This window comes from Herbiconiux sp. VKM Ac-2851 (assembly GCF_013205105.1).
Lineage (GTDB): Bacteria > Actinomycetota > Actinomycetes > Actinomycetales > Microbacteriaceae > Herbiconiux > Herbiconiux flava.
Genome location: NZ_JABMLJ010000001.1, coordinates 1,180,512 through 1,236,597, shown reverse-complemented (window position 1 = coordinate 1,236,597; position 56,086 = coordinate 1,180,512). Strand labels below are relative to the sequence as shown.

General features: G+C 71.2%; 53 protein-coding genes, 1 tRNA gene and 2 pseudogenes (2 of these 56 only partly in view). 39 read left to right on the top strand and 17 right to left on the bottom strand.

The window, feature by feature from the left end; translation table 11 throughout:
• From HQQ85_RS05840 to HQQ85_RS05795, 10 genes are all read left to right on the top strand, one after another.
• On the top strand, positions 1-1,176 hold the 3' portion of the coding sequence (locus HQQ85_RS05840) for an MFS transporter (protein ID WP_371741800.1). 21 nt of this gene lie to the left of the window's left edge; 1,176 of the gene's 1,197 nt are visible here — the last part of the coding sequence; its start codon lies beyond the left edge, outside the window; the stop codon is at positions 1,174-1,176.
• Between the two features lie 134 nt (positions 1,177-1,310).
• Entirely contained in the window at positions 1,311-3,038 is a 1,728-nt protein-coding gene (locus tag HQQ85_RS05835) for an MDR family MFS transporter (RefSeq protein WP_371741777.1), read from the top strand.
• Between the two features lie 23 nt (positions 3,039-3,061).
• A complete protein-coding gene (locus HQQ85_RS05830) occupies positions 3,062-3,523 on the top strand; it encodes a MarR family winged helix-turn-helix transcriptional regulator (RefSeq protein WP_173181499.1) in 462 nt (153 codons plus the stop codon).
• Positions 3,520-4,128, top strand: coding sequence for a TetR/AcrR family transcriptional regulator (locus HQQ85_RS05825; protein ID WP_173181498.1), 609 nt, complete (start codon positions 3,520-3,522; stop codon positions 4,126-4,128). Before HQQ85_RS05830 ends, HQQ85_RS05825 begins: the two co-directional genes overlap by 4 nt.
• Positions 4,129-4,178: 50 nt before the next feature.
• The gene (gene eno / locus HQQ85_RS05820) at positions 4,179-5,459 is read left to right on the top strand and encodes a phosphopyruvate hydratase (RefSeq protein WP_173181497.1); all 1,281 of its coding nucleotides are present in this window, start codon (positions 4,179-4,181) and stop codon (positions 5,457-5,459) included.
• Positions 5,460-5,505: 46 nt separating this feature from the next.
• A complete protein-coding gene (locus HQQ85_RS05815; protein ID WP_173181496.1) occupies positions 5,506-6,021 on the top strand; it encodes a septum formation initiator family protein in 516 nt (171 codons plus the stop codon).
• The gene (locus HQQ85_RS05810; RefSeq protein ID WP_173181495.1) at positions 6,018-6,533 is read left to right on the top strand and encodes a DUF501 domain-containing protein; all 516 of its coding nucleotides are present in this window, start codon (positions 6,018-6,020) and stop codon (positions 6,531-6,533) included. The genes HQQ85_RS05815 and HQQ85_RS05810 overlap by 4 nt, the downstream gene beginning before the upstream one ends.
• On the top strand, positions 6,533-7,786 hold the full coding sequence (locus HQQ85_RS05805; RefSeq protein ID WP_173181494.1) for a S8 family serine peptidase: 1,254 nt from the start codon (positions 6,533-6,535) through the stop codon (positions 7,784-7,786). The genes HQQ85_RS05810 and HQQ85_RS05805 overlap by 1 nt, the downstream gene beginning before the upstream one ends.
• 42 nt (positions 7,787-7,828) lie before the next feature.
• A complete protein-coding gene (locus HQQ85_RS05800) occupies positions 7,829-9,403 on the top strand; it encodes an FAD-dependent oxidoreductase (protein ID WP_173181493.1) in 1,575 nt (524 codons plus the stop codon).
• A gap of 121 nt (positions 9,404-9,524) precedes the next feature.
• Positions 9,525-9,601 (top strand) — tRNA-Leu (locus HQQ85_RS05795).
• Between the two features lie 53 nt (positions 9,602-9,654).
• Here the strand turns inward: HQQ85_RS05795 and HQQ85_RS05790 are convergent.
• The 3 genes and pseudogenes from HQQ85_RS05790 to HQQ85_RS05780 form a co-directional block, all read right to left on the bottom strand.
• Positions 9,655-9,975: pseudogene (locus HQQ85_RS05790) on the bottom strand (tyrosine-type recombinase/integrase); the annotation flags it as partial.
• Positions 9,976-10,340: 365 nt separating this feature from the next.
• Positions 10,341-10,559 carry a hypothetical protein gene (locus HQQ85_RS05785; protein WP_173181492.1) on the bottom strand — a complete coding sequence of 73 codons (219 nt, stop codon included), beginning with the start codon at positions 10,557-10,559 and terminating at the stop codon, positions 10,341-10,343.
• Positions 10,560-10,742: 183 nt separating this feature from the next.
• The gene (locus tag HQQ85_RS05780) at positions 10,743-11,285 is read right to left on the bottom strand and encodes a hypothetical protein (protein ID WP_173181491.1); all 543 of its coding nucleotides are present in this window, start codon (positions 11,283-11,285) and stop codon (positions 10,743-10,745) included.
• Between the two features lie 42 nt (positions 11,286-11,327).
• Between HQQ85_RS05780 and HQQ85_RS05775 the strand changes: the two genes are divergently transcribed.
• The 3 genes from HQQ85_RS05775 to HQQ85_RS05770 all read left to right on the top strand — a co-directional run bounded on the left by HQQ85_RS05775 (position 11,328) and on the right by HQQ85_RS05770 (position 12,936).
• The gene (locus HQQ85_RS05775; protein WP_173181490.1) at positions 11,328-11,645 is read left to right on the top strand and encodes a hypothetical protein; all 318 of its coding nucleotides are present in this window, start codon (positions 11,328-11,330) and stop codon (positions 11,643-11,645) included.
• A gap of 611 nt (positions 11,646-12,256) precedes the next feature.
• A complete protein-coding gene (locus HQQ85_RS21300) occupies positions 12,257-12,379 on the top strand; it encodes a hypothetical protein (protein WP_256430633.1) in 123 nt (40 codons plus the stop codon).
• Between the two features lie 392 nt (positions 12,380-12,771).
• Positions 12,772-12,936 (top strand): hypothetical protein, encoded by a 165-nt coding sequence (locus tag HQQ85_RS05770; protein ID WP_173181489.1) that lies wholly within the window; start codon positions 12,772-12,774, stop codon positions 12,934-12,936.
• A gap of 25 nt (positions 12,937-12,961) precedes the next feature.
• Here the strand turns inward: HQQ85_RS05770 and HQQ85_RS05765 are convergent, their stop codons facing one another.
• Positions 12,962-13,444: a hypothetical protein gene (locus HQQ85_RS05765; protein WP_173181488.1), complete on the bottom strand. Its 483-nt coding sequence runs from the start codon at positions 13,442-13,444 to the stop codon at positions 12,962-12,964.
• A gap of 92 nt (positions 13,445-13,536) precedes the next feature.
• On the opposite strand from HQQ85_RS05765, the gene HQQ85_RS21585 reads away from it, so the two are divergent.
• Complete coding sequence (locus HQQ85_RS21585; protein WP_173181745.1) at positions 13,537-13,707, top strand: DUF3263 domain-containing protein; 171 nt, start codon at positions 13,537-13,539, stop codon at positions 13,705-13,707.
• Between the two features lie 154 nt (positions 13,708-13,861).
• On the opposite strand, the gene HQQ85_RS05755 is transcribed toward HQQ85_RS21585, so the two are convergent.
• Positions 13,862-14,317, bottom strand: coding sequence for a MarR family winged helix-turn-helix transcriptional regulator (locus HQQ85_RS05755; protein ID WP_173181487.1), 456 nt, complete (start codon positions 14,315-14,317; stop codon positions 13,862-13,864).
• 96 nt (positions 14,318-14,413) lie between these two features.
• Between HQQ85_RS05755 and HQQ85_RS05750 the strand changes: the two genes are divergently transcribed.
• The 6 genes from HQQ85_RS05750 (at position 14,414) to fgd (ending at position 24,260) form a co-directional block, all read left to right on the top strand.
• Complete coding sequence (locus HQQ85_RS05750; RefSeq protein ID WP_173181486.1) at positions 14,414-15,181, top strand: SDR family oxidoreductase; 768 nt, start codon at positions 14,414-14,416, stop codon at positions 15,179-15,181.
• Entirely contained in the window at positions 15,166-15,429 is a 264-nt protein-coding gene (locus tag HQQ85_RS05745) for a hypothetical protein (RefSeq protein WP_173181485.1), read from the top strand. The genes HQQ85_RS05750 and HQQ85_RS05745 overlap by 16 nt, the downstream gene beginning before the upstream one ends.
• A gap of 208 nt (positions 15,430-15,637) precedes the next feature.
• On the top strand, positions 15,638-20,101 hold the full coding sequence (locus HQQ85_RS05740) for an LPXTG cell wall anchor domain-containing protein (RefSeq protein ID WP_173181484.1): 4,464 nt from the start codon (positions 15,638-15,640) through the stop codon (positions 20,099-20,101).
• Between the two features lie 80 nt (positions 20,102-20,181).
• The gene (locus HQQ85_RS05735) at positions 20,182-21,729 is read left to right on the top strand and encodes a SpaH/EbpB family LPXTG-anchored major pilin (protein WP_173181483.1); all 1,548 of its coding nucleotides are present in this window, start codon (positions 20,182-20,184) and stop codon (positions 21,727-21,729) included.
• A 9-nt stretch (positions 21,730-21,738) separates the two neighbouring features.
• The gene (locus tag HQQ85_RS05730) at positions 21,739-23,175 is read left to right on the top strand and encodes a class C sortase (protein WP_216851424.1); all 1,437 of its coding nucleotides are present in this window, start codon (positions 21,739-21,741) and stop codon (positions 23,173-23,175) included.
• A gap of 71 nt (positions 23,176-23,246) precedes the next feature.
• Positions 23,247-24,260, top strand: a complete 1,014-nt coding sequence (fgd, locus tag HQQ85_RS05725; protein WP_173181482.1) for a glucose-6-phosphate dehydrogenase (coenzyme-F420) — start codon at positions 23,247-23,249, stop codon at positions 24,258-24,260.
• Between the two features lie 46 nt (positions 24,261-24,306).
• On the opposite strand, the gene HQQ85_RS05720 is transcribed toward fgd, so the two are convergent.
• The 3 genes from HQQ85_RS05720 to HQQ85_RS21295 form a co-directional block, all read right to left on the bottom strand.
• Positions 24,307-24,858, bottom strand: a complete 552-nt coding sequence (locus HQQ85_RS05720) for a hypothetical protein (protein WP_173181481.1) — start codon at positions 24,856-24,858, stop codon at positions 24,307-24,309.
• 86 nt (positions 24,859-24,944) lie between these two features.
• Positions 24,945-25,583: a flavin reductase family protein gene (locus tag HQQ85_RS05715; RefSeq protein ID WP_173181480.1), complete on the bottom strand. Its 639-nt coding sequence runs from the start codon at positions 25,581-25,583 to the stop codon at positions 24,945-24,947.
• A gap of 139 nt (positions 25,584-25,722) precedes the next feature.
• Positions 25,723-28,407: an Ig-like domain-containing protein gene (locus tag HQQ85_RS21295; RefSeq protein WP_173181479.1), complete on the bottom strand. Its 2,685-nt coding sequence runs from the start codon at positions 28,405-28,407 to the stop codon at positions 25,723-25,725.
• 169 nt (positions 28,408-28,576) lie between these two features.
• On the opposite strand from HQQ85_RS21295, the gene HQQ85_RS05705 reads away from it, so the two are divergent.
• The 7 genes from HQQ85_RS05705 to HQQ85_RS05675 all read left to right on the top strand — a co-directional run bounded on the left by HQQ85_RS05705 (position 28,577) and on the right by HQQ85_RS05675 (position 36,448).
• Positions 28,577-29,320 carry a TetR/AcrR family transcriptional regulator gene (locus tag HQQ85_RS05705; RefSeq protein WP_173181478.1) on the top strand — a complete coding sequence of 248 codons (744 nt, stop codon included), beginning with the start codon at positions 28,577-28,579 and terminating at the stop codon, positions 29,318-29,320.
• On the top strand, positions 29,317-30,651 hold the full coding sequence (locus HQQ85_RS05700; RefSeq protein WP_173181477.1) for an MFS transporter: 1,335 nt from the start codon (positions 29,317-29,319) through the stop codon (positions 30,649-30,651). Before HQQ85_RS05705 ends, HQQ85_RS05700 begins: the two co-directional genes overlap by 4 nt.
• A gap of 51 nt (positions 30,652-30,702) precedes the next feature.
• Entirely contained in the window at positions 30,703-31,965 is a 1,263-nt protein-coding gene (locus HQQ85_RS05695) for an alanine racemase (RefSeq protein ID WP_173181476.1), read from the top strand.
• A gap of 67 nt (positions 31,966-32,032) precedes the next feature.
• Positions 32,033-33,415 (top strand): D-arabinono-1,4-lactone oxidase, encoded by a 1,383-nt coding sequence (locus HQQ85_RS05690; protein ID WP_173181475.1) that lies wholly within the window; start codon positions 32,033-32,035, stop codon positions 33,413-33,415.
• Positions 33,412-34,863: a glycoside hydrolase family 1 protein gene (locus tag HQQ85_RS05685; protein ID WP_254069122.1), complete on the top strand. Its 1,452-nt coding sequence runs from the start codon at positions 33,412-33,414 to the stop codon at positions 34,861-34,863. The genes HQQ85_RS05690 and HQQ85_RS05685 overlap by 4 nt, the downstream gene beginning before the upstream one ends.
• Positions 34,864-34,959: 96 nt before the next feature.
• The gene (locus HQQ85_RS05680) at positions 34,960-35,526 is read left to right on the top strand and encodes a LemA family protein (protein WP_173181474.1); all 567 of its coding nucleotides are present in this window, start codon (positions 34,960-34,962) and stop codon (positions 35,524-35,526) included.
• 49 nt (positions 35,527-35,575) lie between these two features.
• Positions 35,576-36,448, top strand: coding sequence for a M48 family metalloprotease (locus HQQ85_RS05675; RefSeq protein WP_173181473.1), 873 nt, complete (start codon positions 35,576-35,578; stop codon positions 36,446-36,448).
• A 459-nt stretch (positions 36,449-36,907) separates the two neighbouring features.
• Here the strand turns inward: HQQ85_RS05675 and HQQ85_RS05670 are convergent, their stop codons facing one another.
• On the bottom strand, positions 36,908-38,098 hold the full coding sequence (locus HQQ85_RS05670; protein WP_173181472.1) for a DNA glycosylase AlkZ-like family protein: 1,191 nt from the start codon (positions 38,096-38,098) through the stop codon (positions 36,908-36,910).
• Between the two features lie 157 nt (positions 38,099-38,255).
• On the opposite strand from HQQ85_RS05670, the gene HQQ85_RS05665 reads away from it, so the two are divergent.
• The 6 genes from HQQ85_RS05665 to ilvA are packed head-to-tail and all read left to right on the top strand — an operon-like array spanning position 38,256 to position 44,877.
• On the top strand, positions 38,256-39,404 hold the full coding sequence (locus tag HQQ85_RS05665; protein WP_173181471.1) for an ABC transporter substrate-binding protein: 1,149 nt from the start codon (positions 38,256-38,258) through the stop codon (positions 39,402-39,404).
• Positions 39,401-40,291 (top strand): ABC transporter permease, encoded by an 891-nt coding sequence (locus HQQ85_RS05660; protein WP_371741776.1) that lies wholly within the window; start codon positions 39,401-39,403, stop codon positions 40,289-40,291. Before HQQ85_RS05665 ends, HQQ85_RS05660 begins: the two co-directional genes overlap by 4 nt.
• Positions 40,288-41,235 carry an ABC transporter permease gene (locus HQQ85_RS05655; protein ID WP_173181470.1) on the top strand — a complete coding sequence of 316 codons (948 nt, stop codon included), beginning with the start codon at positions 40,288-40,290 and terminating at the stop codon, positions 41,233-41,235. Before HQQ85_RS05660 ends, HQQ85_RS05655 begins: the two co-directional genes overlap by 4 nt.
• Positions 41,232-42,353, top strand: a complete 1,122-nt coding sequence (locus HQQ85_RS05650) for an ABC transporter ATP-binding protein (protein ID WP_173181469.1) — start codon at positions 41,232-41,234, stop codon at positions 42,351-42,353. The genes HQQ85_RS05655 and HQQ85_RS05650 overlap by 4 nt, the downstream gene beginning before the upstream one ends.
• A 48-nt stretch (positions 42,354-42,401) precedes the next feature.
• Complete coding sequence (locus HQQ85_RS05645) at positions 42,402-43,640, top strand: AI-2E family transporter (RefSeq protein WP_173181468.1); 1,239 nt, start codon at positions 42,402-42,404, stop codon at positions 43,638-43,640.
• Positions 43,633-44,877 (top strand): threonine ammonia-lyase, encoded by a 1,245-nt coding sequence (gene ilvA, locus HQQ85_RS05640; RefSeq protein WP_173181467.1) that lies wholly within the window; start codon positions 43,633-43,635, stop codon positions 44,875-44,877. Before HQQ85_RS05645 ends, ilvA begins: the two co-directional genes overlap by 8 nt.
• Before the next feature lie 122 nt (positions 44,878-44,999).
• Here ilvA and greA read toward each other — a convergent pair whose 3' ends face one another.
• On the bottom strand, positions 45,000-45,488 hold the full coding sequence (gene greA / locus HQQ85_RS05635) for a transcription elongation factor GreA (RefSeq protein WP_173181466.1): 489 nt from the start codon (positions 45,486-45,488) through the stop codon (positions 45,000-45,002).
• A gap of 60 nt (positions 45,489-45,548) precedes the next feature.
• Complete coding sequence (locus tag HQQ85_RS05630; RefSeq protein WP_173181465.1) at positions 45,549-46,031, bottom strand: DUF4307 domain-containing protein; 483 nt, start codon at positions 46,029-46,031, stop codon at positions 45,549-45,551.
• A 128-nt stretch (positions 46,032-46,159) separates the two neighbouring features.
• Between HQQ85_RS05630 and mca the strand changes: the two genes are divergently transcribed.
• Positions 46,160-47,020 (top strand): mycothiol conjugate amidase Mca, encoded by an 861-nt coding sequence (mca, locus tag HQQ85_RS05625; protein WP_173181464.1) that lies wholly within the window; start codon positions 46,160-46,162, stop codon positions 47,018-47,020.
• A complete protein-coding gene (locus HQQ85_RS05620) occupies positions 47,017-47,388 on the top strand; it encodes a hypothetical protein (RefSeq protein WP_173181463.1) in 372 nt (123 codons plus the stop codon). Before mca ends, HQQ85_RS05620 begins: the two co-directional genes overlap by 4 nt.
• A gap of 11 nt (positions 47,389-47,399) precedes the next feature.
• Here HQQ85_RS05620 and HQQ85_RS05615 read toward each other — a convergent pair whose 3' ends face one another.
• The gene (locus HQQ85_RS05615; RefSeq protein ID WP_173181462.1) at positions 47,400-48,158 is read right to left on the bottom strand and encodes a hemolysin III family protein; all 759 of its coding nucleotides are present in this window, start codon (positions 48,156-48,158) and stop codon (positions 47,400-47,402) included.
• A gap of 84 nt (positions 48,159-48,242) precedes the next feature.
• Between HQQ85_RS05615 and HQQ85_RS05610 the strand changes: the two genes are divergently transcribed.
• From HQQ85_RS05610 to HQQ85_RS05600, 3 genes are all read left to right on the top strand, one after another.
• The gene (locus tag HQQ85_RS05610; protein ID WP_173181461.1) at positions 48,243-49,031 is read left to right on the top strand and encodes an isoprenyl transferase; all 789 of its coding nucleotides are present in this window, start codon (positions 48,243-48,245) and stop codon (positions 49,029-49,031) included.
• Between the two features lie 204 nt (positions 49,032-49,235).
• Positions 49,236-50,606 carry a PhoH family protein gene (locus tag HQQ85_RS05605; protein WP_173181460.1) on the top strand — a complete coding sequence of 457 codons (1,371 nt, stop codon included), beginning with the start codon at positions 49,236-49,238 and terminating at the stop codon, positions 50,604-50,606.
• Positions 50,607-50,702: 96 nt separating this feature from the next.
• Positions 50,703-51,260, top strand: coding sequence for a prepilin peptidase (locus HQQ85_RS05600; RefSeq protein WP_173181459.1), 558 nt, complete (start codon positions 50,703-50,705; stop codon positions 51,258-51,260).
• A gap of 2 nt (positions 51,261-51,262) precedes the next feature.
• On the opposite strand, the gene HQQ85_RS05595 is transcribed toward HQQ85_RS05600, so the two are convergent.
• The 5 genes and pseudogenes from HQQ85_RS05595 to xseA form a co-directional block, all read right to left on the bottom strand.
• Positions 51,263-52,645, bottom strand: a complete 1,383-nt coding sequence (locus HQQ85_RS05595) for a class II fumarate hydratase (RefSeq protein ID WP_371741799.1) — start codon at positions 52,643-52,645, stop codon at positions 51,263-51,265.
• A gap of 198 nt (positions 52,646-52,843) precedes the next feature.
• On the bottom strand, positions 52,844-53,446 hold the full coding sequence (locus HQQ85_RS05590) for a carbonic anhydrase (protein WP_173181742.1): 603 nt from the start codon (positions 53,444-53,446) through the stop codon (positions 52,844-52,846).
• A gap of 104 nt (positions 53,447-53,550) precedes the next feature.
• The gene (locus HQQ85_RS05585; protein WP_173181457.1) at positions 53,551-54,219 is read right to left on the bottom strand and encodes a DUF4245 domain-containing protein; all 669 of its coding nucleotides are present in this window, start codon (positions 54,217-54,219) and stop codon (positions 53,551-53,553) included.
• 2 nt (positions 54,220-54,221) lie between these two features.
• Positions 54,222-54,443, bottom strand: a complete 222-nt coding sequence (locus HQQ85_RS05580) for an exodeoxyribonuclease VII small subunit (protein WP_173181456.1) — start codon at positions 54,441-54,443, stop codon at positions 54,222-54,224.
• A gap of 117 nt (positions 54,444-54,560) precedes the next feature.
• A pseudogene (gene xseA, locus HQQ85_RS05575) lies at positions 54,561-55,877 on the bottom strand (exodeoxyribonuclease VII large subunit); the annotation flags it as partial.
• Positions 55,878-55,961: 84 nt separating this feature from the next.
• Here xseA and HQQ85_RS05570 point away from each other — a divergent pair.
• Positions 55,962-56,086 carry the 5' portion of a 4-hydroxy-3-methylbut-2-enyl diphosphate reductase gene (locus tag HQQ85_RS05570; RefSeq protein WP_173181741.1) on the top strand. It continues 910 nt past the right edge of the window, so 125 of the gene's 1,035 nt are visible here — the first part of the coding sequence; the start codon lies at positions 55,962-55,964; the stop codon falls past the right edge of the window.

Here is a 56,086-nt window from a genome sequence, read left to right as displayed (position 1 = left end):
GTCTGGGCAGTGGCCTTCGCCTGCGTCATCGCCTTCATGGGCATCGGCCTGGTCGACCCGATCCTCCCGGCGATCGCCGAGAGCCTCGACGCCACCCAGACCCAGACCTCGCTGCTGTTCACCAGCTACCTGCTCATCACGGGTGTGGCCATGCTCTTCACGAGCTGGCTCTCGACCCGCATCGGCGCCCGCAAGACGCTGCTGATCGGCCTCGCGCTGATCGTCGCGTTCGCCCTGGCGGCCGGCCTCTCGCAGAACGTGGAGTCGGTCATCGGCTTCCGCGCCGGCTGGGGGCTCGGCAACGCGCTCTTCATCTCGACCGCCCTCGCCACCATCGTGGGCGCGGCGAGCGGGGGAGCGAGCTCGGCGATCATCCTCTACGAGGCCGCCCTCGGTCTCGGCATCGCGATCGGCCCCCTGCTCGGCGGGCTGCTCGGCTCGATCAGCTGGCGGGGGCCGTTCTTCGGCACCAGCGTGCTGATGGCCATCGGCTTCATCGCCATCGCGACGCTGATGAAGAAGGAGCCGGTCAAGCCGACCCCGACCCCGTTGTCGGCCCCGTTCAAGGCGCTCGCCAAGCCGGCGCTGTCGATCCTCGCTATCGCGGCCCTGTTCTACAACATCGGCTTCTTCATCCTGCTGGCCTACACGCCGTTCCCGCTCGGGCTCGACGAGATGGGTCTCGGCCTCACCTTCTTCGGCTGGGGGATCGCGGTCGCGATCACCTCGGTCTGGGTGGCGCCGTGGCTGACCCGGCGCATCCCGCGCAGCCGCGTGCTCTGGACGGTGCTGCTCCTGCTCGGCGTCGACCTCGTGCTCGCGGGCGTCTTCGTCGACAGCGTGCCCGGACTGATCACCTGCGTGGTCGCGGGCGGTGCCCTGCTCGGCGTGATGAACACTGTGCTCACCGAGTCGGTGATGGCCGCGACCGACCTGCCGCGCCCCGTGGCCTCCTCGGCCTACTCGGCCGTGCGCTTCATCGGCGGAGCGGTCGCCCCGCCCGCCGCCTCCCTGATCGCCGGTCTGTTCACCGCAGCGACCCCGTTCTACGTCGCCGCGGGCTCCGTGGTGATCGCCTCGATCATCGTCATCGCCGGTCACCGCGCCATCGCGCACATCGACCACGAGGAGGAGGACGAGTTCGTCGAGGCGGAGGCCATCACTGCGGGGGAGTAGCCGCGCATCCTGAATCGGATGCGAAGCAAACGGTGCACAGCATAAAAGTTTGCACTTTCTGCAGTAATTAGTTGATCTGGGTCAACAACGGGTATATCGTTGATCCAGATCAACTTTTTGCGTACAGGAGAACCGTGTCCTCACAGACCATCGAAGCCCCGGCGCCCGCGGAGGGCGCCAAGACCCGCCGGCAGGTGCTCGTGCCCTTGTCGGGCCTCTTGCTCGGCATGTTCGTCGCGATGCTCGCCAGCACCGTCGTCTCGAGCTCGCTGCCCAAGATCATCTCCGACCTCGGCGGCACGCAGTCCGGCTACACCTGGGTCGTCACCGCGACCCTGCTCGCCACCACCGTCTCGACGCCCATCTGGGGCAAGCTCGCCGACCTCACCAACCGCAAGCGCCTCATCCAGCTCTCGCTGATCATCTTCGTCGTCGGCTCCGGTCTCGCCGGTCTCGCGCAGTCCACCGAGATGCTCATCTTCTTCCGGGTGCTCCAGGGCCTCGGCGCCGGCGGTCTGACCGCCCTCGTGCAGGTCGCGATGGCCGACATCATCCCGCCCCGTGAGCGCGGCCGCTACATGGGCCTGCTCGGCGCCGTGATGGCCGTCGCCACCGTCGGCGGCCCCCTGCTCGGCGGTGTCATCACCGACTCGGCCGGCTGGCGCTGGAACTTCTACATCGCCGTGCCCTTCGCCGTCGCCGCGCTGATCGTGCTGCAGCGCACGCTGCACATCCCCACCCAGAAGCGCAAGGTGACCATCGACTACCTCGGTGCGGCCCTCATCGCGGCCGGCGTCTCGCTGCTGCTGATCTGGGTGACCCTCGCGGGCAACGACTTCGAGTGGGGCTCCGTGCAGTCGATCGCCATGGTCGTCGGCGCCGTGCTGCTGCTGGCCGCCGCGGTCGTCACCGAGCTCAAGGTGAAGGAGCCCATCATCCCGATGACGCTCTTCAAGAACCGCACCTTCTGGCTCGCGGTCATCGCGAGCATCTCGGTAGGCGTCGCCATGTTCGGCACGAGCATCTTCCTCAGCCAGTACATGCAGCTGGCCCGCGGCAAGACCCCGACCGAGTCCGGCCTCCTCACCATCCCGATGATCGCGGGCGTGCTCGTGTCGAGCATCGTCATCGGCCAGGTGATCAGCCGCACCGGCATCTGGAAGCGCTACATGGTGATCGGCTCGGTGCTGCTCACCATCGGCCTCGCGCTGATGGGCACCATCCGCTACGACACGAGCTTCTGGCTGGTGTTCCTCTACATGTTCATCATGGGCTCGGGTGTCGGCATGGTCATGCAGAACCTGGTGCTGATCGTGCAGAACGCGGTCGACCCGCGGCAGATCGGTGTGGCCAGCGCCTCCGTCGCCTTCTTCCGCTCGCTCGGCGGCACGATCGGCGTCGCCGTGATGGGCGCCGTGCTCGGCAACCGCATCACCTCGCTGATCGCCGACGGGCTGCTGAAGCTCGGTGTCGACCCCTCGCAGACGGGCGGCCTCGAGAGCGGCGGCATCCCCGACCTGACGACCCTGCCCGGCCCGATCCGCACCCTCGTGGAGTCGGCCTACGGCGAGGCGGTGGCGGACATCTTCCTGCTGGCCGTGCCGCTCGCGCTGCTGTCGATCATCGCGATCGCGCTGCTGCCGAACCGTGCCCTGGGCACGAAGACCTCGCAGGAGCAGATCGCCGACCTCGAGCAGACCGTCGTGAACGTCTCGGCCGCCGAGATCGCAGGCGAGAGCACCGAGAACGGTGAGCGCCGCGACGGCACGGGCCGGCCCGACGCCGCCGACCGCGACGACGATGGTCAGGATGCGCGGCCGCACGCCCCGCGTCACGCCGAGGAGGCGCCCGAACGCCGGTGATCTCCCACGCTAGCCTGGGGGTCGTGACCGACGACCCCCAGGCCGACCCCCGCGGCGAGGCCGTCTCCGCCATCGAGAGCGAGATGTCCCGCCTCGTGCGCACCCTCCGCCGGGCGGTGCTGCAGAACGCCGAGCGGTTCTCCCCGGAGCTCCAGCCCTCGGGCTACTCGGTGCTGCAGTACATCGTGAAGCATCACCCCACGGCACCCGGGGCGATCATCCAGGCCACCCGCATGGACAAGAGCGCCCTCAGCCGCCAGCTCCGCAGCCTCAAGGAGCTCGGCTTCGTCTCGAGCGTGCCCGACCCGGGCGACGGGCGCGCCCAGCTCTACGCCCCCACCGACCTCACCCTGGCCCGCCTCGACGAGATGCGCGCGGAGACGAAGGAGCTCTACGCCGACGCCCTCGACGGCTGGCCCACCCCCGACGTGCAGGAGTTCGTGCGCCTGCTCGGCGAGTTCAACGACAGAACGGAGCGACGATGACGACGCTGAAGTCCGACCACGAGCTGCCCCTCCGGGAGCGCAAGAAGGTGGAGACGCGCGCCGCGATCCACGACGCGGCCCTGCGCCTGGTCTCCGAGAACGGCGCGGGCCACGCCTCGGTCGACGCGATCTGCTCCGAGGCGGGCGTGTCGAGCCGCACCTTCTTCAACTACTTCCCCTCCAAGGTCTCGGCGATCGTCGGCCTGTCCGCGTTCACGGTGACGGATGCGCAGCGGCAGCGGTTCCTGGAGCGCGACGGTGAGCGCTGGCTCGTCCTCGACCTCTGCACCCTCGTCGGCTCGGTGATGGACGCCACCGCACGCGACGGCGTCGACCGGGAGGCGATCCGCGAGCTGCTCGGCCGTCGCCCGGAGCTCGCGCCCGACGTCATCCGCTTCGCCGCCGAGCTGCGGCACGAGATCGTCGCCCTGGCCGAGCAGCGCACGACGCCCGCGCGCGCCCGGCTCGCCGTCACCCTCGTGATGTCGGCCGTCGACTCGGCGCTGCACCGCCCGCTGGACGCGGCCTACGACGAGGAGTTCTCCGCCTGGCTGTTCGACGCCGTGATGACCATGCAGGCCATCGCGCGCGAATCGTTAGACTAGCCATCGCCTGATACAGCAGGCCTTTGCCTGAAACAGAGGAGAAACCACCCGTGGCACTCATCGAAGCCGTTGGCGCTCGCGAAATCCTGGATTCCCGAGGGAACCCGACCGTCGAGGTCGAGGTGCTCCTCGACGACGGGATCGTCTCGCGCGCCGCCGTCCCCTCCGGAGCCTCCACCGGCGCCTTCGAGGCCTACGAGCTCCGCGACGGAGACAAGGGCCGCTACCTCGGCAAGGGCGTGCAGAAGGCCGTCGACGCCGTGATTGACGAGATCGGCCCGGCGATCGAGGGCTTCGACGCCACCGACCAGCGCCTCGTCGACGCCGCGATGATCTCGCTCGACGGCACCGACAACAAGAAGCGCCTCGGCGCCAACTCGATCCTCGGCGTCTCGCTCGCCGTGGCCCGCGCGGCGGCCGACTCCTCCGACCTGCCCCTGTTCCGCTACATCGGCGGCCCGAACGCGCACACGCTGCCCGTGCCGCTGATGAACATCGTCAACGGCGGCGCGCACGCCGACACCGGCGTCGACATCCAGGAGTTCATGGCGGTGCCGCTCGGCGCCGAGAGCTTCTCCGAGGCCCTGCGCTGGGGCGTCGAGACCTACCACTCGCTGAAGTCGCTGCTGAAGTCGAAGGGCCTCTCGACCGGCCTCGGCGACGAGGGCGGCTTCGCCCCCGAGCTGCCGAACAACCGCGAGGCGCTCGACTTCATCCTCGAGGCCATCACCCAGGCCGGCTTCACCCCCGGCAAAGACATCGGGCTCGCGCTCGACGTCGCCGCGTCGGAGTTCTACGACAACGGCTCGTACACCTTCGAGGGCCAGCAGCGCTCGAACGTCGAGATGTCGGCCTACTTCGCCGACCTCGTCGCGAACTACCCGCTGGTCTCCATCGAAGACCCGCTGAACGAGGACGACTGGGAGGGCTGGGCCCACCTCACCTCCGAGATCGGCTCGAAGGTGCAGCTCGTCGGCGACGACCTGTTCGTCACCAACCCCACCCGTCTGGCCGAAGGCATCGCCAAGGGCACCGGCAACTCGATCCTGGTGAAGGTCAACCAGATCGGCACGCTCACCGAGACGCTCGACGCGGTCTCGCTCGCGCAGCGCTCCGGCATGACCGCGATCCTCTCGCACCGCTCCGGTGAGACCGAGGACACCACGATCGCCGACCTCGCCGTCGCCACCGACGCGGGCCAGATCAAGACCGGTGCGCCTGCCCGCAGCGAGCGCGTCGCGAAGTACAATCAGCTCCTGAGGATCGAAGAGGAGCTCGCCGAGGCGGCCGTCTACGCCGGCCGCGGCGCGTTCCCCCGCTTCTCCGCCTAAGAGCCGGAGCAGCCCGAGCACCACCCGAGCATCACCCGAGGGATTCATGCGGCAGCGCACATCAGCATCACGTCCGGCACGGATGCCGGTGGCGCTGCCGCAGCCCTCGGGGGCGGGTGCCGCCGGGGCCGGCTGGCTCCGGAGCATCCGCTTCTCCGGCTTCACGGTGCTGATGTTCGTCGTCATCGTGATGTTCGTGATCATCATCGCGCCCGGCCTCCGGGTCTACATCGAGCAGCGCCAGCAGCTCGCCGCCCTGCACGCGGCGGTCGAAGCCCGCGACGCCGAGAACGACGCGCTCACCTCCGAGATCGCCCGCTGGAGCGACCCGGCCTACATCAAGGCCGAGGCCCGCGACCGGCTCTACTACGTGATGCCCGGCGAGACGAGCTTCCTCGTCGTCGACGACGTACCCGCCCCGGCCGAGCCCGGCTCCGACGTGAGCGACACCATCAGCACCACCCAGGTCGACTGGCTCTCCTCGATCTTCGCCTCGGGCGTCACCGCCGGCTTGTCCACCTCCACGCCCCAAGAACTCCAGCAGAACGGAGTGCTGCCGTGAGCACGCCTCCCTTCGAGCCGGCCTCCGAGCACGACCTCGCGGTCGCGGGCGCCCAGCTCGGCCGCCCCGTGCGGAACGTGCTCGGCGTCGCCGCCCGCTGCGTCTGCGGCAACCCGACCGTGCTCGCCACCGCCCCGCGCCTGGCCGACGGCTCGCCGTTCCCGACCCTCTACTACCTGTCGCACCCCGCCGCGACGGCCGCGATGAGCGACCTCGAGGCCGAGCACGTGATGGTCGAGTTCCAGGATGCTCTCGCCGACCCCGAGCTGAACGCCGCCTACCTCGCCGCCCACGAGGCCTACCTCGCCGACCGCGCCGTCTACGGCGAGGTGCCCGAGATCGCCGGCATCTCGGCCGGCGGAATGCCCGTGCGGGTGAAGTGCCTGCACGCCCTCGCCGCCCACGCCCTAGCGGCCGGCCCCGGGGTCAACCCGGTGGGCGACCTCGCGCTCGAGCGCGGTGACTGGTCGCCGCTCGTCTGCGAGTGCGTCGACTACGAACTCGGAGAGTGATGCGCGCCCGGCGGAGGAGCTGGGTGCTGCTCGTCGTCGGCGCCCTCGCGGCCGCCCCGCTGGCGGCGACGGCTCCGGCCGCCCCGGCCCGGGCCGACTCGATCCGCGACGCCGAGTACTGGCTGAGCGACTACGGCTATCGCGCCGCCTGGGACGTCACGGAGGGTGAGGGCGCGACCGTCGCCGTCATCGACACCGGCGTCGACGGCAGCGTGCCCGAACTCCAGGACGCGGTCGTCGACGGCACCGACGTCTCGGGCATCGGCTCGCCCGACGGCCAGAAGCCCGTGGGCACGAGCCCCGAGCACGGCACCATGGTGGCGTCGCTGATCGCCGGGCGCGGCACGGGCTCCGGCGACGGCGTGCTCGGCGTCGCCCCGAAGGCGTCTCTGCTGTCCATCTCGGTGGCGCTCGGCGAGGGCTCGGTCGACTCCGACGAACAGATCGCCGAGGCGGTGCGCTGGGCCGTCGACCACGGGGCCGACGTCATCAACATGTCGCTCACCCGCAACAGCCTCGACTGGCCCGAGAGCTGGGACGAGGCCTTCTCCTACGCCTTCGACAACGACGTGGTCGTGGTCGCGGCCGCCGGCAACCGGGGGAGCGGCACCACCGAGGTCGGCGCCCCCGCCACCATCCCCGGTGTCGTCGCGGTGGCCGGCGTCGACAAGCAGGGCGAGGCGAGCTTCGACGCGTCCTCCCAGGGCATCACGATCGCGGTCGCCGCGCCCAGCGAGCAGTTGGTCGGGGTCATTCCCGGCGGCACCCACGTGATCTGGGACGGGACGAGCGCGGCCGCCCCGCTGGTGAGCGGACTGGCCGCGCTGGTGAAGTCCGCGCATCCGGAGCTCTCGGCCGACGACGTGATCAACCGCATCGTCGCCACGGCCGTGCCCAAGGGCGAGCCGGTGCCCGGGCCGATCTACGGGTACGGGCTGGTCGACGCCGAGGCGGCGGTCAGTGCATCCGTCGCCCCTGTCGCCGCCAACCCGGTGGGTGACCTCGACGCCTGGATCGCCACCTACCGGCCCTCGTCGGCCAAGACCTCCCTCGACACCCTCACCATTCCCGCCCCCGACGGCCGCGACACCGAGGGCGGCAGCCCGGGAGCGGGCGCGATCGAGCCCGCGGGCGGGGTGTACACTCTGAGCCACTGGGCGGTGCCGCTGGGGCTCCTGCTCGGGTTCCTCATGCTGATGGCGGCTTTCGCGCTGGGGGCCGTCTCGCATTTCAGAGGCGTGCTCCGCAAGTAGTAACCTGTTCGCAGGCCCCTGTACTGAGGAGATCGTTTCACTGTGCCCAAGATCCTGATTGTCGGCGGCGGCTACGCCGGTTTCTACACCGCTTGGAAGCTGGAGAAGTGGCTTCGTGCCGGTGAGGCAGACGTCACCGTCGTCGACCCGCTGCCGTACATGACGTACCAGCCCTTCCTCCCCGAGGTGGCCGCCGGCTCGATCGAGCCCCGTCACGCCGTGGTCGGCATCCGTCGTCACCTGAAGAAGACCCGCATCATCGCGGGCAAGGTGACGGGCATCAGCCACGCCTCGAAGACCGCCACGATCGCCTCGAACGCGGGCGACACGTGGGAGGAGGAGTACGACCAGATCGTCGTCACCGCCGGTTCCGTGTCGCGCACCTTCCCGATCCCCGGTGTGGCCGACGAGGCCATCGGCCTCAAGACCATCGAGGAGGCGACCGCGATCCGCGACCGCATCCTCGTCAACTTCGACAAGGCCGCGCAGATGGCCCCCGGCCCCGAGCGCGACCGCCTGCTCACCGTCGTCGTCGTCGGCGGCGGTTTCGCGGGCATCGAGGTGTTCGCCGAGCTGCGCTCCTTCGTCAGCGCGCTCATCTCGAGCTACCCCGAGATCTCGTTCGACGACACGCACTTCCACCTGATCGAGGCCATGGGCCGGATCATGCCCGAGGTGAGCCTCAAGACGAGCCTCTGGGTGATCGACAACCTCGCCAAGCGCGGGGCCCAGATCCACCTCGACACCCAGCTCAAGTCCGCCGTCGGCGGCGTCGTCGAGCTGTCGACCGGCGAGAGCTTCGAGAGCGACCTGATCATCTGGACCGCGGGCGTCATGGCCTCGCCGATGCTGAAGGGCACCGACCTCCCGATCGAGGAGCGCGGCCGTCTCCGCGTGCGCGCCGACCTGCGGGTCGAGGGCGACGACGGCATCGTCGAGGGTGCCTGGGGTGCCGGCGACGTGTCGGCCGTTCCCGACCTCACCGGTGGCGGCGTCGGCGGCTTCTGCGTGCCGAACGCCCAGCACGCGGTGCGCCAGGGCAAGCTCCTCGCGAAGAACATCGTCGCGTCGCTGCGCGGTGAGGGCGTGAAGGACTACTTCCACAAGAACATGGGCGCGGTCGCCGGCCTCGGCCTCGGCGTCGGCGTGTTCCAGTCGGGCAAGCTTGCGATCAAGGGCCTCCCGGCCTGGTTCGCGCACCGCGGCTACCACGGCCTGGCCATGCCGTCGTGGGAGCGCAAGCTGCGTGTCATCTGGGGCTGGGTGAACAACTTCTTCCTCGGCCGCGACAACGTCTCGCTCGAGGCGCGGGTGCACCCGCGGGCCGTGTTCGAGGAGTTCGCGTCGCGTCCGCGTCCGGCGGCCCCTGCCGCTGCGCCGGTGCCGCCGACGGCTGCGCCTGCTGCTGCCGCTGCGCCTGCTGATGCCGGTGCCGCTGCGCCGGCCTCGGGGGAGAAGCCGGCCAACGCCGAGCTGCCCGGCTCCTACTCGTCCGAGCCCGCGGCGACCGCCGAGGTCAACGGCGTGGCCGCCACCGACTCCTCGCCCGAGGCGCCCAAGGCGAAGGCCACCAAGCCCCGCACGAAGGCCGCCGCGAAGGCCCCGGCCGGCGAGTAGCCGCCCCGGGCCCTCGGGCCTCCCACGACGCGCGCCGCGCATCCGCTGCCCCTCACCGGCTCCGGATGCGCGGCGCACTCGTTCCCGCCTCCACCGGCTGCGCCGGTACCCTGAGGCATCCGCCCCCATAGCCCAATCGGCAGAGGCAGACGACTTAAAATCGTTTCAGTGAGGGTTCGAGTCCCTCTGGGGGTACCACTCCCTAGACCCCTCCGTTCCGCGTAATTGCGGGGCAGGAGGGGTCTTCGTCGTTAACCGGTGATCGCCTCTGCCCACGTCTTGCCCACACTTGCCTGGCGCGCGCTCTCCTGCAGGCGGTTGGCGACTGCATCGAGGTCGTCGTCGAATAGGTCGGCGTAGGTGTCGAGGGTCATCGCGGCGGAGGCGTGACCCAGCATCTTTTGCACGGCTTTCACGTTGGCGCCTGAGCTGATTGCCAACGACGCTGCTGTGTGCCGGTCGTGCGGGGTGAGCATGGGGAACTCCGGATCACGGGCCTGACAGCGGCGCACCGCTGCGACGAACCACCCGTTGGTGCTGTCTGGCGGGTTGATGTGCGTGGCGCCGTCGCCTCGCTGAAGCGGCTATTGCCCACCTCACGCGCGGTGGGGAGTCTACGAATCGAGGTCAGGCCCTCGAGGCCGTCCCTGACGAGTGCGTGCCGCGGTGATGGCGAGCGAAACGACTCCGCCTACACAGAGGATCACCACGCCCCACATGAGCGGATACCGGTACCAAGCTAAAAGGGCAGAGCTCACACCGGTGACCACGAAGATCACCACGAACATTGCGTTACCCAGGGCGCTCAACACAGGTTGAGCGTTGGCGCTCAGCCACAACTCGCTTCTCTTCTCCGGCCGTCGCGTGCGCCTCCATGCGGCGACGGGCAATGCGATCGACAACACGGTTCCGACAACGATGACCGCTGTCTCAGCGATCATCGGCGTTTTTCACCCGCGGCCTCCAGCCGCAGCTCCCGAGCGCGCAAGGCGAAGCCGAAACTCATATACCCAAACCACAGCGCGAACACGATGGTCCACAACGCCAGATTGAAAACCAAGCCCAACACGCCCACCGCGCTGAGCAGACCACACACGATGGACATCAGCACGGCGGTCCACCGGTACGGCGCCATGATCTCGAACGTCCGCTTCACGATCGACTGACCTGCTGCGCTTCACACTTTGACCCCATGAACGCGACAGTACTCCGGCACCGGGCTGGCGAATGAGATGCCGCTCGGCACACCGAAGATGCGTCGGAATTCGGAAAGCCGCGAGCGCCCGCTGCACCCCGGGCTGATGCCCGCACTTCCACCGCCCGAGGAGGCGGCGCCGTTCTAGGGGATCAGCAGAGGGTGAGGCCCCTTCGAAGTCTCGGAAGGTCGCACCCAACGGCCCGACGCCTTCCGCGGCCACCGCTGCCACAAGTACGGCTTCCAGTACTCGTAAGCGCGGCCCTCGCCGAGGTTGATGCGTGACGCACCCGCCTGCGAGTTCTTGCTGCGGGGGTCGACCCAAGCGACCCCGATCCATACGTCGGAGAGCTTCTCGTGGTCGAGGCGTATGCGCAGCTCAACAGGGTCGTCATCCGACTGCAGGACAGGCGGGATCTCGGGGAGCCCGATTGAAGGTGTTCCCCACACCCGGAACTCAGTTTCGTACATCACCTTCGGGCCCATCGGGCGAGCGGTCACGAGGATGTTCACCTTGCCGTTCACAACCTCGGCAAAACCGCCTGTCGTGAACGCCACAGCCCTCGGCGGTTCGCCTCGCTGCCGCAGCATGAAGTCGATCACCGCGACGACGACGGCGATCAGCGCCAGGACGGCGGCTATGCCCCCGACCCCTGCCCAGCCGGGCCACTCAAGCCACTCCCACATGCGACACCCCTTCGCGCACACCATACCGATCAGGAGCCAATCATGAGCGCACCCAGCACCGGCCGCATCGTCCTCTACACGCTGGCCGAGGCCGACGCCGACGCCATCAACCGACGCCGCGACGATCACCGCAACGGCCCTCGTGTGAGCGGCACCCAGGAGATCGTCGTGCAGGGCGACGGCGCGCAGGTGCACGTCGGTAACCCGGCCCGCGCCGACCAGGTCCTACCCCTCCTAGTGGTCCGGGTGAACCCCGGCGGCCACGTCAACGGGCAGGTGTTCCTCGACGGGAACGACACCCTCTGGTTCACCTCCGCGGCCGAGGGCTACGGTCGCGGCCAGTGGTCCTGGCCGCCCTGAGTCTGACCGCATGAGCGAAAAGACTAAGGCAGACCTCGAGGAAGCGATCGCCGCCCACATCAGTGACGAGTTCGAGAGATCACCATGCTTATTGGCTGGATCCTGCAGGCCTGCGGCCAGACCGCGAGCGACACCCGGTGGTCGAACATCTGGATGGAAGCTGACCGCAGAGCGCATCGCGCGGAGGTGCTGACATGGATCTCGGCCGCCGCCGCCGTAGTGGCCTCCACGGTTGCGCTCATTGCCCTAATCATTCGATAGTTCGACCTGGAGGGGCGGGCCCATGAGGGTCTGCGCTGAGCCTGGATGCCCGACTCTCGTGCCCTCAGGGCGCTGCATACCGCACCGGCGCGCGAAGGCGCGAGCACGAGGCACACGCCAGCAGTGCGGCTACGGCGCCGGCCACGACCGTGAGCGCGCAAGGTGGGCGCCAAGAGTGGCGCGCGGCACGGTGAAGTGCTGGCGCTGCGGCAAGACCATCGCATGCGGACAGCAGTGGGACCTCGGCCACGACGACCACGACCGCAGCCGGTACCGCGGACCCGAGCACGTGGCATGCAACCGAAGCGCTGGCGGTAGAGCCGCGCACGACAGAGACGTAGAGTGAAGCCTTGACCGACGGAACCTTCAGAGTCGACGACATCCTCGAGTTCCATGGCCCGTCCGTCACAGTCACGGGCCCGCTCACCATCGTCGGCATGCTCGAGGTCACAGCCTCCGACGAGCCGCGCTGAAGACGAAGCCGCTGCAGTAGAGACCAGCCACCGCCTGCTCGCCACCGTGGGTGTTTAGACGCCTCAGTACGCAACGCCCTGAGCGCCCCCTACAGCCCCTGACCGGTAGCGGACGCGAACGAGTGACCGAACACCGCTGCTCACGGCTCCACACAGCCCACTCAGCCGCTCCGACCGGCCCCCGACTGCCCCTCCCGACGCCCATCAGGGGGGTGGGGGATCACCCCCTCAGGACCCCCTCCCACCGGACCGACGCAATGATTGAGCGTGCCGACGCGCTCTACCGCGCCGCCGGCGCCGTACCCCCGAGTCTGTAGCGGTGGGCTGACGGCGTCGACGTCACTGACCACCCGGAGCTGTGGACCGACCGCAGCCGTCTGCCGCACCGAGGCATGAACCCCATCGTGTGGGGGCGCATACGCCGCGACACTGACGGGCTCACCGTTGACTACGCCGTGAACGGGGCCGGCCACCCGAACGCCGACGAAGCTGCGCGCTCGGTCGTCCCCACGGGCTGGACGCTGGTCGGCGTCCGGGTGCAGCGCCGACTGTACTGAGGGTCTGGCGCCGGTTGCGACCTGGTTATAGCAGCTGCAGGCTGCCGGAGGCCGAAGAATAACCTGGAGCAGACATTGTCAGAATCCCCACCGGGGGTGGCGTCTGCCCAGGGTCATTCTTACCAAGGATGAGCAGGAGAGGTCCTGCCGTATCTCCGGCCGGCACCGATGCGTTGTAGACGAAGGTGTACGACTCGCCCGTGGGATCCCACGGGCCGTAGTCCCACGCGTAGTCTCCGCTGAAGCCGCTAAACCAGAAGCCTGTCAGCGGAAGGTAAGCCGTTAGTGATCCGGCAGGAATGGCGGTAGCGGCGTCGTTTGTCGCCCGGATCACGAAGCTGGTGCGGTTCTCGTAGGGGGACGGCGGGGAGACCTCGAGCGACAAACGCGATGGTGGGACGCTCGCGGCCATCGCGGGCACTGCTGAGGCAGCGACTATGACCGGCGTTGCCCAGACGGCTCCGATCACGGTTCGTCGGTTGATCGCGCGGGGCTCGTGCTCGGTCATGAAGGCAGGCTAGCGACAAAGGGTTGTCCCTATGCGGACATGTCCGGTTCAGGGCGTAGGTGGCGGCGGGTGACTGGCGTTAGGAGTCCGCGATCCAGCGCCACCTGAAGATCACCGGCATCCGCTACCACCAGCACCTCGGCCGCCTGATCCGCGACCCGGAAGCGCTCGAGCTGTTCCCTCAGCTGGTCTACCGGCTCCGCAGCATCGCAGCCGAGCGCAGGGCCGAGACCGACGCCCGCTTACTCAACACCGACAGCTGACTCTGCCCACGTTTTGCCCACGTTTCGACGGACGTAGTCGGGTTCGCTTGGGAACGGAGGGGGTAGCAGAGGCTCGTAGATCCGCCGAAGTGCCGCGAGGACGCGGCAGGAATTAGAGTTCGAGTCCCTCTGGGGGTACTGCTGCGGAGCCGCTTCAGGCGGTGGGCGTGGGGTGCGCGCCGAGGAGCTTCGCCAGCAGCCGGCTCAGCTCCTTCGTCTCCGCTCCGGTGAGGGCGGCGGTGAGGTCGGATTGGATGGCGTCCGTTGCCGCCTGCAGCTCGTCGAGGTGGCGGCGGCCCGACGGGGTGATCGCGACGGTGTTCCGGCGGCGGTCGGCGGGGTCGGTGGAGCGGACGATGTGGCCGGCGTCGTCGAGACGGGTCGCGATGCCGTTGACGGTGTTGCGATCGAGGCCGAGGTGGCGCCCGAGGTCGGCCTGGCTGAGGGCCCCGTACTCCTCCAGGGCGGCGAGGACGGCGAAGTCGGATCGTCCGGTCACGGGCATCCGCGACCCGGTCAGCCGGGCGCCCACGACATTGGCCTTGTTGATCTGCCAGCTCACCAGCGCGCGCAGGCGGGCCGGAGGTCGCGTCTCGTCGTCATCCTTCATGGCCTCAAGCATAGTCGTTGTTGTCACCAACGAAACCGTGTTAGGTTGACTCAAACAACGTTGGTGGCACCAACAAATAACGACTGGAGAGCCGACATGAGCGACATCGCAACTATTCCTGACCTTGATGGGCACCGCGTCCTGGTTCCGGGCGGAACCGGAGCCGTGGGGGAGGGCGTCGTGCGCACCTTCCTGGCCGCCGGCGCGGAGGTGATCGTGCCGACCCGATCGCAGGCCCGCGCCGACGAGTTCCGCGCCCTGCTGGGCGCCGACGCGACCGAGCACCTGCACCTGGTCGTGCACGACTACAGCACCTTCGCGGGTGCCGCTGAGCTCGTCGAGCAGACGGTGCGGTACCGCGGGGGCCTCGACTCCGTCGTCGCGCCGATCGGCGGCTGGTGGCAGGGGCGCACCCTCGCCGAGGTCACCCCCGACGACTGGGAGGCCGCCTTCACCGACCTGACCACCACACACATGGCGGTGCTCCGCGCCGCGCTGCCGCGGCTCAGCGGTGCCGGTGCCTACACGATCGTCGTCGGGGACTCCGCAACCTGGCCCGTGCCCGGAAGCGGTCTCGTCAGCATGGAGCAGGCCGCGCTGCTCATGATGCAGCGCGTCGCCGCCGCCGAGAACCCGGACGGGCCGCGGGTCTTCTCGCTCGTGCTGGGTCCGGTGACCACGCGGCACGCGGCCGGTGCGGTGGATGCTCAGGACGTGGGTGCCGTGGCCGCCGCGATCTCGGCGAGCACCGCCCCGAGCGGTTCGATCGGCCTGCACGGAGCCGACGAGGTGCGAGCCGCTCTCGCTCTGCTCGGTGCCGGGAACGGCGGAGGGGCTAGCGTGGGGGCATGGGGCGGTCGGTGATCCAGCAGCGCATCTCGATCGATCGGCAGCGGGTGGTGGGCATCGTGCTGCTGTGCCTGGGGGTGCTGGGCACGGGGCTCGGGGTGTGGTCGTCGATCGCGGGTGGCCCGGGGGTGCCGATCAGCGCCGTGGTGTCCGCGGCGTGGGTGGTCGCCGGGGTCGTGGCCCTCACGCGATCGCGGCGCCGTCGGATCGCGCTGGAGCAAGAGCACGGTGCGGGAGCGGGTGTGCAGAAGCCCGTGCGATGACTGGCTGAGGGGATCAGTAGTAAGTCAGTAGTGGGGCACTTCGACTTGTGTTGGTTTGGGGCATCCGGTCTCTTAGGGTGAGTGCTGTCGGCAAATCTTTGGGGGAGCCGGCGACGGGGATCTGGGTTCCGCCGTCGTCGACGTTCGATGCGTTTCTCTCTGCTGTGGGCTGCCGGCGCTCGCATTCGTTCCAGCACTGAGAGACCTGATGATCCACCGCACGAGGTTCCGCGCCATCACCGGCGTGGTCGCGATCTCGCTCGTCGGCGGTCTCCTCACCTTCGGCGCCGTCCCGGTCGCCGGCGCCTCCGTGCTCCCCGAGGAGGCCGCCGGGTCCACCGCGACTCCCACGCCGGCACCCGAGGCCACGGCTGAGCCCGAGCCGACGCCCGCACCTGAGGACACGGCAGCGCCGGCACCCGAGGACACGGCAGCCCCGGCGCCAGAAGAGACGGTGGCGCCGGCGCCCGAGACCGAGCCCGCCGCGCCGCCCGCCGACGGGTCCGACCCCACGCTCGACCAGCCCGACGCGGTGCTGCCCGGCGGCGGCGAGGTCCCCGACGCCTCGCCCGAGGCCGCCCCGCCGACCCCGGCCGACACCGCCGCGCCCGCGGAGACGGTCGAACCGTCGGCCAACGACCCGCCCGATCAGCTGCTGAGGGCTGCCGCCGACGTGTCGATCTTCGCCGCGGGCATCCCGGAGACGCCCACCCAGGCGTGGATCGAGACCTTCGAACAGGGCGTCGGAACGACGCCGATCCGCGTCGACCAGTACGCGACGAGCCGGTACACGGGATCCGCGTTCTGGCTGAACGTGAACAACTGCAACGGTGTCGTCGTCAACTACGGCGCGACCTTCCCCGCCACACCGTTCTGCACCCTCGGTGACGCCACGGCGTCGCGGTTCAAGGTCGCCCGCATGGCCGACGTGCTCGGCCAGGTGCAGGCCGGCGTCACCGCCGGCGCGGTGAACCCCGGTGGAGCCACCGACACCACGCCGGTGAACGGCTCCACGGCGGCCACCCGCACCAACCACGCCGTGACGGCCATGACGAGTGCCGCCCAGGGCACGCAGGCCGCGAACCAGGTCGTGCTCGAGTCGATCGGAGCGGTCGGCGCCGCGCCCGTCCCGACGACCGACCGCTACTACTCGATGTCGGTCGACGTCTCGGAGGACTCCTGCGCCCTCCGCCCGGGTGGCCAGAACAACAACTCGCGGCTCGACCTGGCGCTGATCACCGGCACCACGACCCGGCCGCTCACGACCGCCCCCATCGTGGCCTGCAACGTCGTCAACGGCCGCTACACCTCCAACGTCTTCGCCGGCGACAACCAGACCGACCCCTGGGGCACCGGCAGCCCGTCGACGCGGGCCGGCCGCTTCTTCACCGACACGTCCGTGCTGCTGACGCCCGCTCAGGCCGCCGCCGCCCGCGTGCGCCTGTCGAACCAGGAGTCCGACGTCGCCGGCAACGACTTCTCCTTCGACAACCTGCGGCTGCTCGACTCGACGCCGAGCCTCGACAAGGCGTTCAGCCCCGCGGTCGTTCCGGCCGGAATCGCGTCGACCCTGACCTTCACGGTGACGAACACCACCGAGCTGGCGGCGAAGCCCGACTGGAGCTTCACTGACGCGCTCCCCACCGGCCTCGTCGTCGCACCGAGCAGCTCGGGCTCGCCGGCCGTCGGAGGCACCTGCACGAGCACGACGGGTGCGGCCTACTCCGTCACCGCCGCCGAGGGCTCCTCCACGATCGCCGTCACGGGCGGCGACCTCGCGGCGGGCTCCGGCTCCTGCACCGTCACCGTCGCCGTGCTGTCGAACAGCGGCGGCACCTACACCAACGGCCCCGCCAACGTCACCTCGATCCTGAACGCGCCCGACGCGACGACGCTCACCGTCGAGCCGCCGACGACCGTCACCATCCGCAAGAACGTGGTCAGCCGGGCACAGGCCGCCGACCAGTTCCGGCTCGCCCTGGTCTCCGGTGCGACCGAGGTCGCGAGCGCCACGACGAGCGGCTCGGCCCTCGGCCTGCAGACGCAGCAGGTGGGCCCGGTGAACGTCACGCGCGGGGCCACCTACACCGTCGGCGAGACCGTCGTGACATCCGCCCAGCTGCGCACCTACACGACGAGCTACGAGTGCGCGCGGGGCACCACCGTGATCGCCCGCGGCACCTCGGTCTCGGGTTCCCTGACCATCCCCGACGAGGCCGGGGTCAGCATCGTCTGCACGTTCACGAACACGGCCCAGGCGGCGGCGAGCCTGTACTGCGACGGCAGCTACCTCTACAGCGTGCGCTCCGATGGGGCGCTGACCCAGACCAACGCCCTCAGCTCGTCCACCGCGCTGAACGCGACGGTCATCGCCGCCGGGCCGGCCGGCACGGTCAACGCGAACTCCCTGGCCATCGACGTCGAGGGCCAGACGGCCTACGCGATCACGAGGAGCACCTCGACCAACACGAACACGGCCACGGGCGTCATCACGTACTCGGTCTCGGCGTCGGGCACCCTCACGGCGACCCGCACCGCCTTCGCCACCGGGCAGACCCTCAGCACCGCGGCCTCGATCACGATGGGGGCCTTCGACCCCGTCGGCCGCGACTTCGTCGTCGGCACCACGAGCGTGGTGAACAACGTCGGCCGGATCAACCTCTGGCGCTTCGACGGTGCCGCCGCGAATCCGATCTTCACCCTGCTCGGCTACGTGAACACCGGGGCGAACTCGGCCGGCAACGGCGACATGGCCTTCGACGCCAAGGGCAACCTGCACATCCTCCGCAGCGAGGGCACGCAGGTGCAGTTCTTCAGCGTGGCCGGGCCGACGCTCGCCGCCACGGCCGGTGGAGGAGAGATCCCGGCCACGGCGACGACGCAGCGCACGGTGGCGGGCATCGGCGCGGGCCCGCTGAACGGCCTCGCGTTCTCGCCGCGCGGCACCGCGTACGTCGGCACCGGCACCAACGCCTACCAGTTCGACCCGGTGACCTGGACCGCGGTGGCGAACACCCCCACCATCGTTCTCGGAACCGACGCGGTGCCGAGCACCGACCTCGCCACCTGCGCCTCGCCCTCGACGTTCTCGCTGAGCAAGACGGTGCTCAGCCGGGTGACGGGGCAGGCGCACAACTTCCGCGTCGCCGTCGCGACCGCGGGCTCCGAGGTCGCGGCGGCCACGACCGGGACGACCGGCACCACGGCGAGCCTCGGTCCGATCACCGCGCCCGTGAACACGGTGATGACCATCTCCGAGCTGCTGCAGACGAGCACGACGACCACAGCGGCCGTGCCTGTGACGTACACGGTCATCTACGAGTGCTGGGCCGACGGCATCCGCATCTCCTCGGCGCGGATGGACGCCACCCGAACGGCGACGGTGACCATCCCGAACCAGGTCAGCGTGGGCGTCGCCTGCACGATCTACAACACGGCCCAACCGGTCGCCGAGATCACGGTCAGGAAGAGCACGGTCGACGGCCTCGGCGCGAACCCCCGGCCGGCGGCGGGCTGGACCGTGGGCACCTCGGTCGCCTCCGCCGGCAGCGGCACCGTCGTGCTGCCCGTCGACCCCTCCAGCACGGGCGCGGCGGCCGGCCGCTCGGAGGTGACCACGGACGCGAACGGCCTCGCCTCGTTCTTCGTGCTCTACGGCTCGGCCACCGGCACCGCGAACGTCTCGGTGCTCGAGCGGCAGCAGACCGGCTACCGGCTCGACGGCCTCGCCTGCACGGTGACCCGCGGCACGGCGACGACCTCGTTCACCGACGCGAACTCGGCGACGGATGCCGGCGGCTACGCGGTGCGTGCGATCACCGGCACGGTCGCCCCCGGCAACACCGTCGACTGCACCTTCACCAACCGTCCGGTGGCGACGCTCACCCTCGTCAAGAGGGTCTCGTTCGGGTCAGCCCTCCCGTCGGCCTGGCAGCTCGAGGCCGCGCGCAGCGTGCCGACCGCCCTCGCCGGGCCCAAGGGCGCGGGCGGCAGCGGCACGATCAACGCGGTGCCGGTCTCGGCCGACACCCCCTACCGGCTCTCCGAGACCGGCGGGCCCGCCACCTACGTGCAGGTCGGGGCCTGGTCGTGCGTGACCGCCTCGGGCGCCACCGTGCCCGTCACCGCGGCCGGCGACATCACGCTCTCGCGGGCGGCGGCCGTGACCTGCACGGTGACGAACGCCACCGCATCCCTGACCCTGCTGAAGAACGTGCAGAACCCGTCGACCGGCTTCGTGCCCTCGACCTGGAACCTGACCGCGACGCCGTCGACCCTCGCCGGGCTCGCCGCGCAGACGGTAGCGGGCGCCGACTTCCAGGCCGCCGGCAACGCCGCCAGCACCTTCGACGTTCGCCCCGGCCACTCGTACACGCTGACCGAGGCCCTGGCCAAGTCGGGCACCCGACTCGCCTACCGCCAGGTGCGGCTCGAACAGCGCCAGGCGAACGGCAGCTGGACCCCGGTGACCTCAGCGACGATCACCGCGCCGACGGCCGGCCAGGCCGCCGTCTACCGGTTCGTCAACGCCCCCGTCGCCCCCACGACCCTGCCCCTCACGGGCGGACAGAGCACCGACGCGTACCTGATCTCCGGGTTCGCCGTGCTCGCCCTCGCACTCGCCCTCGCCGTCTGGCACGGGCGTCGCCGGAGACGAAGGAGCACCGCCTGAGACGCCGCCCCCTCGTGACCGGAAGCCATCCCCACACCCCATCTGCACCACCTGACCTCTTCATCGAACGGAGAAATCTCATGTCCAGAACCGCACTCAGGCGGGTCACCGCCGCGATCGGGGCGGTCGCGCTGGCCGCCGGCGCGGCGATCGTCGCCGTGGCCCCGGCGCAGGCCGTCATCCTGCCCGGAAACATCGACTCGACCCAGCAGCGCACGCTGACCGTGCACAAGTTCGCGCTCGGCCCGAACAACGGGGCTATCGCCGGCACCGGTCAGGAGCTCCCCTCCTCGACCAACCTCGGCACCCCGCTGCCCGGCGCGGTCTTCACGGCGACCCAGGTCGCCGGCGTCGACCTCACCACACCGGAGGGCTGGGCGCTCGCGACCGGCCTGACCCCGCAGACGGCATCGACCCGACTGGCAACCACCTCGTTCACCTCGACCCCGTCGGCGGCGAACGGCACGGCCAACTTCACGGTCGACCCGGCCCTCTACCCGACCGGGATGCCCATCGGCCTGTACTACGTGCAGGAGACGGTGCTCCCCGCCGACGCGACCAACCCGACCGCCCCGTTCCTCGTGTCGCTGCCGCTGCCCACCGGCCCCGTCGGTGCTCCGGCGAACCAGTGGATCTACGACGTGCACGTGTACCCGAAGAACGCGGTGACCGAGCTCACGAAGACCCGCGTCCCGGCGCCGGCGAACTCGGCCGAGGCACGGAACCCCGACCTCATCCGGTGGGCGATCGCGTCGAGCATCCCCACCCTGGCCGCGGGTGACGCGATCTCGAACTTCTCGCTCGTCGACGAGGTGCCGACCGACCTCCAGTTCGTCGCCACCCCGCCGACCGGCGTCTCGCCGACCACGGTCACGGTGACCAGCGCCGCCGGCATCGCGCAGAACTTCGTCAGCGGCACCGACTACAACGTGGTCACGACCACCAGCACGTCGACGCTCACGTTCACGCCCGGTGGTCTGACCCGCCTCACCGCCCTGCAGGGCGGCGTGGTGTCGTTCAACGTGCTCACCCGGGCCGTCACCATCCCCGCGAACGGCCTGATCGTCAACAGCGCGACCGGCAACATCAACGGCGCCAGCGAGACCGTGACGGGCACCACCCCGATCGGCCAGCTGACGGTGTTCGCCTACGAGAGCAACAACGGCAGCCCCCGCGTCGCCCTCGGCGGTGCGGTCTACCAGGTCTACCTGAACCAGAACGACGCCAACCTGCAGCAGAACCCGATCTCGATCGGCGGCATCACCAACTGGACGACGGGCCCCAACGGCCTGGTCGAGATCCCGATCGTGACGCCCGGCAACTACTACGTGCGCGAGATCACGCCGCCGACCGGATTCAACCTGCCGCAGTCCAACCCGGTGCAGACCGTCGTGGTCGCCGGCCCGACGTCGACCACTGCTCCGGTGCAGAACTACGTCGAGTTCAACCACACCCAGGTGTCGGTGGCGAACTTCCTGCTGCCGCTCACCGGTGGTGACGCCGGACTGTGGTTCGGTGTCGGGGGAGGGGCGCTCGTCGTCCTGGCCCTGGGCGCCGCCATCGTCGTGGCCCGCCGCCGCTCGTCCGCCGTGGCGGCCGAGCCGGTCGTGACCCACACGGTTGCGTAGGCTGAAGTAATGACAGCGAAGGTGGGGCTCCCGTCGGGGGCTCCACCTTCGCCGGTTCCGGGCCCGGTCCCCGCAGCACCGTCCCGCCGGGCGCTCCGCCTGGCCCGGCGTTGGCGTCTCCCCACCGTGCCGCTCGCCATCGCGATCGTCTGCGTCATCGGGGCCGGGCTCCTGCTGTTCCCCACGATCGTCTCCTGGTTCAGCCAGTACGAGCAGTCCCAGCGCATCACCGAGCTGACCGACGACGTCGCCGACCTGAGCGCCGAGACGCTGGCCGAACGCCTGCGTGAGGCCCGCCGCTACAACTCCGAGCTGGTCGACGGCGGTGCCAGCATCGCGGCGAACGAGCGCCTGCCGCTGGCCGAGCAGCCCGAGCAGGAGGGCGACTACGCCGCCGTGCTCCGCGCCGACGCGAACGGGCTGATGGCCCGTCTCAAGATCCCCGCCATCGACGTCGACCTGCCGATTTATCACGGCACGAGCGCCGACGTGCTCGATCACGGCGTCGGCCACCTCGAGGGCACCGCCGTTCCCGTCGGCGGAGTGACCACCCACTCGGTGCTCACCGCGCACCGCGGCCTCGCGACCTCCGAGCTCTTCACCCATCTGGATCGGGTGCAGCTCGACGACACCTTCACCATCGAGGTCTTCGGCGAGGTGCTCACCTACCGCGTCGTCGACACCCGGGTGGTGGAGCCGACCGAGACCCAGAGCCTCCTGCCCGTCGACGGGCGCGACCTGATCACCCTCGTCACCTGCACGCCGCTCGGGGTGAACAGCCACCGCATCCTCGTCACCGGTGAGCGGGTCATCCCGACGCCCCAGGTCGACGTCGACGGGGCGGGCGAGCGGCCCGAGATCCCCACCTTCCCGTGGTGGGTGCTCATCGCGGCGGGCGTGCTGACCGCCGCCGCCCTCTATGTCTGGTGGTCGGGCCGCCCCGCCCGTCCGGCCCGCCCGGCCCGGGCGTGGGCTGGGGCGATGGCGACCTCCCCCGCGCCGAAGGGTGTACCGTCGGAGGGGTCGGCAGTGGCGCAGACGAGAGTGCTGGCGAGCAAAGATGCCCGGTCAGGCCGGGGGATGAGGGTGGCGACGCAGATGGTGAAGGTGGGGCTGTTCGACGCCGACGCCGACGCTCTCGCCGCCAAGGTCGAGCGGCTGGAGCGGGTCGAGGGCGTCGAGGTGACGGTCGCCGCGAGCTCGCTCGGGCAGCTGCTGACCTCGCCGAGCTTCCCTCCCGACGTCGTCGTGGTCGAGCAGCGGCCCGGCGAACGGCTGAGCGTCAACTACAAGATCCGGGTGTGCCGGCTGGCGGATGCGCGGGTGATCGTCGTCTCCGACCCCGACGGTGAGCGTGACGACGGCGGCCGGTTCGAACCCGATGTCGGGGCGATGATGACGCCCGTGGTCAGCTTCGAGGAAGCGCTGTCGCGCATCCGTCACTGACCGCCTGCGCTTTAGACTGGCGATCGGGCCTCGATGCCGTCGCGGCCCCGCACTCGAGCGAGGAGCACCGCATGACCATCCCCTTCCGCTTCGGCTACAAGGCCTCGGCCGAGCAGTTCGGTCCCGCCGAGCTGCTGGAGTACGGGGTGCTCGCCGAGCAGGCCGGCTTCGACTCGATCTTCGTCTCCGACCACTTCCAGCCGTGGAACCACGAGGGCGGGCACGCTCCGGCCGCGATGCCGTGGCTGGGGGCGCTGGGGGCGCGCACCGAGAAGATCATCATGGGCACGAGCGTGCTGACGCCGTCGTTCCGCTACCACCCGGGTGTCGTCGCGCAGGCGTTCGGCACGCTCGGGGCGCTCTTCCCGGGGCGTGTGATCCTCGGGGTCGGCAGCGGTGAGGCCCTGAACGAGGTCGTGCTCGGGCTGCCCTGGCCCGAGATGAAGGAGCGCTTCGCCCGCCTCAAGGAGGCCATCACGATCATCGAGACCCTCTGGGCCGAAGACCGGGTGACGTACGAGGGGCAGTTCTTCCGCACGCAGGACGCGACGATCTACGACAAGCCCGCGGCCCCGGTACCCATCTACATCGGCGCCTCGGGCCCGGCCGCGACCCGCCTCGCCGGGCGCATGGCGAGCGGCTTCATCACCACCTCGGGCAAGAAGCGCGAGCTCTACAGCGAGACGCTGCTGCCGGCGCTCGAGGAGGGCATCGAGAAGGGCGGCCGCACGGCCGACGACGTCGACACGCTGATGGAGATGAAGGTCTCGTTCGACCACGACCGCGAGCGCGCCCTGCAGGACACCCGCTACTGGGCGCCCCTCGCCCTGACGCCCGAGGAGAAGATGGGCGTCGAGGACCCGATCGAGATGCAGCGCCTCGCCGACGCCCTGCCGATCGAGCGCGCGGCCTCCCGCTGGATCGTCTCGACCGACCCCGACGAGCACGTCGCCCGCATCAACGAGTACATCGCGCTCGGCTTCAAGCACCTCGTCATCCACGGCCCGGGTGCCGACCAGCGCCGCTTCATCGAGCTCTACGGCGCCGAGATCCTCCCGCGCCTCCGCGAGCAGCACGGCGCCTGACCGGCCCTTCCGCTTTCAGGATGCGCGCTCGAGTGCCGCGCGGCTTCTACTGCGCGTCTCGCGGGCGCCTCGGGCGCCAGAGGTGCGTCAGACCGAGGGCCACCAGCAGGATGCCGACTCCGACGAGCGGCGACGCCGGCCAGTAGAACCAGGCCGGGGCCCACGTCGTGGTGGGACTCAGGATCACACCGGCGATGAAGGCGAGCAGACCGGCCGCCGTCACGGATGTCGGCACGATGCCGTGCCGGAGGAGCCAGCGGCGGGCAGTCCCGATGATCCGGACCGGCAGACCGAGGAGGACGGCTGCCGACACGATGAGGAACGACGAGAACCCCAGGATCACGCCGCCCGCGATGATGGCGACGGGAACCGCGACGAGGGCGGCTCCGAACGGGTCGTACTCGTCCGACGTCGACGATCCCGTGACGGGAACGGAGTTCAGCATCCGGGCGAGGGCGAAGGCCGAGTCGAGGGACGTCAGCACCACCACGGCCGCGCCGGCGATGGCGGTCTGAACCCAGAACGCCCAGGACGGCAGGTCCCGCACAGCCGCACCGGGCGCCTCTCGCGCTGCGACAGCTGACGGGTCGACGACCATGGGATCACTGTAGCGTCCTGCTACCGTCGGGCCATCGAAGCCGCGCGGACCTCGTGGCGCGAGCGCGGGGGCGGGTGCGGGGCGGGTCAGAGGATCTTGGAGTGGTCGCCGAGGCGGTGCCAGGTGCGGTTGTGGTAGACGAGCGGCTCGGCCGAGGCCGCGTCGGCCGCCGGGTCGTCGGCGGGCGGGGCCTTCGTCTCGAGGGCCTGGACGGCGACGACGGTGGAGCCGCCCGCTTCCATGGTGTTGACGACGCGACCGCGGATCCAGGCGTGCGCCGCCGGGAAGTAGGGCTCGCCCGTGGGCAGGCGCGTCCAGATGGAGGTGTCGGCGAAGCGGTCGATGCCGCTGGTGGCGCCGAGCTTGGCGATGTCGAGCTGGGCGGCGCCGAGCAGGTGCACCACGACGGTCTCGCTGCGGCGGATCGTGGGCGTCGAGGACGAGAGCTCCGAGATCGAGAAGACGAGCAGTGGCGGCTCGACGCTGACCGAGAAGACGGAGGTCGCGGTGAGGGCGACGGGGCCGTCCCCGGCATCGGCAGTGATGACCGCGACACCGGCCGGATGGTTGCGGAAGGCCGCCTTGAACTCGTCCGGCGTGACGGTGGGGGCGCTCGGGTGGGCGACGAGCCGGTGGTCGCGCGCGCTGTCGCCGTGGCCGGGAGCGGCGGCGGTGAGGCGGCCGGCCTGGTCGTCGGATGCGGGGGAGGGCTGCGAGTTCGTCACCCGTCAAGCCTAAGTCGGCTCCGGGGCGAGCGGCGCCGGGGCGTAACAATCCGCGATGTCGCCGGGGCACGGGCCGCCGGGGCGAGGCGCGAGGGGCGCCGGAGCGAGGGTGGGCGAGGCGGGGCCGGCGGGGTGAGGCCTAGTCGTCGGCGTCGGCCGTGGCGATGAAGCGCGTCCACGCCCACACCGCCACGCTCACCGCCGCGAAGCCCCCCGCGAGCACCGGCAGCAGCACCGCCGAGCCCGGGTTCGCGGCCGACCGCTCCACGAACCTCGGCGCGAACAGCTTCGCGAGCACCGCGAACGACGGCACCGTGAGCAGCACCCACGTCGTCGGCGACCAATCGAGCAGCCGCCGCCCGAGCGAGTGTCCGAGCGGCACCAGCAGCACGGCCGCCGAGCCGAACGACGCCAGCGCGACCACGTGCACGAACTCGGCCGCGGCGGCCAGCACCGGATCGCCGGGCACGACGGCGGTCGAGGTCGAGCCGAGCGACGACCCGACGAGATCCGCGCCCGGCTGCAGCGCGCCCGACACGAGCCAGGCCGCGACGCCGAGCACGAGCAGCGCCACCACCTGCACCGTCGCGAGCGCCCCCCGTTCGGCCCGGCGGGCACCCTCGGCGACGACGAGCCCCGCGACGAGGCCGAACACGAGCGCGGGCTGCAGGTCGAGCATCCGCGTGACGAGCGCCAGCAGTGCCGACACCACCAGGTACGACGGATGCACGTGCACCCGGCTCGCGACACCGAATGCCGCCCGCGCCACTGCCGACGGCACCACCGTGGCGACGGCGCTGACGAGCGCGAGCGCGGCGGCCACCGCGAGGAACAGGCGGAGGTAGGCGGGCTCGCCCGAGACCGGGGCGGACAGGGTGACGGCCGCGGCCGAGGCGAGCAGCACGAGCACGCCTCGGGCGACCGGGCCGACGGTGAGCTGCGGCGCGCGCTCGTACTCGACGGCTGCCCGGTTGCGGCCGAGCACGCGGTCGCTCGCGGTGATGAGGCGCGCGGCGACGGCGGCGGTCGCGCCTCCGGGCGCCGGCGCAAAGGCAGGAACAGGGGCAGGGGCAGGGGCAGGGGCGACGGCATGGGCGGCGTGAGAATGTGCCCGACGTGCCGGCATGGCCGACGCCGGAGCTGTCAGCGCGGCGGTCGACGCCAGACCTGTCGGCGCCGCGGCCGGCGCCAGGGCGCGGAGGGTGCCCACCGCTCCCGCGAGCAGCCGCGTCGGCAGAGCGATCAGCACGAGCGCCAGCACTCCGGCGAGCAGCGCCACCCACCACAGTCCCGACGTGGCCGGGCCGAGGGCGGGTTGCAGGGCGGAGGTGAAGCGGGTGGCGTCCGACCAGGTGCCGGGCGTCTGTCCGGTGCCGGGCGCGACGGGCGTGCCGGGCGCCGCGGGCGTGCCGGGCGCGGACGGCGCGGCGCCGCCCGGGGTGGGATCGACGGGCGAGCCGGGCGCGGGCGCCGCGCCGCCGGGGGAGGAGGGGGCCGCTCCCGGGGTGCCGGCCGCCGGGCCCCCGGCCGGGCCCGGTGTGCCCGGGGCGGTGCCCGGTGGGTTCGTGGTGGCGCGAGCATCTTGGAACAGCAGGGTCAGCGGGCCGGACTGCACGCTGACGTTGCCGGCGGCATCCTGCTGCAGCACCGCGACCCGGTGACGGCCGGCCGGTGCCGCGGCGGCCGTGCACGACCAGGCGCCGTCGGGGCCGACCGGGGTCTCGCAGAGCACCTGCGCGTCCGCGAAGACCGACACGGTCGCGGCCGGCTCACCGCGGCCGGTGAAGCCCTGCCCGGCGAGCGACACGGTCGCACCTGACGACGGGGAGGCGAGCGACGGGGCCGCCGGCACGGTCATGTCGACGGTGATGGCGACGGGGTCGCTCGCCGGCGACGAGGCGCTGCCGCTCCAGGCGGTGGACTGGGTGGCGCTGACCGAGTGGTCGCCGTCGGTGATGCCGTCGGCGAGAGGGCAGACCCACGCGCCCGAGCCGTCGGCGGTGCCGGTGCAGGCCACGTCGCCGGCGGTCGCCGTCACGGTCGCGCCCGGGAACGCGGTGCCGGCGACGACGCCGTTGGTGAGCGGGCCGCGTGGGCCGCCGGTGACCACGGGGGCGTTGAGCACGGCGACGTCGATCGAGGTCTCGGCCGGGTCGGCCCCGGGGAGCAGGGCGATGGCGCGCAGCGTGGTCGCGGGGGAGCTCGCAAGCGGCGCCGCGCAGCTCCAGTCCCCGTCGCCGTCGGCCGTGACGATGCAGAGCGGCTCCGACGATCCGCCGGTGAGCAGCTGCACCGAGGCGCCCGGCGTGGCGGTTCCTTGCACGAGAACGCCGCTCGTCACGAGTTCGCCGGCCGCCGGGCTCAGGATGCTCGGCCGCCCGTTCGCGACCGGCGGCGGTGTGGGCGTGACGGTGTCGCCCGGGTCGGGCGTGGCGCCGGGCGGTGCGGGCGCCGGCGCCGGGTCGGGGTCGGCCGACGGCACGGGCGACGGCGCGACGGAGTCGGACGGGGGCGGAGTGGGGGTCGGCTCGACGACCTCGCCCGGCGCGGTGGCGGGGAGCGGCGTAGCCGAGGCGGCCGCGGGCGTGGCCGAGGTGGACAGCGGTGTCGCCGGAGCAGCCAGGGACGTGGCCACCGCGGGCAGGGCCGTGGCCGCGGCGGACGAGGCGGCCAGGCCCGGCAGCGCGCCGAAGGCCGCTAGACCCGCGAGGGCGAGCGCCGAGGCCACGACGAGCGCGGAGCGCGTCCGTGCGACGCGCGCCCGCCCGGCGCCGTCGCGGCGGGGCGACGGCGTCCGTTCCCACCTGCTCCGCGATGCCGACACCGCGTCCCATTCAGCCAGACGCCTCCGCGGGCGCAAAACTCCTCGCCCGCGTTTCGGATGGAATTCGGAGACAACCGTAGACGCCGGCAGCCCGGCCAGGCCATACTGACGCAACTGGGTCATCTGACCCACTCACCGCATCCGGAACCGCCGACCGCGAGGAGCGCGCATGGCCCGCCTGCCCGTCGCCGAGCGCCGCCGCCGCCTGCTCGCCGCGGCCTTCACGGTGATCTCGCGATCGGGCGTCGCCGGGGCCACCACGCGGGCGGTCGTCGATGAGGCGGGGATGAAGCTCGCGAGCTTCCACTACGCGTTCGCCTCCCGTGAGGAGCTGCTCGCCGAGCTCGTCGCGGACGTGATCGGGCGCACCGAGGTCGTGCTCACGGTGCCGCCGGCCGAGGGCGAGAGCCTCGAGCGGCTGCTCGAACGCGGGCTGCTGCGCTACCTCGACACGGTGCGCGAGGCCCCGCAGCGCGAGCGGGCGATGTTCGAGCTGACCCAGTACTCCATGCGCACGCCCGGCCTCGAGGGCCTCGCCGCCCGCCAGTACGAGGGCTACCGGGCGCTCGCCGCGGTGTCGCTGACCGAGGCCGCCGAGAGAAGCGGATGCGCGTGGCAGCGCCCCCTCGACGAGGTCGCCGCGCACCTGGTCGCCCTCACCGACGGTCTCGCCCTAGCGTGGCTCGCCGACGCCGACGACGCCCGCGCCCACCGCACCGCGGCCTTCGCGGCCCGCGCCCTCGCGGCGGAGGCCCGCCCCCTCGCGCCCGGCGCCGCTCCGCCCGCCGAGGCCCGCCCGCTCGCCGAGGCCCGCCCGCTCGCCGCCGCCGCCGCGACCGCATCCGTCGCGAGTCCCCCTCTCGTCCGCACCACCACGTCTGCACCACCCGACCGAACCGGGGAGCCCGCATGACCGCCATCCCGCCCGCCGCATCCACCCCACCGACGCCCCCGCCGACACCGCCGGCAGCGCGCCCGCCGCACGCGCTCGCCGAGCCCACCCGTCGGGTAGGCGGCCGCTGGGTCGCCCTCTTCGGCACCGCCTGGCTCGGCATCTGGATGGCCCAGCTCACCCCCGTGCAGCTCCTCCTCCCGCTCCAGATCGACCAGCACCTGGCTGCGACCGGCACCGGCACCGGCGGCACCCCCGCCTGGACCGACAGCGTCGTCGCCTTCGGCGTCATCTCGGCCATCGCCGGTGTCTTCGCCCTGATCGCCTTCCCCGTCACCGGCGCCCTCTCCGACCGCACCACCTCCCGCTTCGGCCGCCGCCGCCCCTGGATCGCCGGCGGCACCCTCCTCTTCGCCGCCTCCCTCCTGCTGCTGGGGCTCCAGACCGAGCTCCTCGGCATCGGCGTCTTCTGGACGCTCGCCATCATCGGCTTCTGCATCCTCTCCTCGGCCCTCACCGCCGCCATCAGCGACCAGGTTCCGGTCGACCAGCGCGGCCTCGTCTCGGCGTTCATCTCGGCGCCCCAGGCGGTCGGCCTCATCCTCGGCGTGCTGCTCGCGACCCTGCTCTTCACCGGGCAGCTGCTCGGCTACGCGGCCATGGCGGTGCTGCTGGTGCTTTTGGTGGCCCCGTTCTGCCTCCTGGTGCCGGATGCGCGGCTGCACCCCGGGCAGCGACCGCCGCTGACTCTCCGCGCCCTGGTGGAGGGCATGTGGGTGAGTCCGCGCGAGCATCCGGACTTCGGCTTCACCCTGCTCAGCCGCATCCTGGTGAACATCGGCAACGCGCTCGGCACGACGCTGCTGCTCTACTTCCTGATGTTCGGACTGAACGACCCGAACGCCGAGGACGACCTGCTCGTGCTGATCGTGATCTACACGATCTTCGTGGTGCTGGCGTCGGTGGTGGCGGGGGCGCTGAGCGACCGGCTGCGACGTCGGCGCGTGTTCGTGCTGGCGGCCGCGGTGCTGCAGGCGCTGGCGGCGCTGCTGCTCGCGTTCGTGCCCGAGCTCACGGCCACGATGATCGGGGCGGCGCTGCTCGGCCTCGGCTACGGCTGCTTCCTCTCGGTCGACCAGGCGCTCGCGACGCAGGTGCTGCCCGACCCGGCCTCCCGCGGCAAGGATCTCGGCATCATGAACATCGCCACCGCCGTGCCCCAGGCCATCGCGCCGCTCGCGGGGGCGGCGATCGTGACGCTGCTCGGCGGCTTCCCGATGCTCTTCCTCGTCTCGGCGCTGTTCGGCTTCGCCGGTGCGCTCGCCGTCAGCCGCGTCAGGAGCGTGCGATGACCCTCGACAGCGTGCGATGACCCCCGACCTCAGCCCCCTCTGGAGCCCCCGATGACCCTCGACCTCAGCCCGCACCCCGCCGACGGGCAGCCGTGGCGCGACGCCCAGCGCTACTGGCGGGGCCTCACCGCCGCGACCGCCGACCGCGAGCCGCCGGTCGCGGTGATCGGCCTCGAGGCGCTCCGGCACAACGCCCACTCGATGCTGCGGCGGGCCGGTGGCCTGCCGATCCGGGTGGCGAGCAAGTCCATCCGGGTGCGGGCGGTTCAGGATGCGGTGCTCGCCCTGCCCGGATACGCGGGCGTCCTCGCCTACACGCTCCCCGAAGCGCTCTGGCTGGCCTCCCGCCGCCCCGACGAGGTGCCCGACATCGTGGTGGGCTACCCCACCGCCGACCGGCACGCGATCCGGGCCCTCGCGGCCGATGAGCGCGCGGCGGCCGGAGTCACCCTGATGGTCGACTCGATCGCCCACCTCGACCTGATCGACTGGGCCGTCGCCCCGGATGCTCGGCCGGTCATCCGCGTCGCCATCGAGCTCGACGCCTCGTTCACCGCACCGGGGCTCGGCCGCCTGGGCGTCTGGCGCTCGCCCGTCGCCACCGTCGACCAGGCGCGGGCACTGGCCGAGGAGATCGTGCGGCGACCGGGCTTCGCCCTCGTCGGGATGATGGCCTACGAGTCGCAGATCGCGGGTGTCGGCAACCGCCCCCGCGGCGGGCTCGCCGACCGGCTGGTGAAGGGCCGCGTGATCGACTGGATGCAGCGGAGCTCGGCCGCCGAGCTCGCCGAGCGCCGAGGCGCCGTGGTGGCGGCGGTGCGCGCGGTGGCGCCGCTCGAGTTCGTCAACGGCGGCGGCACCGGATCGCTCGAGACCACCAGCGCCGACCCCTCGGTCACCGAGGTGGCGGCCGGGTCAGGGCTGTTCGGCGGACACCTCTTCGACACCTACTCGCGCTTCACCCCCGCGCCGGCGGCGGCGTTCGCCCTGCCCGTGGTGCGGAAGCCGCGCCCCGAGATGGCGACGCTGCTCGGCGGCGGCTGGATCGCATCGGGGCCGCCGGCGCCCGATCGGCTGCCCGAGGTCGTCTGGCCGAGCGGCACCCGCATGCAGGCCCGCGAGATGGCGGGCGAGGTGCAGACGCCGCTCTCCGGTCGCACGGCGGCGGCGCTCGCCGTGGGCGACCGCGTCTGGTTGCGGCACACCAAGTCGGGGGAGCTGGCCGAGCACGTGAACGGGTTCTGCGTCGTCGACGACGGAGCGGTGGTCGACGAGGTGCCGAGCTACCGCGGCGAGGGGCAGGCGTTCCTGTGACGCGGATGCTCGCCCGGCACGTCTTCGCGCGGAGGGCCGTGTCGGTGGCGGCGGAGAGGATGGACGCATGACGGCGGCGAACGGCATCTGGCGCAACTGGGCGCGCACCGAGAGGGTGAAGCCCCAGCGGGTCGAGCGGCCCACGAGCATCGGAGCCGTGCAGCGCGCCGTGCGGGCGGCGGCCCGCGGCGGTCAGCGCATCAAGGCGGTCGGCGCCGGTCACAGCTTCACGGGCATCGCGGTGGCGACCGGGGTGCTGCTCGAGCTCGACGAGCTGAGCGGCCTGGTCTCGGTCGATCGGGAGCGCGCCCGCGTCACCCTGCTGGCCGGCACCCGCCTGCATCAGCTGCCCGCCCTGCTCGGCCCGCACGAGCTCGCGCTGGCGAACATGGGCGACATCGACCGGCAGTCGATCAGCGGCGCCATCTCCACCGGCACCCACGGCACCGGCGCGCGCTTCGGCGGCCTCGCCACCCAGGTCGTCGGGCTCACCCTGGTCACGGCCGACGGCGAGCTGCTGCGCATCGACGAGCACGAGAACGCCGAGCTGCTGCCGGCCGCCGCGCTCTCGCTCGGCGCGCTCGGCATCATCGTCGACGTGACGCTGCAGTGCGTTCCGGCCTTCGTGCTGCACGCGGTCGAGCGTCCGCTGCCCCTCGAGGAGGTGCTCGGCGGGCTGCACGGCCCCGACGGCGTCGTCGACTCGAGCGACCACTTCGAGTTCTACTGGTTCCCGCACACCCGCTCGGCCGTCACGAAGACGAACTCCCGCCTCGACGCCGGCGCCCCGACGCGCCCCCTCTCGCCGATGAGCTCGTTCGTCGACGACACGCTGCTCGCGAACGGCCTCTACGGCATCACCTGCGCCGCAGGCCGGATGGTGCCGGGCATCATCCCCACGGTGAACGGTCTCGCCGAGCGACTCTGGTCGAACCGCGAGTTCTCCGACCTCTCGCACCGCGTCTTCGTCACCCGCCGCACGGTGCGCTTCCGCGAGATGGAGTACGCGGTGCCGGCCGCCGACGTGCCCGCGGTGCTGCGTGCGATCGACGCGCTGATCGAGGAGCGCGGGTGGCGCATCTCGTTCCCGATCGAGGTGCGGTTCGCGCCCGCCGACGAGCTCTGGCTCTCCACCGCCACAGCACGCGACAGCGGCTACATCGCCGTTCACCGCTACTATCGCGAAGACCACCGCGAGTACTTCGAAGCGGTCGAGGAGATCATGACCGCCCACGCCGGCCGCCCCCACTGGGGCAAGCTGCACACCCGAACCGGCGCCGACCTCTCGGCGCTCTACCCGCAGCACGGCGCCTTCGTGGCCCTGCGCGACCGCCTCGACCCGAGCGGCCTCTTCACGAACGACTACCTCGACCGTGTGCTCGGGGCCCCGGTCGAGGCCTCGGCCGCATCCGAGGCGGCGACGCGCACCGATCGAACGGCCGGCGCATGAGCGGCGCCCTCCGCATGACGCCCGAGGAGCGGCGCGAGTTCGCCCGCGACCTCGGCGGCCGGCTGCCCGACGGCTTCGTGCTCGGCACGGCGACGAGCGCCTTCCAGATCGAGGGCGCCACCCACGAGGGCGGTCGCGGCCAGTCGGTGTGGGACGCGTTCACGAGCCAGCCGGGTCGCATCGTCGACGGCTCGACCGCCGACCGCGCATCCGACTTCTATCACCGGGTGGAGGAGGACGTTCAGCTGCTGCACGACCTCGGCGCCGACTCGTACCGCTTCTCGTTCGCCTGGCCGCGCCTGCAGCCCGAGGGCAAGGGCCCGCTTCGGCGCGAGGGCGTCGACTTCTACGAGCGGATGCTCGACCGCCTCGACGAGGCCGGCATCGACACCATGGCGACGATCTTCCACTGGGACACCCCGAACGAGCTCGCCGGTGGCTGGATGCGGCGTGACACCGCGCTGCGCTTCGGCGACCTCGCCTTCCTCCTGGGGGAGCGCTTCGGCGAGCGGATCAGCCGCTGGGTCACCGTCAACGAGCCCGCCACCGTCACCCTGAACGGCTACGGCCTCGGCGTGCATGCGCCCGGCGCCACCCGCCTGTTCAACGCCCTGCCGGCCGCGCACCACCAGCTGCTCGGTCACGGCCTCGCCGTGCAGGCGCTGCGGGCGGCCGACGTGCGCGGCGGGATCGGCATCGTCAACGTGCACTCGCCCGTCGTGCCGGCCACCGATTCCGACGCCGACGTGGCGTTCGCCGAGCTGTTCGACGTGCTGCACAACCGCGTCTTCGCCGACCCGGTGCTGCTCGGCCGCTACCCCGAGTTCCCCGAGGGCTTCGAGCCGCTGTTCTCGGCCCTCGGCGAGGCCGACCCGGCCGATATCGCCCTGATCGGCCAGAAGCTCGACTTCTACGGGCTGAACTACTACATGCCCACCCGCATCGCCGCCGGCTCGGGCGGCTCGGCCACCCCCGACGGCACCTCGACCGCCATGGGGTCGCTTCCCTTCCACCTCGAGCCCTGGCCCGAGTACCGCAGCACCGGCTTCGGCTGGCCGATCGCGCCCGAGTACCTCGGCGTCGCCCTCGACGAGCTGGCCTTGCGCTACGGCGAGACGCTGCCGCCGGTGTTCATCACCGAGAACGGGGCCTCGTTCCCGGATGCGCGGGAGCTCGACGAGCACGACGGAACGCCCCACGTGCGGGACGGTGCCCGCATCGACTACCTGGCTGGCCACCTCGAGGCGGCCCTGTCGGCGGTCACGGGTGGCGGGCCGGCGTCGGCGATCGACCTGCGCGGCTACTACGTCTGGTCGCTCATCGACAACTTCGAGTGGGCCGCCGGGTACACGCAGCGCTTCGGGCTGGTGCACGTCGACTTCGAGGACTTCACCCGCACGCCGAAGGACTCGTACCAGTGGTTCCGGCTGCTCGCCGAGTCGCGCTGACCTCGGGAGCGGGGCCCGTCGACGTCGCGCCGGGGGTAGCTGGGAGAGCGCCGCTTTCCCCCTGAGAGCGCGCTCCCCGGCCGATATACTGCTCGCATGGAATGGCTGATCCCGCTCATCGTCGTCGTCGCCCTGGTCGTCATCGCCGGCATCTACCTCTGGGCCACGTACAACTCGCTCGTCACCCTGAACGTGCGCGTCGACGAGGCGTGGAGCGACATCACGGTGCAGCTGAAGCGACGCGCCGACCTGCTGCCCAACCTGATCGAGTCGGTCAAGGGCTACGCGGCGCACGAGAAGGCCGTGTTCGAGAACGTCACGCGCGCCCGCGCCGAGACGCTGTCGGCCCAGGGCCCCGCTGAGGCGTCCCAGGCCGAGAACCACATGCAGAACGCGCTGAAGAGCATCTTCGCGGTGGCCGAGGCCTACCCGCAGCTCCAGGCCAGCCAGAACTTCCTGCAGCTGCAGGCCGAGATCGTCGACACCGAAGACAAGGTGCAGGCGTCGCGCCGCTTCTACAACGGCGGCGTGCGCGAGCTGAACACCAAGATCAAGAAGTTCCCCAACACGATCTTCGCCCGCCGCCTCGGCTTCTCGGAGCGCGAGTTCTTCGAGGTCAGCGACGTCGCGGCGATCGCCGAGCCGCCGCGCGTGCAGTTCTAGCCCTGCCCCTCTAGCCCGGCCCCGCCGGCCTGCCCGCGAATAGGAATCCATGTATTCCGCGATAGCCAAGAACAAGCGCAACACCGTCGTCATCATCGCCCTGTTCCTGCTGATCATCGGCGGCCTCGGGTGGCTGGCGTCGTACATCTACGGCAACGTCTCGATCGTCGTCATCACGCTGGTGGTGGCCATCGGCTACGCGCTCATCCAGTACTTCGCCGCCTCGGGGCAGGCGCTCGCGATGAGCGGGGCGCACCAGATCGAGAAGCGCGACAACCCGCGGCTGTGGCGCATCGTCGAGAACCTGTCGATCACCACGGGCACACCCATGCCGAAGGTCTACGTCATCGACGACCCGGCCCCGAACGCCTTCGCGACCGGCCGTGACCCCGAGCACGCCATCGTGGCGGCTACGACGGGCCTTCTCGACATCATGGACGACGCGGAGCTCGAGGGCGTCATGGCCCACGAGCTCGGGCACGTGCGCAACTACGACATCCGGGTGTCGATGATCGTGTTCGGGCTGGTGGTCGCCGTCGGGTTCATCGCCGACATGTTCCTGCGCATGGCCTTCTTCGGGCGCAACAACAACAACGGCAACCCGATCGTCATGGTCTTCGGGCTCGTCGCGATCCTGATCGCGCCGCTCGTCGCCACCGTCGTGCAACTCGCCGTCTCCCGGCAGCGCGAGTACCTCGCCGACGCCACCGGTGCGCTCACCACCCGCCACCCGGATGCGCTGGCCAGCGCCCTGCAGAAGCTCGCCGCCTACGGCCGCCCCGTGCAGCGCCAGTCCTCGTCGATGTCACACATGTGGATCGCCGACCCCAACAAGCCGGGCGTCATCGACAAGCTCTTCTCCACCCACCCGCCCATCCCCGAGCGCGTCGAGCGCCTGCGGGCCATGGGCGGTGCCTTTTAGCTGCGCCAGCAGCTACGACTCCGTGGGCTCCGCCCACTCCATCGGCCTGGCTCCGTGAGCTCCGCCCACTGCGCCGGGCCCACTCCGGGCGCTTCGCGCCCTGCGTCGCAGCCGCCGGCTGTGCGCCGCCGCCTCTGCGGCGCACCTGGCCGGTGACTACCGGGATCCTCCGTGCTGGCGGCTCCGACCGGCGGGCGCGCCGTCGAGGCCGCCGCGCCCGCCCGACCCGGGCCCCGCCCGCCCGACCTTGGGCCGCGCGGTCTCGGCGCAATGCACCAACCCCTACCATCTCGCGAGTGGTCAGGTTTGGCGCCAAGGGTCAGTGTTTGGGGCCAGAAGTGACCAGTCGCGGCTCACTCCAGGGCGGTGTTGTGGGCGAGTGGTCAGTTTTGGCGCGATGCGTCGGAGTTTCGCGCCAGAAGTGACCACTCGCGGCTCAGGCCAGGGCGCGAGGGTGGCTCAGGCCAGGGCGGCGGTGAGGGCGGGAGCGAGGGTGCCGCGGGGGGCCACCGCGATGGCGGGGAGGTTCTGCCAGGCGGCCGCCGCGCGGAGGAGGGCGGCGATGCGCGGGACGTCCCCGGCGAGAAGGTTCGGCTCGGCCCAGGCCGCCTGCACGCGGAGCACACCCGCCTGCCGGTCGCTCTTGAGGTCGAGGCGGGCCGGGATGCGGTCGTCGATCAGCACCGGCAGCACGTAGTAGCCGTAGGTGCGCTGCGGCTGCGGCGTGTAGATCTCGATGCGGTAGTGGAAGTCGAACATGCGGAGCGCCCGCTCCCGCCGCCACACCACGGGGTCGAAGGGGGAGAGGAGGGCGGCCGCCTCCAGGCGCCGCGGGAGCCGCGCGTCGCGGTGCAGCCAGGCCTCACGGTTCCAGCCCGGAACCGTGACCGGCCGCAGCTCGCCCGTGTCGACCAGGCGGGAGACGGCGGAACGCGCATCCGCCTGCTTCAACCGGAAGTAGTCGGCGATGTCACCGAGCGTGCCGACCCCGAGTGCCCGCGCCGACTGCGACACCAGCGACGCGACGGCATCGCCCCGCGAGACCGACGCAGCAGCGTCCAGGATGGCCGGCGGCAGCACCTGCGCCGGCAGCCCGTACACCCGCTCGAACCGCTGCCGCCCCGCCGACACCACGTCGCCCTGCCGGAACAGCGTCTCGAGCCCGCGCTTGACGTCGGACCAGCCCCACCACGGCCCCTGCCGCCGGTTCGACTCGTGCTCGATCTCGCTCGCCCGCAGGGGCCCGCGCGCCGCGAGCTCGGCGCGCAGCCAGTCGAGCGTCGCCCCGTTCGACGCGGCCCACGAGTCGGGTCGGGCGGCGTAGTAGTCGCGGTACTCGTCTTTGCGCCACTGCAGCAGCGGCAGCGTCGCCACCGGCAGGAACGACGCCTCGTGCGCCCAGTACTCGGTGACCCCGCGCCCATAGGTGACCCCGTCGAGCACCGCCTTGTCGTAGCCGCCGAGCCGCGCGAACACGGGCTGGTAGTGGCTGCGCTCGTAGACGTTCACCGAGTCGATCTGCAGCAGGGCGAGGCGCCCGAGCAGCAGGTTGAACTGGCGGGTGCCGGGCACGGCGACGGATGCTCCGCCGAAGCCCTGGGCGGCGAGAGCGACTCGCCGGGCGAGTGCGGGGGACAGGTCATCGGCCACATCAGAACCCTACCCATCGCCACCGACATCAGTCGTTCACCATCGGTTCACGGCGGAGACGGCGCGGGGTCGCCCGGCGCTCCTACTGTCCAGAGGTCACCAAGAAGACACGAAGACAAGAACACCCGAAGCACGAAAACCCGATGAAGGAGAACCCTTGCTCACCAAGCGCCTCGCGCTCGCCGGCACCGCCGTCGCCGCAGCCCTCGCCCTCGGCCTCGCCGGCTGCTCCGCCGACGCCTCCGCCTCCGGCGGCTCCAGCACCGACGGCGGCTCGGTCGACGCCGCCACCGCCACGAACCTCGACGCCTTCGGCGGCCTGGAGGGCCTCGAGGAGGCCGCCAAGGCGGAGGGCGCGCTGAACGTCATCGCGCTGCCCCGCGACTGGGCGAACTACGGCGCCGTGCTCGACGCCTTCGCCGAGAAGTACCCCGAGATCACGATCAACGAGGCCACCCCCGACGCGTCCAGCGCCGAGGAGATCCAGGCCGCCGAGAACCTGGCCGGCCAGGACACCGCCCCCGACGTCTTCGACGTGGGCGCCGCGGTGGCCCTCGCCAGCACCGACCAGTTCGCCCCCTACCAGGTCGCCACCTGGGACGAGATCCCCGAGGCCCTGAAGGAGCAGTCCGGCCTCTGGACCGGCGACTACGGCGGATACATGGCCATCGGCTACGACCCCGACGCGGTTCCCGAGCCCAAGAGCCTCGACGACCTGCTCGGCGCCGACTACAAGGGCAAGGTCGCCATCAACGGCGATCCGACCCAGGCCGGTGCGGCCTTCGCCGCGGTCGGTCTCGCCGCGGTGCAGAACGGCGGCTCGGTCGACGACTTCCAGCCCGGCATCGACTTCTTCGGCGAGCTGCAGAAGGCCGGCAACTTCGTGAAGATCGACCCGACCCCGGCCACCATCGCCTCCGGTGAGACCCCCGTCGTCTTCGACTGGGACTACCTCAACGTCGGCTACGGCAAGGACCTCGAGGGCCAGCGCAACTGGAAGGTCACCATCCTCCCGGGCACCGGCTACGCGGGCTACTACAACCAGGCCGTGAACGTCGACGCCCCGCACCCGGCGGCCGCGCGCCTCTGGCAGGAGTTCCTCTACAGCGACGACGCCCAGAACCTCTGGCTCGCCGGCGGCGCCCGCCCCGTGCGCGCCGAGGCCATGGCCGAGGCCGGCACGATCGACGAGGACCTGTTCAAGGCCCTGCCGACCGTCCCGGGCGACACCGTCGTTCCCGACGCCGACCAGGCCGAGGCCGCCTCGACCCTGCTCGGCGAGAAGTGGGCGTCGGCGGTCCAGTGACCTCTACCACCCTGCCCCGCGCACGCTCCCGTTCCCGGTTCGCCGGGAGCGGGAGCGTGCTCGGGCTCGTGCCGTTCACGGCCTACGTCCTGCTCTTCCTCGCCCTGCCCACCGTCATCGCGGTCGGCACCGGCTTCTTCGACGGCGACGGCGCGTTCACGCTCGACAACATCACCGCCCTCGGCAACCCCGTGCTCCTCGCCACCTTCGGCAACTCGCTCTGGCTCTCGGCCCTGACGGCCGTGGTCGGCGCCCTCGTCGGCGCCCTGTTCTGCTACGCGCTCATCGGTGCGAAGCCCACGGGCATCCTGCGCTCGGTCGTCGATGCCGCGAGCGGTGTGCTCGCCCAGTTCGGCGGCGTGATGCTGGCCTTCGCCTTCGTCGCGACCATCGGCATCCAGGGCATGATCACCGTGCTCCTGCGTGACCGCCTCGGCGTCGACATCTTCGCGAACGGCGTCTGGCTCTACGACGTGCCGGGCCTGATCCTGCCCTACATCTACTTCCAGGTGCCCCTGATGATCATCACCTTCTCGCCCGCGCTCGAGAGCCTGAAGCCCCAGTGGGCCGAGGCGACCGCGATGCTCGGCGGCGGCATCGGCAGCTACTGGCGCCACATCGGCCTGCCCGTGCTGCTGCCCTCCTTCCTCGGCAGCCTGCTGCTGCTGTTCGCGAACGCCTTCTCCTCCTTCGCCACAGCGGCCGCGCTGACGAGCCAGGGCTCGCAGATCGTGCCCCTGCAGATCCGCAGCGCCCTGACCAGCGAGACCGTGCTCGGGCACGAGAACCTCGCCGGCTCCCTGGCGCTCGGGATGATCGTGGTGATGGTCGTCGTGATGACCCTCTACTCGCTGCTGATGCGGCGCACCGCGCGGTGGGTGCGATGAGCGCCCGCGACACGGCCGGCACCCGAGCCGTGAGCCGCCGCGACCGGTCGGGCGTGCATCCGGGCCCCTCGACGGCCACGCGCTGGGTCATCGTCGCCGTGATCGGCCTGCTCTTCCTCGTGCCCATCGCCTCGATGATCGAGTTCACTCTGCGCGGCGGACTCGGCGGCGGCTACACCCTCGACCGCTGGGCCGCGGTGTTCGGCGGCGGTCTGACGGGGGAGTACAAGCCCATCGTCACGGGCCTGACGAACTCGCTGCTGCTCGCCGTGGTGACGGTGGCGGTGATGCTCGTGCTGCTGGTGCCGACGATGGTGCTGGTGCGCATCCGCTTTCCGAAGCTCCAGCGCGTGCTCGAGTTCGTCTGCCTGCTGCCCATCACCATCCCGGCGATCGTGCTGGTCGTGGGGCTCGCCCCCGTCTACTCGGTGGTCGCGCGGATGTTCGGCAGCGGTGTCTGGACCCTGGCCTTCGCCTACGGCGTCATCGTGCTGCCCTACGCCTACCGCTCCATCCAGGCGAACCTGCAGGCCGTCGACGTCGTGACCCTCAGCGAGGCGGCGCGATCGCTCGGAGCCGGCTGGGCAACGATCCTGTTCCGGATCGTGGTGCCGAACATCCGACGGGGCCTGCTCGCCGCCGCGTTCATCGCCGTCGCCGTGGTGCTCGGCGAGTACACGATCGCGGCCCTCCTCAACCGGGTCAACCTGCAGACCGCCCTCGTCGTCGTCTCGAAGGCCGACCCCTACATCGCCGTGATCATCGCCCTGCTGGCGCTCGTGTTCGCCTTCGTCCTGCTCGTCGCCATCGGGCGCATCGGTGGCGGCCCGGGTTCCCGGCGTCGACGCACGGCCCCTCCCTCCGCCCCGGCGGCGCCCACCACCCCGCTCGCTCCGGCCACCGGCGCCGCCGAGCCCACGACCCAGGAAGCAGCCCTCCGATGACCCTCTCGCCCCCGCGATCCGCCACCCCGGTGCTCGACGAGCCCCGCAGCACCGGCTCCCGCGTCGAGCTCCGCGGCATCGTCAAGGAGTTCGCCGGCGGCGCCCGCGCCCTCGACGGCATCGACCTGGTGATCGAGCCCGGCGAGCTGGTCGCCCTGCTCGGCCCCTCGGGCTGCGGCAAGACGACCGCCCTGCGCGTGCTCGCCGGGCTCGAGAGCGCCACCGACGGCACCGTGCTGATCGACGGCTCCGACGTCTCGGGCCTGCCCGCGCGCTCCCGCGACATCGGCATGGTGTTCCAGTCGTACTCCCTCTTCCCGCACATGACGGCGCTCGCCAACGTCGAGTTCGGTCTCCGGATGCGCCGGGTGCCCGCCGACGAGCGACGCCTCCGAGCGGGCGACGCCCTCGAGATGGTCGGCCTCGGCGGCTTCGGCGGGCGCTACGCCCACGAGCTCTCGGGCGGCCAGCAGCAGCGTGTCGCCCTCGCCCGCGCGCTCGTCACGGAGCCCCGCGTGCTGCTGCTCGACGAGCCGCTCTCGGCGCTGGACGCCCGGGTGCGCGTGCAGCTCCGCGACGAGATCCGCCGCATCCAGCAGGAGTTCGGCATCACCACCGTCTTCGTCACCCACGACCAGGAGGAGGCCCTCGCGGCCGCCGACCGGGTCGCGGTGATGCGCTCCGGGCAGATCGAGCAGATCGGCGCGCCCGACGAGATCTACTCCCGCGCGGCGACGCCGTTCGTGGCCGAATTCGTGGGGTCGAGCAACCGGATGCGCGGCTCGGTGTCCGGCGGGACGGTGCAGCTCGGCACGGTGCGGCTGCCGCTGATCGACCCCTCCCAGCCCGACGGTGAGGTCGTGGCGTTCGTGCGGCCCGAGGACATCCGGCTGGCCCGGGCGTCGGGCGGAGCATCCGGAACCCCCGCCTCGGCCGGGGCCGTACCCGCCGAGGTCGTCTCGACGAGCTTCCTGGGCTCGTACCGCCGCACCACGGTGGCCCTCGAGGACGGCACCGTGCTCACGGTGCAGCACCCCGCGAACCTCGTCTGCGCGGTCGACGAGCGGGTCGTGCTGGAGTTCGACGGAGCGCCCGTGGCGGTGTCCCGCTGGGAGTAGTGCCCTGCATGCGGGCGAACGCATACGACCGCTCTTAGACTGACCCCTATGGCCGAGAAGGAACCGGGCAGGACCCGTCGGGACGCACTGGACTCCGTGCCCGCCGGCATGCAGATCGCGGGCGCCTGGTCGTGGCGCATCCTCGTGGTGCTGGGCGTGCTCGCGGTGCTCGTCTTCCTGATCATCCAGCTGCGGCTGCTGATCATCCCGGTGATGCTCGCGGTCGTGCTGTCGGCGCTGCTGGTGCCGTTCAAGAACTTCCTGGTGCGGCACCGGTGGCCCTCGTGGCTCGCCATCGTGACTGCCGAGGTGGGCACCCTCGTGGTGGTCGCCGCGCTCATCTTCCTCGTCGCGACCCAGGTGTCGTCGGGCTTCGCCGACCTGCGCTCGCAGTCGATGACCTCGTACAACGAGCTGAAGTCCTGGCTGGCCTCGTCGCCGCTGCAGATCTCCGAGAGCGACTTCAACGGCTACGTCACCCAGATCTGGGACGCGGTGCAGCAGGACAGCGGCATGCTCATCTCGGGGGCCGCCGCGGTGGGCTCGAGCATCGGGCACGTGCTCACGGGTGTGCTGCTGACGCTCTTCGCGACGCTTTTCATCCTGATCGACGGGGAGCGCATCTGGCGCTGGGTCGTGCGCCTGTTCCCGCGCAAGGCCCGCGCGGCCACCGACGGGGCGGGGCGCACCGGGTGGCAGACGCTGCAGAACTTCGTGAAGGTGCAGATCCTGGTGGCGTCGATCGACGCGCTCGGCATCGGCATCGGGGCGGCCATCCTGCAGGTGCCGCTCGCGATCCCGATCGCGGTGCTGGTGTTCCTGGGGTCGTTCATCCCGATCATCGGCGCGGTGCTGACCGGCGCCGTCGCCGTGTTCATCGCGCTGGTCTACAACGGGTGGGTGATCGCGCTGATCATGCTCGGGGTGGTGCTGCTCGTGCAGCAGATCGAGGGGCACGTGCTGCAGCCGTTCATCATGGGCACCGCGGTGCGCATCCACCCGCTGGCCGTCGTGCTGTCGGTGGCGGGCGGGTCGATGGTCGCCGGGATCGCGGGGGCGTTCTTCGCGGTGCCCGTGGTCGCGACGCTGAACGTGATGGTGAACTACATCGCTGGGGTGAGCTGGCGGGACGATCGTGCCGCCGGCCTCACGCCGGCGGTCGCGCCGCCCGAGGGCGGCCCGCCGGTGGGCGGCGGCGCCGCCGCCCCGGCCGCTTCAGCCCCGGCCGCTCCCGCGCATCCTGAAGCCGCGCATCCTGAACCGAAGGACCCACCCGCCCATGACTGATTCCCCCACGCGGCTCGCCTACCCGTCGCTCCTCGAGATCGAGGAGGCGCGCGTCCGTGTCTCGCAGGTCGCCCAGGTGACGCCGATGGAGAGCTCGCGGTTCCTCGCCGAGATCATCGGCTCGCCGGTGTACCTCAAGTGCGAGAACCTGCAGCGCACGGGGTCGTACAAGATCCGTGGCGCCTACAACCGCATCTCGGCGCTCAGCGACGCCGAGAAGTCGCGCGGTGTCGTGGCGGCCTCGGCCGGCAACCACGCCCAGGGCGTCGCCTTCGCGGCGCGCGAGCTCGGCATCGCCGCCACCATCTTCATGCCGATCGGCGTGCCCCTGCCGAAGCTCCAAGCCACCCGGGCGTACGGCGCCGAGGTCATCCTGCGCGGCCACTCGGTGGAGGAGGCGCTCGGCGCCGCGGCCGAGTTCTCGCAGGCGACCGGTGCCGTCATCATCCCGCCGTTCGACCACTTCGACGTCGTGATGGGCCAGGCGACGCTGGGGCTCGAGATCCTCGACCAGGTTCCGGATGCCGACACCCTGGTCGTGCCCATCGGGGGCGGCGGGCTGATCGCCGGCATCGCGGCCGCCGCCAAGCAGCAGGCCGCGGCGCAGGGGCGCAGCATCCGCATCGTGGGTGTGCAGGCCGAGAACGCCGCCGCCTACCCGCCCTCGCTCGCCGCGGGGGAGGCCGTCTCGATCGTCACCATGCCGACGATCGCCGACGGCATCCAGGTCGCCCGCCCGGGCCTTCTGAACTTCACGATCATCCGCGAGCTGGTCGACGAGGTCGTCACCGTGTCGGAGGCCGACACCGCGCGGGCCCTGCTCCTGCTGCTCGAGCGTGCCAAGCAGGTCGTCGAGCCGGCCGGCGCCGTCGGCGTCGCGGCCATCCTCGCGGGCAAGGTGAAGAACGCGGGCACGACGGTCACCGTGCTCTCGGGCGGCAACATCGACCCGCTGCTGATGCAGCGCGTGATCAGCCACGGGCTCGCGGCGAGCGACCGCTACCTCAAGCTCCGCATCATGCTGCCCGACCGCCCCGGCCAGCTGGCCCGCACGGCCGAGCTCGTCGCCGAGGCGAACGCGAACGTGGTCGAGGTGCAGCACACGCGCCACGGCAAGGGCCTGCAGATCAGCCAGGTCGAGCTCGAGCTGCACATCGAGACCCGCGGCCCCGAGCACCGCGACCAGGTCGTGGCGAAGCTCCGCGACGCGGGCTACGAGGTGCGCGTCGACGAGTAGGAGCGCAGGCCCGCGGCCTTCCGGGGCGCGTGCGCCCGTGAGGCTCGTGCCGCCCGAGCGGTCAGGTCGGGCCCGTACCCGGGCGCCCGTGGGCTCGTGCCGCCCGTGCGGTCAGGTGCGGGTCAGCCGTTGAAGGTCTCGACGTCGGTGATCTCGACCGTGATGTCGCGGCCGTTGGGGGCCGTGTAGGTGGTCTTCTCGCCGATCTTCAGGCCGATGATGGCCGCGCCGAGCGGGCTCTGCTCGCTGTAGACGTCGAGATCGGCGTTGCCCGCGATCTCGCGGCTGCCGAGGAGGAAGCGCTCCTCGCCGCCCGCGACCAGCGCGGTGACGACGACGCCCGGCTCGACCTCGCCGTGGCTCTCGCGCTTCTCGCCGACCTGGGCGGTGCGCAGCAGCTGCGTGAGCTGACGGATGCGCGCCTCCATCTTGCCCTGCTCGTCCTTCGCGGCGTGGTAGCCGCCGTTCTCCTTGAGGTCGCCCTCCTCGCGCGCCTGCTCGATGCGCTTGGCGATCTCGAGCCGGCCCGGTCCGCTGAGCTCCTCGAGCTCGTTCGTGAGGCGGTCGAACGCCTCCTGCGTCAGCCAGGTGACCTGCGTGTCGTCAGCCATGGAGTGCCTTCCTCGAACATGCGGACGCCCGAGCCACCCGGCCCGGACGATCAGGAAAGACTATGTGAGCCAGCAGCTGGAAATCAAACCCGTCGAGGCCATCTCACTGGTGCGCACGACCTCGGTGAACGACCGCGTCGGGTTCTCGGAGGCGGGCAGCTCGATGACCTTCCAGCCCACCACCGCGAAGCGGTCGTTGAGGGCCTGCACCACGCACCCCGCCGTCGTGCCCGTGGGCACCGTGACGTCGAACTCGACCCGCACGCTGCGGGCGTCGAGCACCTCGTGCGCCGTGTCCTGCGTGGCGATGGTGGCGTTCGTGCCGTCGAGCCCGGCCCAGACCACCCAGACCACGAGCACCACGGCGACGGCGCCGCCGGCGATCCACGCGAGCAGTCGTCGGCCGGCGAGGCGGGCCCGGGTGCGCCCGTAGCGCTCGGCGAGGGCGGGGGAGTCGGCGGCGTCACCGGACCGCGGCACGGGCGCGGGGGCGAAGGAGGCTCCGTCCTCACGCTCCTCGTCGCTGGCCGCTCGCCTGCTCACGCGCCCTCCCTGGGACCCACTGTCGGATGGACCGATTAGTCTTGATCTGGCCTGGTTTCCACAGGCTCCTGCCTCATTCCAGGCTAATCGCAATCGACGAGGAGTTGAGACCACTGACGCTTCGCCTCATGGCCGTGCACGCGCATCCCGACGACGAGTCGAGCAAAGGCGCCGCCACCTACGCCTACTACCTCGACCGCGGTGTCGAGGTGATGGTGGTCAGCTGCACCGGCGGCGAGCGGGGCTCGGTGCTGAACGAGGGCCTCGAGCCGCGCCTCTGGGCCGAGCGCGACATGGCTGGCCTCCGCCGCGTCGAGATGGCCGCGGCTCAGGATGCGGTGGGCTTCCAGCACCGCTGGCTGGGCTACGCCGACTCCGGCTACGTCGAGCCCGGCTCGGGCGACTCGCTGCCCGTGAACTCCTTCGGCGTGCTGCCGATCGACATCGAGACCGCGCCGCTCGTGAAGGCCGTGCGCGAGTTCCGCCCGCACGTGCTCATCACCTACGACGAGATCGGCGGCTATCCGCACGCCGACCACATCCGCTGCCACGAGATCTCGATGCGCGCGTGGGAGACCGCCGGCGACCCGGCCGCCTACCCCGAGGCCGGCCCGGCCTGGCAGATCTCGAAGCTCTACTACGACCGCATCATGAACCCCGAGAAGTTCGAGGCCGTGGCGAAGGCGCTCGAGGAGGAGGAGGAGCCCGAGCATCCGTTCCTCGCCCAGGTCGCCGAGATGCGCGAGCGCATGAAAGACCGGCCGAGCTACACGGTCGTGCAGATCCCTGCGGGCGACTTCTTCGACGTGCGCGACCGTGCGCTGCGGGCGCACGCCAGCCAGGTCGCTCCCGACCACCCCTTCTTCTTCTGGCCGAACGACATCCAGCGCCGGGCGTGGCCGTATGAGGACTTCCAGCTGATCGAGTCCCGCATCGACGGGCCGGCCGAGGAGACCGACCTGTTCGACGGGATCGAGGACAGCGAATGACGATCTTCACCGCCCCCGCCGGTGCGGGCAGCACGGTCGCCACCGCGGTGGGCGCGTTCCTCGCCGACGAGCGCATCCCCGACCCCGACAGCGTCACCCCGGGCATCATCGGCTTCATCGTGACGTTCGGCATCGCCATCGTCACGCTGCTGCTCGTCATCGACATGGTGCGCCGGGTGCGGCGGGTCAACCTCCGTGCCCAGGTGCGCGAGGAGCTCGAGGCCGAGATCGCGGCGCGCGACGCGGCGGGCGGCGGCGTGGCCGATGGAACGGTCGACCCCTCCTCGCGGGCGGGCGCTGCCGAGCATCCGCTCATCGACGACGCGGGCGACGGCACCGGCCCGAAGGCCGGCCCTCCGAAGCGCTAGAGCAGCGCCGCCTAGCCGTTGAACGGCGGGTCGATCGCCAGCAGCAGCATGGCCGTCCAGTGGCAGAGGAACGCCACGACGGTGAGCGTGTGGAAGAGCTCGTGGAACCCGAAGTGCCCCGGCACGAGGTTGGGCCGCTTGAGCGCGTAGGCGAGGGCGCCCACCGTGTAGGCGAGCCCGCCGGCGGCCACGAGGATCATGGTGGCCGGGTTCACCGCGTAGATGTCGCCGAGGTACGCCACCGCGGCCCAGCCGAGCGCCAGGTAGAGGATGACGTAGAGCCAGCGCGGCGCCCCGATCCAGAACACGCGGAAGCCGATGCCGAGGAGGGCCCCGGCCCACACGATCACGAGCAGCAGCGTGCCCTGCGCTGGCGGCAGGGCGAGCACGGCGATGGGCGTGTAGGTGCCGGCGATCAACAGGAAGATGTTCGCGTGGTCGATGCGCTTGAACAGCAGCTTCGTCTTCGGCTTCCAGTCGATGCGGTGATACAGCGCCGAGTTGCCGAACAGCAGCATCGACGTGAGCATGAACACCGCGCTCGCCCACTTCGCCGCCGCGCCCTCGGCGAGCGAGATCAGCACGATGCCCGCGACGATGGTGACCGGGAAGGTGCCCGCGTGGATCCAGCCGCGCCAGCTCGGCTTCTGCTCGACCGGCGGGTGCTCGAGCGCGTCGTCGAGCAGCGGGATGTTCGGCAGGTCGGGCCCGCCGTCGGCCGGGTCGTCGCGGCGGGGGCCGGTGGGCGGTACGGAGTCGAGCTCGGGCATGCTGCTCAGAGTACGCCAGCCCGCGGGTTCGCCGGCTGGGAGCGGCGGCAGGCGGCGGGCGGCGCGAGCGGGTAACGTATCGATGTGCCGAATGGACAGAAGCGGGTCGCGAAGGGCCTCCTCTACCGTCTCTACCAGCGGCGCATCCGCAAGCGTCTCGACAGCGGCGCGGTGCTGCCGAAGCACGTCGCCATGATCCTCGACGGCAATCGCCGGTGGGCCAAGCAGCGGATGCTCGAGACCGCCGCCCACGGACACCGGGCCGGCGCGGCGAAGATCCGCGAGTTCCTCGTCTGGTGCGACGACCTGGGCATCGAGGTCGTCACGCTCTACCTTCTCTCGACGGACAACCTGAGCAACCGCTCCGGCGCCGAGCTCACCGAGTTGATCGAGATCATCGCCGACCTCGCCGACGACATCTCGCGCTACCGCGACTGGCGGGTCAAGCACGTGGGCACGAACGAGGGCTTGCCCGAGCCGCTGATCGCCGCGCTCGACGGCGCCGAGGCGCGCACCGCCTCGCGGAAGGGCCTCCACGTCAACCTCGCGGTCGGCTACGGCGGGCGCTCGGAGATCGCGGACGCGGTCCGCAGCATCATCCAGAAGCACCGCGGCCTCGGTCACGGGCTGGACGAGCTCGAGGCGGCCATCGACCAGGACATCATCGCCGAGCACCTCTACACGGGCGGCCAGCCCGACCCCGACCTGGTCATCCGCACCTCGGGCGAGCAGCGCCTCAGCGACTTCATGCTCTGGCAGTCGGCGCACAGCGAGTTCTACTTCATGGAGGCGCTCGGGCCGGATGTGCGCGAGGTCGACTTCCTGCGGGCGCTGCGCGACTACTCGCGGCGGCAGCGTCGCTTCGGCAGCTGAATTACACCCGTGTAACACACCGTTAATCTTTTGTGATGCGTGTCGTAACCCACGCCCCCGCCATCGGACGTAGGTTCGACACATCAGGCATGGCGCCTGATCGAGACGGCCACATAAGTACGTTTCGACGATCTCCACCGTGGCCGAATCGCCTGATGATCCGAGCGCCGAGCGCTCGGGGTTGGAGTGGATGTGGCCGAGCCCATGACTCACAAGACCAGCGGGACCAGCACCGGAGAGGACGCAGCACCCAGCACCACCGCACCGAGTTCGACCACGACCGCCGAGGTGACCTACGTACTGGACACCTCGGTTCTTCTGTCTGATCCGAAGGCGATTTTCCGGTTCGCCGAGCACGCCGTGGTCCTCCCGGTGATCGTGATCACCGAACTCGAGTCCAAGCGCAACGACCCCGAGATCGGCTACTTCGCCCGCCAGGCGCTGCGCAACCTCGATGAGCTGCGGGTCAAGCACGAGCGGCTCGACTTCCCGATCTCGGTGGGCACGGAGGGGGGAAGCCTCCGGGTCGAGCTGAACCACTCCAACACCTCGGTGCTGCCGTCGGGGCTCCAGCTGGGCGACAACGACACGCGTATCCTCGCCGTGGCGCAGAACCTGGCGAACGACGGCCTCAACGTCACGGTGGTCTCGAAAGACCTGCCGTTGCGCGTCAAGGCCGCCTCGATCGGCCTGGCCGCCGAGGAGTACCGGGCCGAGCTCGCCGTCGACTCCGGCTGGACGGGGCTCGACGACATCACGCTCTCAGCCGATGCGATGTCGACGCTCTACGACGACGAACGCCTCACCACGCCGCTCGTGCGGGACATGCCGATCAACACCGGCCTCGTCATCCACTCGGACCGTGGCTCGGCTCTCGGCCGCGTCACCGGACGGGACACGTTCCAGCTGGTGCGCGGCGACCGCGACGTCTTCGGGCTGCACGGCCGCTCGGCCGAGCAGCGTGTGGCGATCGATCTGCTGCTCGACCCCGAGGTCGGCATCGTGTCGCTGGGAGGTCGAGCGGGGACGGGGAAGTCGGCGCTCGCCCTCTGCGCGGGCCTCGAAGCCGTGCTCGAGAAGCAGCAGCACAAGAAGATCATGGTGTTCCGTCCGCTCTACGCGGTGGGCGGCCAGGAGCTCGGGTTCCTGCCGGGTGACGCTGCCGAGAAGATGAACCCCTGGGCGCAGGCGGTCTTCGACACCCTGGGCTCGCTGGTGTCGCAGAACGTGCTCGACGAGGTGATCGACCGCGGGATGCTCGAGGTGCTGCCGCTGACGCACATCCGCGGACGCTCGCTGCACGACGCCTTCGTGATCGTCGACGAGGCGCAATCGCTGGAGCGCAACGTGCTGCTGACCGTGCTCTCGCGCATCGGCCAGAACTCGCGGGTCGTGCTCACCCACGACGTCGCCCAGCGCGACAATCTGCGCGTGGGCCGGCACGACGGCGTCGCCAGCGTGATCGAGACGCTGAAGGGCCACTCGCTCTTCGGGCACATCACGCTGACCCGCTCGGAGCGCTCGGCCATCGCGGCGCTCGTCACCGAGATGCTGGAGTCGAACGAGCTGGCGTAGCCCGGCCTTTCCTGCACCATCCCGTCGGGGGCGGTGGTTCTGCACAGCCTGCGGAGCCGCCGCCCTCGTCGCCGTTGCAGCACCTACCGTGGCGGCATGCAGCTCCTGCCTGTCTCGGTGCCGTTCCTCTACCTGGGTCTCGTCAGCGTGCCGCTGGCGGTGGCGGATGCTCGGGCCGGGCGTCTCCCGAACGCTCACCTGGTGCCGGGGCTGGTGCTGCTGGCCTGGGCGCTTGTGGCGGTGGGGCTGCACGACCCGCCTGTGGCGCTCGGAGCCGCCGCTGTCGCCCTCGCGGTGGGCGCCACTGCTGTGGTGCTCTGGGCGCTCGGCGTGCTCGGCATGGGCGACGTGAAGCTCGTGCTGCTCCTGGCGGGGCTGCTGGCGCTCGTGCAGGGGGCTGACGGTGGTGCGACCGTGCGAGTCGCGTTCTGCGTCGCCGCCCTGGTGCTGGCGAATCTGGTCAGCGCCACTACGGGCGGTGGCGGTGGCGGTGGCGGTGGCTGTAGCGGTGTCGGTGTCGGTGCCGGTGCCGGTGGCGGTGGCCGTGGCGCCGGCCGCGCAGACGGCGAGAAGGGCCGGATCCCAGTGGGTCCGGCCCTTCTCGGAGGGTTCTGGCTCGGGCTGCTGCCCTCGCTCGCGCTTTTCGCCGCCTGAGGCTACTTGGCGGCGGGGGGTGCCGTCATCGAGAGCACGTCGAGCGCGGTGTCGAGCTGCTCGAGGGTGACCTCGCCGCGCTCGACGAAGCCGAGGTCGATGACGGCCTCGCGCACGGTGATGCCCTTGGCCACCGAGTGCTTGGCGATCTTCGCCGCCGCCTCGTAGCCGATCACGCGGTTCAGCGGCGTGACGATCGACGGCGACGACTCGGCGAGGGCGCGAGCGCGCTCGAGGTTCGCCTCGAGGCCCGTGACCGTCTTGTCGGCCAGCAGCACGGCCGAGTTCGACAGCAGGCGGATCGACTCCAGCAGCGCCGTGCCCATCACCGGGATGGCGACGTTCAGCTCGAACGCTCCGGAAGCTCCCGACCAGGCGATCGAGGCGTCGTTGCCGATGACCCGAGAGCACACCATCAGCACGGCCTCGGGGATGACCGGGTTCACCTTGCCGGGCATGATCGACGAGCCGGGCTGCAGGTCGGGGATGTGCAGCTCGCCGATGCCGGTGTTCGGGCCGGAGCCCATCCAGCGGAGGTCGTTGCAGATCTTGGTGAGCGACACGGCGAGCACGCGGAGCGCGCCCGAGGCCTCGACGAGGGAGTCGCGGGCGCCCTGCGCCTCGAAGTGGTCGCGGGCCTCGGTGATCGGCAGGCCGGTCTCCTCGGCGAGCAGCGAGATGACCAGCTGCGGGAAGCCGGCGGGGGTGTTGATGCCCGTGCCGACGGCGGTGCCGCCGAGCGGCACCTCGGCGACGCGGGGGAGGGCGCTCTGCACGCGCTCGATGCCGAGGCGGATCTGCGAGGCGTAGCCGCCGAACTCCTGGCCGAGGGTGACGGGCGTCGCGTCCATCAGGTGGGTGCGGCCCGACTTCACGGCGGTCTTCCAGAGCACCGCCTTCTCCTCCAGCGCCTCCGCGAGGTGCTCGAGCGAGGGGATGAGGTCGTGGATCAGCGCACCGGTCACGGCGACGTGCACCGAGGTGGGGAAGACGTCGTTCGAGGACTGCGAGGCGTTGACGTGGTCGTTCGGGTGCACCTTCGAGCCGAGCGCCGTGCTGGCGAGCGAGGCGAGCACCTCGTTCATGTTCATGTTCGACGAGGTGCCGGAACCCGTCTGGTAGACGTCGATCGGGAAGTCCCCGTCGAACTCGCCCGCAGCGACCCGGTCGGCCGCGCCGGCGATGGCGTCGGAGATCGACTGGTCGAGCACCCCGAGGCGCGCGTTCGCGATGGCCGCGGCCTTCTTGATGCGGGCGAGGGCTGCGATTTGGGCCGGCTCGAGCACGCTGCCCGAGACGGGGAAGTTCTCGACCGCGCGCTGGGTCTGCGCACCGTAGAGCGCCGACGCGGGAACCCGCACCTCGCCCATGGTGTCGTGCTCGATGCGGTACTCGGTCGAGGAGCCGGAGGTCGAGCTGTCGGAGGTCGGGGTGCCGGAAGCCGAGCTGTCGACTCCGGAGGCGTTGTCCACCACTGTGTGGTCGTCCTTTCTTCGTGACCACGACGCGCCGGGCGCCGGAGTCGGTGATTTCTGGTGTGAAGCGGGAGGGGCGCATCCGCGTGATCTCGGAGACGCCCGGGATCAGATCTGGCCGACCACCACGTCGGGCACGGCCCGGCCCTCGGCCAGTCGGTAGTTCGCGCCGACGACGGCCAATCTACCCTCGGCCACCGCCTCGGTAATGATCTCGGAGGACTCCAGGAGCTGGCGCACGGTGTCGCGGAGGTGGGCCTTGCCGACCAGACCCGCATCCGGAGCCGTGAGGAGCGTGCCGTCGTCGGCCCGCTCGGTGGGCACCTCGGCGATGGCCGGGACGATCTGCGAGACGAGCGACTGGATGTGCGGCGGGAGGGGAGCGGCGTCGGGGAGCTGCGAGTCGATGGCCGCGCGCACGGCGCCGCACTCGTCGTGGCCGAGCACGACGACCAGCGACACGCCGAGCACCTCGACGGCGTACTCGAGACTGCCGAGCACCGACTCGGAGATGACCTGGCCGGCGTTCCGCACGACGAAGAGGTCGCCGAGCCCGAGGTCGAAGATGATCTCGGCCGCGAGCCGGGAGTCGCTGCAGCCGAACAGCGCCGCGCGCGGCGTCTGCAGGTGGGCGAGCTCGGCGCGCGTCTCGACGTCTTGACGCGGGTGCTTCGGGGTGCCGGCGACGAACCGCTCGTTGCCGCGCGACATCGTGGCCCACACCCGTGCCGGCGTCGTGGCCTCGCCGGTCGAGTCATCGGACGCGGCCGCGTCGGGGGTGCCGGCGGGGTCGGGGGTGGGGGTGGTGGTGTCGGTCATCGGGTTGCCTCCGCGGGCTGCTCCTGCACGTTGGCCGCGAGGGCCGCCGCGACCTGCTCGATCTCGTCGGGGTCGGCGGTGCCGAACACGACGTAGGTGGTGGCGCCCGACTCGGTGGTCAGGGCGTACTCGGCGTTGCCGACCTCGTCGGACGAGCCGGCGCGGTCGCGGTTGTCGTAGACGGTCCAGTCGACGCCGTCGAGCGAGACCGTTCCCGAGGCTAGCCCGCGGCCGACCTGGTCGGCGAGCCAGGTGGGGTTCGCGTCGATCGCCTGGGTCAGCCCGATGTACTGCTTCTGCGGCGTGATCAGGCCGACATACCAGGACAGCACGCCGTCGGCCGTGCCGGACCGCACTTCGGCGGCGTTCGACGTCCAGCCCTCGGGCAGCTCGGGCGCGGCCAGCGGCACGGGCATCGAGGCCTGCGCGCTCGCGGCGACGTCCTGGTAGTCGACGCTCTCGAGCAGCGATTCCTCGGGGCGCGGCACCAGGAAGATGATCGCGGCGACGAGCCCCACCGACACAAGCAGGGCGTACAGCAGATTGCGCAGCGTCTTGCGGTCGCGGTAGAGGCGGGACTGCTCGGCCTTGCGGGCCGCGGTCTCCTCAGGGGTCTCGGGGCGGCCGAGCTCGGCGACGACGCGGGGTTCGGTGCTCTTGGCCACGGCTACTCGCCCGCCGAGCCGCTGCGGGCGGCGTCGAGTCGCTCCCGGGCGCCGATCAGCCACTGCTCGCAGCGGGCCGCGAGGGACTCGCCGCGCTCCCAGAGCGCGAGCGACTGCTCGAGGGTGGCAGAGCCCTGCTCGAGCTCGCCGACCACGCGGATCAGCTCGTCGCGCGCCTCTTCATAGGAGAGTGCTTGCACGTCGGGGGAGGGCGAGGAGGCCATGGCTCAATCCTATCGATCGGAGACGGAGGGATCGGCGGTGCCGCGGGTCTCGGCGTCCAGCTGCGCATCGCCCGCGCCTGTGGAGGAGAGGACGCCGGCTGCATCGTCCGCACCGGTCGAGGAGACGCCGGCTGCGCCGTCCGCACCGGTCGAGGAGGGAACGCGGGGCGCGGCGGCCGCACCCGTGGAGGAGGGACCCGAGGAGACCGCGTCGAGCGCTCCGTCGGCGACCGTCACCGTGACGAGCGAGCCCTGCGGAGCATCCGTCGCCGCCCGCACGATGTGCCCCGCGTTCGGCCCGGAGATCGACTGCACGATGGCGTACCCGCGATCGAGGGTGCGCTGCGGCGAGAGCTGGCGCACGTGCGCCACGAGCTCGCGCACCCGATTGCCCTCCCGTTCGAGCACGCGGCTGACCAGCTCCTCGCCGCGGGCGACGAAGCGCGTGAGGTCTTCCGAGCGCGAGTCGATGATCCAGGCCGGGTTCGACAGCGCGGGCCGCGAACGGATCTGTGTCAGCCGGTCGACCTCGATCGAGACGGTCGCGGCGACCCGGGTGCGGATGCGCGTGCGGGCCTGGTCGACCCGCATCAGCTCCTCGGTGACGTCGGGCACGACCCGCTTCGCGGCATCGGTGGGGGTGGAGGCGCGGAGGTCGGCGACGAGGTCGAGCAGCGGAGCATCCGCCTCGTGGCCGATGGCGCTGACGATCGGCGTCGTCGCCGCCGCGGCCGCGCGCACCACGGCCTCGTCGCTGAAGCCGAGCAGGTTCTGGAAGTCGCCGCCGCCCCGGGCGACGATGATGACCTCGACCGCCGGATCGGCGTCGAGCAGCTCGATGGCCGCGACGACCTCGCGGGCCGTGCGGTCGCCCTGCACCGCCGCGTGCACCACGCGGAACCGAACAGAGGGCCAGCGCAGCTGCGCGTTGCGGAGCACGTCCTTCTCGGCGTCGCTGTCTTTGCCCGTGACGAGGCCGACGGTGCCCGGCAGGAAGGGCAGGGCGCGCTTGCGGCCGCGGTCGAACAGGCCCTCGGAGGCGAGCTGCGCGCGCAGCCGCTCGAGCCGTTCGAGCAGGTCACCGAGGCCGACATGCCGCATCTCGAACACCTGCATCGAGAGCGAGCCGCCGCGCACCCAGTAGCTCGGCTTGATCAGAGCGATCACGCGGTCGCCCTGCTTCAGGTCGGCTGGCAGCTTCGCCTTGACGGAGGACCAGATGGTGAAGCTCACGGTGGCGTCGCCCGACAGGTCTTTCAGCTTTCCGTAGACGTTGCCGCCCGACACGCCCCACTGCGTGATCTCGCCCTCGACCCACGCGGTGCCGAGGCGCTCGATGTAGCCGCGGATCTTCTGCGCCAGCTCGCCCACGGGCCAGGGGTTCTCGAGCGTCGGAGGCCCCGACGAGAACGAGGGGGCGGGAGCGTCGGACACGTCTGGTTCTCTCCTTCAGGCCTTCACCCAGTTGTGCTCACGTAGAATCGAAGGGTGAGCAACGCGACGACCATCAGCCTGCCGATGCCGAGGATTCCCGGCACTCGCAACAGGCTAAAGGATAACCCGGTGACCGGTCACAAGCGTGTGCTGCTGGCAGCCCCACGTGGCTATTGTGCAGGAGTGGACAGAGCGGTCGTGGCCGTCGA

What these genes read in the sequence shown, in the direction of transcription:
- HQQ85_RS05815 (WP_173181496.1), top strand. Translation starts at nt 5,506, where the DNA reads ATGCGGCAGCGCACATCAGCATCACGTCCGGCACGGATGCCGGTGGCG.
- HQQ85_RS05600 (WP_173181459.1), top strand. Translation starts at nt 50,703, where the DNA reads ATGCAGCTCCTGCCTGTCTCGGTGCCGTTCCTCTACCTGGGTCTCGTC.
- HQQ85_RS05590 (WP_173181742.1), bottom strand. Translation starts at nt 53,446, where the DNA reads ATGTCGCGCGGCAACGAGCGGTTCGTCGCCGGCACCCCGAAGCACCCG.
- HQQ85_RS05765 (WP_173181488.1), bottom strand. Translation starts at nt 13,444, where the DNA reads ATGACCGAGCACGAGCCCCGCGCGATCAACCGACGAACCGTGATCGGA.
- ilvA (WP_173181467.1), top strand. Translation starts at nt 43,633, where the DNA reads ATGACTGATTCCCCCACGCGGCTCGCCTACCCGTCGCTCCTCGAGATC.
- HQQ85_RS05695 (WP_173181476.1), top strand. Translation starts at nt 30,703, where the DNA reads ATGACCCTCGACCTCAGCCCGCACCCCGCCGACGGGCAGCCGTGGCGC.
- HQQ85_RS05655 (WP_173181470.1), top strand. Translation starts at nt 40,288, where the DNA reads ATGAGCGCCCGCGACACGGCCGGCACCCGAGCCGTGAGCCGCCGCGAC.
- HQQ85_RS05690 (WP_173181475.1), top strand. Translation starts at nt 32,033, where the DNA reads ATGACGGCGGCGAACGGCATCTGGCGCAACTGGGCGCGCACCGAGAGG.
- HQQ85_RS05645 (WP_173181468.1), top strand. Translation starts at nt 42,402, where the DNA reads ATGGCCGAGAAGGAACCGGGCAGGACCCGTCGGGACGCACTGGACTCC.
- mca (WP_173181464.1), top strand. Translation starts at nt 46,160, where the DNA reads ATGGCCGTGCACGCGCATCCCGACGACGAGTCGAGCAAAGGCGCCGCC.
- HQQ85_RS05700 (WP_173181477.1), top strand. Translation starts at nt 29,317, where the DNA reads ATGACCGCCATCCCGCCCGCCGCATCCACCCCACCGACGCCCCCGCCG.
- HQQ85_RS05605 (WP_173181460.1), top strand. Translation starts at nt 49,236, where the DNA reads ATGACTCACAAGACCAGCGGGACCAGCACCGGAGAGGACGCAGCACCC.
- HQQ85_RS05805 (WP_173181494.1), top strand. Translation starts at nt 6,533, where the DNA reads ATGCGCGCCCGGCGGAGGAGCTGGGTGCTGCTCGTCGTCGGCGCCCTC.
- HQQ85_RS05685 (WP_254069122.1), top strand. Translation starts at nt 33,412, where the DNA reads ATGAGCGGCGCCCTCCGCATGACGCCCGAGGAGCGGCGCGAGTTCGCC.
- HQQ85_RS05620 (WP_173181463.1), top strand. Translation starts at nt 47,017, where the DNA reads ATGACGATCTTCACCGCCCCCGCCGGTGCGGGCAGCACGGTCGCCACC.
- fgd (WP_173181482.1), top strand. Translation starts at nt 23,247, where the DNA reads ATGACCATCCCCTTCCGCTTCGGCTACAAGGCCTCGGCCGAGCAGTTC.
- HQQ85_RS05730 (WP_216851424.1), top strand. Translation starts at nt 21,739, where the DNA reads ATGACAGCGAAGGTGGGGCTCCCGTCGGGGGCTCCACCTTCGCCGGTT.
- HQQ85_RS05615 (WP_173181462.1), bottom strand. Translation starts at nt 48,158, where the DNA reads ATGCCCGAGCTCGACTCCGTACCGCCCACCGGCCCCCGCCGCGACGAC.
- HQQ85_RS05745 (WP_173181485.1), top strand. Translation starts at nt 15,166, where the DNA reads ATGGGGCGGTCGGTGATCCAGCAGCGCATCTCGATCGATCGGCAGCGG.
- HQQ85_RS05720 (WP_173181481.1), bottom strand. Translation starts at nt 24,858, where the DNA reads ATGGTCGTCGACCCGTCAGCTGTCGCAGCGCGAGAGGCGCCCGGTGCG.
- HQQ85_RS05650 (WP_173181469.1), top strand. Translation starts at nt 41,232, where the DNA reads ATGACCCTCTCGCCCCCGCGATCCGCCACCCCGGTGCTCGACGAGCCC.
- HQQ85_RS05825 (WP_173181498.1), top strand. Translation starts at nt 3,520, where the DNA reads ATGACGACGCTGAAGTCCGACCACGAGCTGCCCCTCCGGGAGCGCAAG.
- HQQ85_RS05775 (WP_173181490.1), top strand. Translation starts at nt 11,328, where the DNA reads ATGAGCGCACCCAGCACCGGCCGCATCGTCCTCTACACGCTGGCCGAG.
- HQQ85_RS05770 (WP_173181489.1), top strand. Translation starts at nt 12,772, where the DNA reads ATGAACCCCATCGTGTGGGGGCGCATACGCCGCGACACTGACGGGCTC.
- HQQ85_RS05680 (WP_173181474.1), top strand. Translation starts at nt 34,960, where the DNA reads ATGGAATGGCTGATCCCGCTCATCGTCGTCGTCGCCCTGGTCGTCATC.
- HQQ85_RS05755 (WP_173181487.1), bottom strand. Translation starts at nt 14,317, where the DNA reads ATGAAGGATGACGACGAGACGCGACCTCCGGCCCGCCTGCGCGCGCTG.
- HQQ85_RS05750 (WP_173181486.1), top strand. Translation starts at nt 14,414, where the DNA reads ATGAGCGACATCGCAACTATTCCTGACCTTGATGGGCACCGCGTCCTG.
- HQQ85_RS05740 (WP_173181484.1), top strand. Translation starts at nt 15,638, where the DNA reads ATGATCCACCGCACGAGGTTCCGCGCCATCACCGGCGTGGTCGCGATC.
- HQQ85_RS05705 (WP_173181478.1), top strand. Translation starts at nt 28,577, where the DNA reads ATGGCCCGCCTGCCCGTCGCCGAGCGCCGCCGCCGCCTGCTCGCCGCG.
- HQQ85_RS05735 (WP_173181483.1), top strand. Translation starts at nt 20,182, where the DNA reads ATGTCCAGAACCGCACTCAGGCGGGTCACCGCCGCGATCGGGGCGGTC.
- greA (WP_173181466.1), bottom strand. Translation starts at nt 45,488, where the DNA reads ATGGCTGACGACACGCAGGTCACCTGGCTGACGCAGGAGGCGTTCGAC.
- HQQ85_RS05780 (WP_173181491.1), bottom strand. Translation starts at nt 11,285, where the DNA reads ATGTGGGAGTGGCTTGAGTGGCCCGGCTGGGCAGGGGTCGGGGGCATA.
- HQQ85_RS05675 (WP_173181473.1), top strand. Translation starts at nt 35,576, where the DNA reads ATGTATTCCGCGATAGCCAAGAACAAGCGCAACACCGTCGTCATCATC.
- HQQ85_RS05580 (WP_173181456.1), bottom strand. Translation starts at nt 54,443, where the DNA reads ATGGCCTCCTCGCCCTCCCCCGACGTGCAAGCACTCTCCTATGAAGAG.